54 protein-coding genes and 1 pseudogene (1 of these 55 running past the window's edge) are annotated in these 55,046 nt (G+C 68.6%); 21 read left to right on the top strand and 34 right to left on the bottom strand.

The genetic code is table 11. From position 1 onward, the window contains the following. Both ACE3QW_RS14480 and ACE3QW_RS14475 read right to left on the bottom strand, forming a co-directional pair. Positions 1-273 carry the beginning of a sugar porter family MFS transporter gene (locus tag ACE3QW_RS14480; RefSeq protein WP_374252082.1) on the bottom strand. 1,128 nt of this gene lie to the left of the window's left edge, so only the first 273 of its 1,401 coding nucleotides appear in the window; its start codon is at positions 271-273; the stop codon falls past the left edge of the window. A 48-nt stretch (positions 274-321) separates the two neighbouring features. Continuing rightward, a complete protein-coding gene (locus ACE3QW_RS14475) occupies positions 322-1,644 on the bottom strand; it encodes a DegT/DnrJ/EryC1/StrS aminotransferase family protein (protein WP_029557157.1) in 1,323 nt (440 codons plus the stop codon). Positions 1,645-1,802: 158 nt separating this feature from the next. On the opposite strand from ACE3QW_RS14475, the gene ACE3QW_RS14470 reads away from it, so the two are divergent. From ACE3QW_RS14470 to ACE3QW_RS14450, 5 genes are all read left to right on the top strand, one after another. Then, positions 1,803-3,137 carry a sugar porter family MFS transporter gene (locus tag ACE3QW_RS14470; RefSeq protein ID WP_374252055.1) on the top strand — a complete coding sequence of 445 codons (1,335 nt, stop codon included), beginning with the start codon at positions 1,803-1,805 and terminating at the stop codon, positions 3,135-3,137. Between the two features lie 65 nt (positions 3,138-3,202). After that, positions 3,203-4,411, top strand: a complete 1,209-nt coding sequence (gene gltS / locus ACE3QW_RS14465) for a sodium/glutamate symporter (RefSeq protein WP_374252053.1) — start codon at positions 3,203-3,205, stop codon at positions 4,409-4,411. Positions 4,412-4,518: 107 nt separating this feature from the next. Further along, a complete protein-coding gene (locus tag ACE3QW_RS14460) occupies positions 4,519-4,809 on the top strand; it encodes a GIY-YIG nuclease family protein (RefSeq protein WP_374252080.1) in 291 nt (96 codons plus the stop codon). 395 nt (positions 4,810-5,204) lie between these two features. Beyond that, on the top strand, positions 5,205-5,687 hold the full coding sequence (fldA, locus tag ACE3QW_RS14455) for a flavodoxin FldA (protein ID WP_029557161.1): 483 nt from the start codon (positions 5,205-5,207) through the stop codon (positions 5,685-5,687). Continuing rightward, positions 5,666-6,124: a DUF2023 family protein gene (locus ACE3QW_RS14450; RefSeq protein ID WP_374252052.1), complete on the top strand. Its 459-nt coding sequence runs from the start codon at positions 5,666-5,668 to the stop codon at positions 6,122-6,124. The genes fldA and ACE3QW_RS14450 overlap by 22 nt, the downstream gene beginning before the upstream one ends. Positions 6,125-6,216: 92 nt before the next feature. Here the strand turns inward: ACE3QW_RS14450 and ACE3QW_RS14445 are convergent, their stop codons facing one another. Further along, on the bottom strand, positions 6,217-6,576 hold the full coding sequence (locus ACE3QW_RS14445) for a hypothetical protein (RefSeq protein ID WP_374252050.1): 360 nt from the start codon (positions 6,574-6,576) through the stop codon (positions 6,217-6,219). 291 nt (positions 6,577-6,867) lie between these two features. On the opposite strand from ACE3QW_RS14445, the gene ACE3QW_RS14440 reads away from it, so the two are divergent. The 3 genes from ACE3QW_RS14440 (at position 6,868) to ACE3QW_RS14430 (ending at position 9,710) form a co-directional block, all read left to right on the top strand. Continuing rightward, on the top strand, positions 6,868-7,617 hold the full coding sequence (locus tag ACE3QW_RS14440; protein WP_038193115.1) for a transaldolase family protein: 750 nt from the start codon (positions 6,868-6,870) through the stop codon (positions 7,615-7,617). Positions 7,618-7,764: 147 nt separating this feature from the next. Then, positions 7,765-8,985, top strand: coding sequence for a Ppx/GppA phosphatase family protein (locus ACE3QW_RS14435; RefSeq protein ID WP_374252049.1), 1,221 nt, complete (start codon positions 7,765-7,767; stop codon positions 8,983-8,985). Continuing rightward, positions 8,982-9,710 (top strand): RlmE family RNA methyltransferase, encoded by a 729-nt coding sequence (locus ACE3QW_RS14430; RefSeq protein ID WP_374252047.1) that lies wholly within the window; start codon positions 8,982-8,984, stop codon positions 9,708-9,710. The genes ACE3QW_RS14435 and ACE3QW_RS14430 overlap by 4 nt, the downstream gene beginning before the upstream one ends. Here the strand turns inward: ACE3QW_RS14430 and ACE3QW_RS14425 are convergent. Further along, entirely contained in the window at positions 9,707-11,146 is a 1,440-nt protein-coding gene (locus ACE3QW_RS14425) for an MFS transporter (protein WP_374252045.1), read from the bottom strand. The genes ACE3QW_RS14430 and ACE3QW_RS14425 overlap by 4 nt on opposite strands. 172 nt (positions 11,147-11,318) lie before the next feature. On the opposite strand from ACE3QW_RS14425, the gene ACE3QW_RS14420 reads away from it, so the two are divergent. Next, the gene (locus ACE3QW_RS14420; RefSeq protein WP_374252043.1) at positions 11,319-11,573 is read left to right on the top strand and encodes a hypothetical protein; all 255 of its coding nucleotides are present in this window, start codon (positions 11,319-11,321) and stop codon (positions 11,571-11,573) included. Between the two features lie 35 nt (positions 11,574-11,608). On the opposite strand, the gene ACE3QW_RS14415 is transcribed toward ACE3QW_RS14420, so the two are convergent. Beyond that, positions 11,609-12,622 (bottom strand): NAD(P)H-quinone oxidoreductase, encoded by a 1,014-nt coding sequence (locus ACE3QW_RS14415; RefSeq protein WP_374252041.1) that lies wholly within the window; start codon positions 12,620-12,622, stop codon positions 11,609-11,611. A 142-nt stretch (positions 12,623-12,764) separates the two neighbouring features. Here ACE3QW_RS14415 and ACE3QW_RS14410 point away from each other — a divergent pair, with 142 nt between their 5' ends. Next, complete coding sequence (locus ACE3QW_RS14410) at positions 12,765-12,947, top strand: DUF1192 family protein (RefSeq protein WP_374252039.1); 183 nt, start codon at positions 12,765-12,767, stop codon at positions 12,945-12,947. Positions 12,948-13,237: 290 nt separating this feature from the next. Next, the gene (locus ACE3QW_RS14405) at positions 13,238-13,639 is read left to right on the top strand and encodes a hypothetical protein (protein ID WP_156026321.1); all 402 of its coding nucleotides are present in this window, start codon (positions 13,238-13,240) and stop codon (positions 13,637-13,639) included. Between the two features lie 98 nt (positions 13,640-13,737). On the opposite strand, the gene rpmE is transcribed toward ACE3QW_RS14405, so the two are convergent. Next, a complete protein-coding gene (gene rpmE / locus ACE3QW_RS14400) occupies positions 13,738-13,962 on the bottom strand; it encodes a 50S ribosomal protein L31 (RefSeq protein WP_024277552.1) in 225 nt (74 codons plus the stop codon). A gap of 88 nt (positions 13,963-14,050) precedes the next feature. Between rpmE and ACE3QW_RS14395 the strand changes: the two genes are divergently transcribed. Beyond that, a complete protein-coding gene (locus tag ACE3QW_RS14395; protein WP_374252036.1) occupies positions 14,051-15,874 on the top strand; it encodes an ABC transporter transmembrane domain-containing protein in 1,824 nt (607 codons plus the stop codon). A gap of 3 nt (positions 15,875-15,877) precedes the next feature. On the opposite strand, the gene ACE3QW_RS14390 is transcribed toward ACE3QW_RS14395, so the two are convergent. The 15 genes and pseudogenes from ACE3QW_RS14390 to ACE3QW_RS14320 form a co-directional block, all read right to left on the bottom strand. Continuing rightward, complete coding sequence (locus ACE3QW_RS14390; protein ID WP_374252034.1) at positions 15,878-16,378, bottom strand: GNAT family N-acetyltransferase; 501 nt, start codon at positions 16,376-16,378, stop codon at positions 15,878-15,880. A 178-nt stretch (positions 16,379-16,556) separates the two neighbouring features. After that, positions 16,557-17,156, bottom strand: a complete 600-nt coding sequence (locus ACE3QW_RS14385) for a DUF2239 family protein (RefSeq protein ID WP_374252032.1) — start codon at positions 17,154-17,156, stop codon at positions 16,557-16,559. Between the two features lie 77 nt (positions 17,157-17,233). Continuing rightward, complete coding sequence (locus ACE3QW_RS14380) at positions 17,234-17,599, bottom strand: DUF1850 domain-containing protein (RefSeq protein ID WP_374252030.1); 366 nt, start codon at positions 17,597-17,599, stop codon at positions 17,234-17,236. 3 nt (positions 17,600-17,602) lie between these two features. Beyond that, complete coding sequence (locus ACE3QW_RS14375) at positions 17,603-19,732, bottom strand: TRAP transporter permease (protein ID WP_024277557.1); 2,130 nt, start codon at positions 19,730-19,732, stop codon at positions 17,603-17,605. 100 nt (positions 19,733-19,832) lie between these two features. Beyond that, positions 19,833-20,810 carry a TAXI family TRAP transporter solute-binding subunit gene (locus tag ACE3QW_RS14370; protein WP_024277558.1) on the bottom strand — a complete coding sequence of 326 codons (978 nt, stop codon included), beginning with the start codon at positions 20,808-20,810 and terminating at the stop codon, positions 19,833-19,835. Between the two features lie 130 nt (positions 20,811-20,940). Beyond that, positions 20,941-22,119 carry an NnrS family protein gene (locus ACE3QW_RS14365; RefSeq protein ID WP_374252027.1) on the bottom strand — a complete coding sequence of 393 codons (1,179 nt, stop codon included), beginning with the start codon at positions 22,117-22,119 and terminating at the stop codon, positions 20,941-20,943. 33 nt (positions 22,120-22,152) lie between these two features. Further along, on the bottom strand, positions 22,153-23,184 hold the full coding sequence (gene moaA, locus ACE3QW_RS14360) for a GTP 3',8-cyclase MoaA (protein WP_250166408.1): 1,032 nt from the start codon (positions 23,182-23,184) through the stop codon (positions 22,153-22,155). 222 nt (positions 23,185-23,406) lie between these two features. Then, a pseudogene (locus tag ACE3QW_RS14355) lies at positions 23,407-24,024 on the bottom strand (carbonic anhydrase); the annotation flags it as partial. Then, positions 24,011-24,400, bottom strand: a complete 390-nt coding sequence (locus tag ACE3QW_RS14350) for a hypothetical protein (protein ID WP_250166410.1) — start codon at positions 24,398-24,400, stop codon at positions 24,011-24,013. The gene ACE3QW_RS14350 and the pseudogene ACE3QW_RS14355, both read right to left, overlap by 14 nt. A 9-nt stretch (positions 24,401-24,409) precedes the next feature. After that, the gene (locus ACE3QW_RS14345; RefSeq protein WP_374252024.1) at positions 24,410-25,252 is read right to left on the bottom strand and encodes a peptidylprolyl isomerase; all 843 of its coding nucleotides are present in this window, start codon (positions 25,250-25,252) and stop codon (positions 24,410-24,412) included. Positions 25,253-25,257: 5 nt separating this feature from the next. After that, positions 25,258-26,031, bottom strand: coding sequence for a respiratory nitrate reductase subunit gamma (gene narI / locus ACE3QW_RS14340; protein ID WP_374252022.1), 774 nt, complete (start codon positions 26,029-26,031; stop codon positions 25,258-25,260). An 11-nt stretch (positions 26,032-26,042) separates the two neighbouring features. After that, the gene (narJ, locus tag ACE3QW_RS14335; protein WP_374252020.1) at positions 26,043-26,762 is read right to left on the bottom strand and encodes a nitrate reductase molybdenum cofactor assembly chaperone; all 720 of its coding nucleotides are present in this window, start codon (positions 26,760-26,762) and stop codon (positions 26,043-26,045) included. Beyond that, complete coding sequence (narH, locus tag ACE3QW_RS14330) at positions 26,762-28,297, bottom strand: nitrate reductase subunit beta (protein WP_374252018.1); 1,536 nt, start codon at positions 28,295-28,297, stop codon at positions 26,762-26,764. Before narH ends, narJ begins: the two co-directional genes overlap by 1 nt. Continuing rightward, a complete protein-coding gene (locus ACE3QW_RS14325) occupies positions 28,294-32,037 on the bottom strand; it encodes a nitrate reductase subunit alpha (RefSeq protein WP_374252017.1) in 3,744 nt (1,247 codons plus the stop codon). The genes narH and ACE3QW_RS14325 overlap by 4 nt, the downstream gene beginning before the upstream one ends. A gap of 84 nt (positions 32,038-32,121) precedes the next feature. Then, complete coding sequence (locus ACE3QW_RS14320) at positions 32,122-34,875, bottom strand: nitrate/nitrite transporter (RefSeq protein ID WP_374252015.1); 2,754 nt, start codon at positions 34,873-34,875, stop codon at positions 32,122-32,124. Between the two features lie 247 nt (positions 34,876-35,122). On the opposite strand from ACE3QW_RS14320, the gene ACE3QW_RS14315 reads away from it, so the two are divergent. Both ACE3QW_RS14315 and ACE3QW_RS14310 read left to right on the top strand, forming a co-directional pair. Beyond that, entirely contained in the window at positions 35,123-35,815 is a 693-nt protein-coding gene (locus tag ACE3QW_RS14315) for a helix-turn-helix domain-containing protein (protein ID WP_374252013.1), read from the top strand. A 212-nt stretch (positions 35,816-36,027) separates the two neighbouring features. Then, positions 36,028-37,299: an MFS transporter gene (locus ACE3QW_RS14310; protein ID WP_374252011.1), complete on the top strand. Its 1,272-nt coding sequence runs from the start codon at positions 36,028-36,030 to the stop codon at positions 37,297-37,299. A gap of 3 nt (positions 37,300-37,302) precedes the next feature. On the opposite strand, the gene ACE3QW_RS14305 is transcribed toward ACE3QW_RS14310, so the two are convergent. Next, positions 37,303-38,556, bottom strand: a complete 1,254-nt coding sequence (locus ACE3QW_RS14305; protein ID WP_374252009.1) for a lytic murein transglycosylase — start codon at positions 38,554-38,556, stop codon at positions 37,303-37,305. A gap of 175 nt (positions 38,557-38,731) precedes the next feature. Between ACE3QW_RS14305 and mtnC the strand changes: the two genes are divergently transcribed. Then, positions 38,732-39,409, top strand: coding sequence for an acireductone synthase (gene mtnC / locus ACE3QW_RS14300; protein WP_374252007.1), 678 nt, complete (start codon positions 38,732-38,734; stop codon positions 39,407-39,409). A gap of 35 nt (positions 39,410-39,444) precedes the next feature. Beyond that, a complete protein-coding gene (locus ACE3QW_RS14295) occupies positions 39,445-39,774 on the top strand; it encodes a 2Fe-2S iron-sulfur cluster-binding protein (protein WP_374252005.1) in 330 nt (109 codons plus the stop codon). Between the two features lie 6 nt (positions 39,775-39,780). Here the strand turns inward: ACE3QW_RS14295 and ACE3QW_RS14290 are convergent, their stop codons facing one another. From ACE3QW_RS14290 to ACE3QW_RS14260, 7 genes are all read right to left on the bottom strand, one after another. Further along, the gene (locus tag ACE3QW_RS14290) at positions 39,781-40,266 is read right to left on the bottom strand and encodes a DUF2269 family protein (RefSeq protein WP_374252003.1); all 486 of its coding nucleotides are present in this window, start codon (positions 40,264-40,266) and stop codon (positions 39,781-39,783) included. Continuing rightward, positions 40,266-41,555 (bottom strand): SDR family oxidoreductase, encoded by a 1,290-nt coding sequence (locus tag ACE3QW_RS14285; protein WP_374252001.1) that lies wholly within the window; start codon positions 41,553-41,555, stop codon positions 40,266-40,268. Before ACE3QW_RS14285 ends, ACE3QW_RS14290 begins: the two co-directional genes overlap by 1 nt. A gap of 177 nt (positions 41,556-41,732) precedes the next feature. Next, positions 41,733-42,083 carry a hypothetical protein gene (locus ACE3QW_RS14280; protein WP_374251999.1) on the bottom strand — a complete coding sequence of 117 codons (351 nt, stop codon included), beginning with the start codon at positions 42,081-42,083 and terminating at the stop codon, positions 41,733-41,735. A 17-nt stretch (positions 42,084-42,100) separates the two neighbouring features. Then, a complete protein-coding gene (locus ACE3QW_RS14275; protein ID WP_374251997.1) occupies positions 42,101-42,535 on the bottom strand; it encodes a hypothetical protein in 435 nt (144 codons plus the stop codon). Positions 42,536-42,650: 115 nt separating this feature from the next. Then, positions 42,651-43,286: an FMN-dependent NADH-azoreductase gene (locus ACE3QW_RS14270; protein WP_374251995.1), complete on the bottom strand. Its 636-nt coding sequence runs from the start codon at positions 43,284-43,286 to the stop codon at positions 42,651-42,653. 1 nt (position 43,287) lies between these two features. Next, positions 43,288-43,728, bottom strand: a complete 441-nt coding sequence (locus tag ACE3QW_RS14265; protein ID WP_374251993.1) for an N-acetyltransferase family protein — start codon at positions 43,726-43,728, stop codon at positions 43,288-43,290. Further along, positions 43,725-44,198 (bottom strand): carboxymuconolactone decarboxylase family protein, encoded by a 474-nt coding sequence (locus tag ACE3QW_RS14260; protein ID WP_374251991.1) that lies wholly within the window; start codon positions 44,196-44,198, stop codon positions 43,725-43,727. Before ACE3QW_RS14260 ends, ACE3QW_RS14265 begins: the two co-directional genes overlap by 4 nt. A gap of 65 nt (positions 44,199-44,263) precedes the next feature. Between ACE3QW_RS14260 and ACE3QW_RS14255 the strand changes: the two genes are divergently transcribed. Together ACE3QW_RS14255 and ACE3QW_RS14250 are read left to right on the top strand one after the other, a co-directional pair. Then, complete coding sequence (locus ACE3QW_RS14255) at positions 44,264-44,809, top strand: MarR family winged helix-turn-helix transcriptional regulator (protein WP_374251990.1); 546 nt, start codon at positions 44,264-44,266, stop codon at positions 44,807-44,809. Positions 44,810-44,949: 140 nt separating this feature from the next. Beyond that, a complete protein-coding gene (locus tag ACE3QW_RS14250; RefSeq protein WP_374251988.1) occupies positions 44,950-45,699 on the top strand; it encodes a haloacid dehalogenase type II in 750 nt (249 codons plus the stop codon). A 57-nt stretch (positions 45,700-45,756) separates the two neighbouring features. Here ACE3QW_RS14250 and uraD read toward each other — a convergent pair whose 3' ends face one another. The 5 genes from uraD to ACE3QW_RS14225 are packed head-to-tail and all read right to left on the bottom strand — an operon-like array spanning position 45,757 to position 50,476. Further along, on the bottom strand, positions 45,757-46,635 hold the full coding sequence (uraD, locus tag ACE3QW_RS14245) for a 2-oxo-4-hydroxy-4-carboxy-5-ureidoimidazoline decarboxylase (RefSeq protein WP_374251986.1): 879 nt from the start codon (positions 46,633-46,635) through the stop codon (positions 45,757-45,759). A 14-nt stretch (positions 46,636-46,649) separates the two neighbouring features. Next, complete coding sequence (locus ACE3QW_RS14240; RefSeq protein WP_374251984.1) at positions 46,650-47,453, bottom strand: ABC transporter permease; 804 nt, start codon at positions 47,451-47,453, stop codon at positions 46,650-46,652. Positions 47,454-47,463: 10 nt separating this feature from the next. Next, entirely contained in the window at positions 47,464-48,321 is an 858-nt protein-coding gene (locus ACE3QW_RS14235; protein WP_051679030.1) for an ABC transporter permease, read from the bottom strand. A gap of 2 nt (positions 48,322-48,323) precedes the next feature. Then, positions 48,324-49,367, bottom strand: coding sequence for an ABC transporter substrate-binding protein (locus ACE3QW_RS14230; protein ID WP_374251982.1), 1,044 nt, complete (start codon positions 49,365-49,367; stop codon positions 48,324-48,326). A gap of 2 nt (positions 49,368-49,369) precedes the next feature. Next, entirely contained in the window at positions 49,370-50,476 is a 1,107-nt protein-coding gene (locus ACE3QW_RS14225; RefSeq protein WP_374251981.1) for an ABC transporter ATP-binding protein, read from the bottom strand. A gap of 132 nt (positions 50,477-50,608) precedes the next feature. On the opposite strand from ACE3QW_RS14225, the gene ACE3QW_RS14220 reads away from it, so the two are divergent. From ACE3QW_RS14220 to ACE3QW_RS14210, 3 genes are all read left to right on the top strand, one after another. Beyond that, positions 50,609-51,556 (top strand): LysR family transcriptional regulator, encoded by a 948-nt coding sequence (locus tag ACE3QW_RS14220; RefSeq protein ID WP_024277589.1) that lies wholly within the window; start codon positions 50,609-50,611, stop codon positions 51,554-51,556. A gap of 144 nt (positions 51,557-51,700) precedes the next feature. Continuing rightward, positions 51,701-54,247 carry an AsmA-like C-terminal region-containing protein gene (locus ACE3QW_RS14215; RefSeq protein ID WP_374251978.1) on the top strand — a complete coding sequence of 849 codons (2,547 nt, stop codon included), beginning with the start codon at positions 51,701-51,703 and terminating at the stop codon, positions 54,245-54,247. A 127-nt stretch (positions 54,248-54,374) separates the two neighbouring features. Next, the coding region (locus tag ACE3QW_RS14210; RefSeq protein WP_374251976.1) for an enoyl-CoA hydratase/isomerase family protein at positions 54,375-55,046 on the top strand (672 nt) is incomplete at its 3' end.

Genomic DNA, 55,046 nt, shown 5'->3' with positions numbered 1-55,046 from the left:
GAACAGGATGGCGGACCACAACAGCAGCTTGCGGCGCCCGGCGGCAGCGGCGAGCCGCCCGCCGACGATGGCGCCGATGAAGGCGCCGAAGGGCACCGCCGCCGTCATCATGCCTTCCGCGACGGGATCGATGCCGAGGTCCCTGCGCAGCGGTGCCAGCGCCCCGGCGATGACGCCCTCGTCGAAGCCGAACAGCGCCCCGGCGAGGCCGGCGATGGCGGCGATCAAATAGATCATGGCGCTTCCCTTCGCGCTTGTCCGCCCGCCGGACAGCCCGGCGGCGCGACCTCTTGTCTTGCTGAAGCTCGATGTGTGCGGGCCTCAGGCCAGCACTACGCGCGCCACCTTGCGGACGGCGGCGATGATGTCGTCCTCATCCTTGGTGGTCAGGGTCGAAGCGATGGTGAGCAGCGCGCCGCGGGCGTGCAGGTTGTCGCAATGGGGCAGGGCGCCGGCGGCGTAGCTGTAGCTCTCGCCGAAGGCGTTGGACGGGTGGGTCCAGGGGAAGCCGTCGCGGCTGTCCGAGCGCTTGTGCACGAGGCTCGGGATGTTGGAATACCAGTGCATCCCCCACTCGCGCATGGCGAGGCAGGCGAGCGAGCCGGCCGGACCGGCGATGCCTTCCGCGCGCAGTGCGTCGACGAAGCGGCGGGCGGTGGCCTCGTCCTTTAGCGTCATCAGCAGGAACGGTCCGGTGTCGCCGGAGGGGTCGGGCACGGTGCGGAAGCCGAGGCCGGGGATGTCGGAGATCGCATTGCGGATCCGCCACTTGGACGCGCGCATGGCCCCGGTGATCTGCGGCAGCTTGCGCATCTGGGCGAGGCACATGGCGCCCGTCAGCTCGGACATGCGGGCGCCGACGCCCCAGAGCTGGCAGCTCTCATCCGAGGTGTCGAGCCGGCCCTTCTCGTTGCGGGGATAGCCGAGATCGTGCAGCGCGACGATGCGGCGGAACAGGTCGTCCCGCTCCGTCACCACCATGCCGCCGTCGCCGGAGGTCATGTTTTTGTTGAGCTGGAACGAGAAGATGCCGATGTCGCCGAAGGTGCCCACGGCCTTGCCGTTCTGGCTGGAGCCGGCGGTCTGGGCGCAGTCCTCGATCAAAGCGATGCCCCGCTCGCGGCAGATGCGGGCGACGTCGGCGACGCGGCCGGGCGCGCCGCTCATGTGCACCATCAGCGCGGCGCGGGTGTTGGGGCCGATCTTGCGCGCCACGTCCGCCGGATCGAGGGTGAAGCAGTCGTCCACGTCCACGAGCTTCGGGATGGCGCCGGCGCGCACCACGGCGGCCACGCAGCTCACCCAGAGATAGCCGGGCACCAGCACCTCGTCGCCGGGGCCGATGTCGAGGGCCGACATGGCGATGGTCAAAGCGGCGGTGCCGGAGGAGACGCCCAGCGCGTGCTTGTGGCCGAAGGCGGCGCACCATTCCTTCTCCAGCGTGTCCACCATGTGCTGGAGGTCGGGGCCGTAGAAGCGGAAGGGGCTGCGGGCGCGCACCACGCGCGAGACCAGTTCCAGCTCTTCCTCGCCGATCCAGTGGGCGCCGGGCAGCTCCCACGGCAGGGGCGCGGTGCGGACCGGTTCGCCGCCCTCGATGGCCAAGCGGTTGGCGTGTTCGTGTGTCGCCGCGGAAACGGTCACGGGGTACCCTCCCTGACGGCAGCTCCGGCGAGATGCCGGGCCTATCGCCGCTCGATTTTTTGTACTTATGCTCTACTGTAGGTCGCGCTTACAAGTCCCGCAGGCCTCTCCATCTCGCGCACGTTATCCGCGCGCTACCCCCATACCCGTCGGATCGCATGGCAACCTTGTTCCTCACGGCGGGCCTCGTGCTCCTCAACGGCATGCTGTTCGGCTTCAGCACGGCCTCCATCGCCGGCGTGGTCGGGACCATTTCCGAGGCGTTCGCCCTTTCCACCCGGGCCACCGAGATGATGGTGACATCGCTGCTGGCCGGCTGCTTCGTCGGCGCGGTGCTCGCCGCCCCCATCTCCCAGCGCATCGGCCGGCGCCCCTCCTGCCTGCTCGCCGCGACCCTGGCCTTCGCCGGCTACGCGCTGGTGCCGCTGGGACAGGCGATGTCGCCCGGCGTGGGGATGCTGGTGGCGGCGCGCATACTCATCGGCCTCGGGGTCGGCCTCTCCTCCATGGTGGTCCCCATGTATGCGGCGGAGGTGACGCCGGCGCGCCATCGCGGCGCGGTGGTGTCCCTGTTCCAGCTCGCCGTCACCATCGGCATCCTGCTCGGCTATGCGGTGCCCCTCGCGCTCACCGGCCACGCCACGTGGGACCAGATGCTGGGCGGCGGCGCCCTGATCGCTCTGGCCTGCGCGGGTGCCGTGCTGCTGCTGCCGGAAAGCCCGCGCTGGCTCCTTTCCCGCGGCCGGATGGCGGAGGGCGAGGCGGCCGCGCGGCGGCTGGGCCTTGCCGGCGAGATATCCATGGGCGAGGGCGAGAGCGCGCCGGCCGGCAACTGGCGCGCCGTGCTGGGCCGGGGCAGCACCCGGGCGGTGCTCATCCTGTGCAGCGTGCTGTTCGTGCTGCAGAACTTCTCCGGCATCGACGGCATCCTCTATTACGCCCCGCACATCTTCACCGAACTCGGCTTCCCGGCCGGCGTCGCCGCGCTTGCCGCCACCTTCGGCCTCGGCCTCGTCAACGTGCTGGCGACCATGGCCGCCATGATGCTGGTGGACCGTCTCGGCCGCCGCCCGCTGCTGATCGCCGGCTCGGCGGCCATGGCGGTGAGCCTCGCCGTGGTGATCGGCGCGGCGCTGGCCGACTGGCCCTATGTGGCGCTGGCGGGCCTGTGCGCCTACATCGTCGCCTTCGCCCTGAGCCTCGGCCCGCTGCCCTACGTGCTCATGTCCGAGCTGTTCCCCTCGGCCATCCGCGAGCGGGGCATCGCCGCCGCCTCTGCGACGAGCTGGCTGTTCAACGCCATCGTGGCGGCGAGCTTCCTCTCGGTGGTGGAGGGCATCGGCCTTGCCGCCACCATCGGCATCTTCCTCGTGGTGTGCGTCGCCTCGCTCTTCATCTCCCTCGCCTATGTGCCGGAAACCCGACAGAAGGAACTGGAGGACATCGAGGCGGACGTGCTCGCCGGCAAGGCCCTGCGGCACCTCGGCGCCTGACCGTTTGAGCCTCGCCCGGAATGGGCTAGAGGAGGGGCGGAGCAAGGCCGCGCAGGGGGAGCCAGATGCCAGCGACGTACGAGGTTTCGGGGCTGCTGTCCTTCACCATCGCCATCCTCGTCTATTTCCTCGGCGCCGGCCTCAACGAGATCATCGCCCCGCTCAAGCGCTGGAACATTCCGGAGGCCGTCACCGGCGGCATCCTCGCGGCGCTCGCCACGCTCTTCGCCTACAAGGTGGTGGGCCTCGCGGTGAGCTTCGACCTCGACGCCCGCGACCTGCTGCTGCTCTATTTCTTCACCGGCATCGGCCTCAATGCCCGCGTCTCCGACCTTTCCACCGGCGGCAAGCCGCTGGTGATCCTGCTGCTGCTGACGGTCACTTATCTGGTGCTCCAGAACGTCGTGGCCGTCGGCGGGGCGGCGGTGCTCGGCCTGCCTTATGGTGTGGGGCCGCTTCTGGGTTCGGTGTCGCTGGTGGGCGGCCATGGCACTACCATCGCCTGGGCGCCGCTGATCTCGCAAAGGTTCGATCTCCCCAACGCGCTGGAAATCGGCATCGCCAGCGCCACCCTCGGCCTCGTCATCGCCAGCCTCGTGGGTGGCCCGGTGGCGGGCCTGCTCATCGCCCGCTTCAACCTGCGCGGCACCGGCGACGACGCCCCCATGGTGGGCCTGCCGGATACCCCGGCCGAGCCGGAGGGCGGTTCGGTGAACTACAAGAACATCCTCGTCACCATCCTCGCGCTCAACCTCGTCATCATCATCGGCTATGCGCTGGAAGGCGTGGTGGAGAAGACCGGCCTCAAGCTGCCCATGTTCGTGGTGTGCATGCTGGTGGCCATCGTCATCACCAACGTCCTGCCGAAGCTCGCGCCACGCCTGCCGTGGCCGGCCCGCACCCCGGCGCTGGCGCTGGTCTCGGACCTGTCGCTGAAGATCTTCCTCGCCATGTCGCTGATGAGCATGCAGCTCTGGACGCTGGGCGGCCTCGGCCCGGCGCTGGCGACCGTGCTCGGATTGCAGACGCTGGTGGCGGTGGCCTACATCCTGTTCGTGGTGTTCCCCGCCATGGGCCGGAACTATCAGGCGGCGGTGCTGGCGGCGGGCTTCACCGGCATCAGTCTCGGCGCCACCCCCACCGCCATCGCCAACATGACCGCCGTGACCCGCACCCACGGCCCGGCGCCCATCGCCTTCATCATCCTGCCGCTGGTCTCCGCCTTCTTCATCGACATCGCCAACGCGCTGGCGATCGGCTTCATGCTGAGGTGAGGGGGCGGCCCCATCGCCGACGGGACGGTGTGCCGCAGGTGCCCCCGGCCAAGAGGGGGACAGGACCTACCGTTGCGAGCGGCAAGTGTTCGTTCGACTATTCGCGCATGAGCGGTGGCTGGGTCTACATCCTCACGAACAGGCCGAATGGCACGCTGTATGTCGGCGTGACAAGCGATCTGGTGCGACGGACCTTCGAGCATCGTGAGGGTGACGGCGAGGGCTTCACAAAGCGTCACGGCCTCACGCGCCTCGTCTACTTTGAGCGATACGACGACATCGCGCTCGCGATCCAGCGCGAGAAGACGATGAAGCACTGGTCGCGGGCCTGGAAAGTTGGCCTCATTCTTGAGACGAACCCGGAATGGCGCGATCTCTACGACGAGATCGCGACCTGATCTGCTGCGACTCCTGCCGCGTCATGCCCGGGCTTGTCCCGGGCATCCACGTCGGGCCGCCGGGACGGTGTCCCCGAGCTGTTCCCAGCCACACCACGTGGATGGCCGGGACAAGCCCGGCCATGACGGCGGTGTGGGGCCGGAGGGGGCGTCACTCTTCGACGTCGTCGCCCTGCTCGTCATGCCCGGTCGGCCTCGGACGACGATAGTCAAAGTCCACCATCGAGACATTCCAATGTCTCCGGCCCCCATTGTCTTCATCAAAATCTTGATGCCATGATGTTCATGCGATGCATTTGCATCGTCGATGACTGTTTTAGAGGTGGCCGGAGTCTCGCATCATTCGCGAAGTCTGCGGCGCATTGTTTTGAATCATTCCATAAAGAGACGAGGACATGATCGTTAACGTGATCTTCGGCTCCGACGGCGGAGCCACCAAGGGCGTTGCGTCCCGGATTTCCAAGAAGTGCCAGGGCCGCGCGGTGGACATCAAGACGGCGAGCCCGGCCGATTTCGAGAATTGCGAACTGCTCATCCTCGGCTCGCCCACCTATGGCGACGGCACGCTCCAGACCGACTGGGAGGAGCATATCGACAAGCTCCGCGGCGCCCGGCTGAAGGGCAAGAAGGTGGCCCTGTTCGGCACCGGCGACCAGGAGAGCTATCCCGGCTCCTTCGTGGACGCCATGGGCATCCTCTATGACGAGGTGACGGCGCTGGAGGCGGTGGTGGTCGGCTTCACCGACACCAAGGGCTACGACTATCTCAATTCCACCGCCGAGCGCGACGGCAGGTTCGTCGGCCTCGCCCTCGATCAGGACACCCAGTCCGGTCTCACCGACAAGCGAGTGACCGCATGGCTCAGCACCATTCTCTAGAAGTTGCGTGCGATCCGCCGCACGAGGCTGAGGCCGGCTGGCCGCCCGCGCCGGTGCGCCTTGCGGTGCCGGAGGAGGCAGGCGCCATGCAGCGCCTGTTTCACCATCATCTCTACGAGCTGGGGCGGGGCGTGCGGCCGCTGTTCCTGATGACGCTGGCGACCCGGGAGCTGCCGCCGCTTCTGGCGCGGCTGGAGCGGGCGGGCATCGACCATTTCGTCCAGCAGGTGAGCCCGGCCAAGGCCAACCTCTTCTTCGGCCGCGACGCGTTCGTCGCGGTGGCGCGGGCGTTTGTCACCCGGCCGCTCAACGCCCTGACGGCGGAAGAGGACTTCATGCTGGGGACCCTGCTCGGCTACGACCGCGAGCAGCAATGCCGCCGCTACCTCACCCGCTCCGGTCGCGGGCTCGACCGGCCGGCGCTGGCGGCGGAATAGGTCTCTCGTCTTGTGTCATCGCCCGGCCAAGCCACGGGACAACGAGGGCTAAAGGTGATCGCGTTCAAGCCGGCGAAGGCCGCGCGCTCCCCTCAGACCGCGCCCTCGGCATGGCGGGTCGCCAGCGGCAGGGACGCGGTGGCGAGGAAGGAGCGGTAGCGCCGCCGGGCATCCATGGCGGTGCCGTTGTCGGAGATGGCCGCTTCCTGCAACTCCGCCAGTGCCCAGGGGGTGGGCTCCACCGGCACGGCGACGATGGCCGGCGCGGCGCGGGTGGTGATCTCGATCACGTCGTGGGGGGTGAGGGCCTGGAGGGCATGGGCGGCAAGCTGGCGCTGGTAGGCCCGCCGCTCGGGGGACAGCTCGTCCCACGGCTCCAGCAGCGGATAACGCTGCTGCGAATAGGCGTGCATCGCCCGCGCCATCCGCTCCACCATGTCCGTCGAGACCATGCCCGCCCCTCGATGCCCTGACCCTTTGGGTGTGACGGTATCAAGGTGCGCAACCCGGGCGCGTCCCCGTCCTTCCGTCACCGGGAGGATGACCCGGCGGTTCTTTCCCGGAGGTTGCCGCCGGTCCGGCTGACACCGCGCATTCGACTCATGGTGAACACCCCCTTAACGTCACCGATACCCCTCCCGGCAACCTCGGGTGACACCCGGTTCGAATTGTGATTCCGGGCGGTGTCCAATTCGCCGCAAACGGCCTATAGGATGGCCGAAATCGTCAAGGGAGCCGAAGAGATGTCCGTGAAGCTGAGCGACCTGAAGGTGAAGCTGTTCACCGACGGCGCCGACAAGGCGCAGATCGTGGAAATGGCGAAGCAGCCCCACATCGCCGGCTTCACCACCAACCCCTCTCTGCTCCGCAAGGCCGGCGTAACCGATTATGAATCCTACGCCCGTGACCTCGTGGCGGCGGTGCCGGACCGGCATATCTCGTTCGAGGTCTTCTCCGACGACATCCCCGAAATCCGCGCCCAGGCCCGCGTCATCGCCACCTGGGGCGAGCATGTGCATGTGAAGCTCCCGGTCTCCACGACCCGCGGCGAAACCTTGTACGAGCTGGTCCGCGACCTCGTTCAGGACGGCGTGAAGGTGAACCTCACCGCCATCTTCGACGTGCCCCAGGTGGACGAGGGCGTGAAGGCCCTGGCCGGCGGAGCGCCTTCCATCATCTCGGTTTTCGCCGGCCGGCTGGCCGACCTCGGCATCGACTACAAGCCGGCGATTTCCCGCGCCGTCGAGCTGTCCCGCGCCACCCCGAACGTCGAGGTCATCTGGGCGTCCACGCGCGAGGTGTGGAACGTGATCGAGGCGGACGAGATGGGCTGCCACATCATCACCGCCCCCGCCGACGTGCTGAAGAAGCTGCCCGCGCTGGGTTCGCGCACCGCCGCCGAGCTGTCCCTGGACGCCGTGAAGGCCTTCCGCGCCGACGCCCTCGCCGCCGGCCTGACCCTCGATCTCAAGGGCCGCGCCGCCGCCGAGTGAGTTTCACCCCCGCCTGATTACGAACAGGGCACGCCGCGGCATTGCGCAGCAGCGTCGCGCTGTTACACTGGCCGCAAGGCGCAGCCGGCCGCGGACCTTCGCGGCTGGCCTGAGCGCACGGGACCGCCTTGCGGCGAGGGACAGGACATGAGGGACGAGACGCACGGGCCCGCCGGGGGTCCGGAGCAGTCTTGCCGTAGCGGAAACGTTGCCGAGGCAACGGATTCTCCGTTGCGTGCGGGGACGGGTGATGGTCCGAAGGACCAGCCTCCTGCCGCCCGCCCTTGCGCCACTTCCGCTCCGTCTCAGGATCGGCGGACCGAATCGCGGGCGCCGAGCCCGCACGGCATCTATGCCGCCATAGACCTCGGCACGAACAATTGCCGCCTCCTGATCGCCCGCCCGACGGCCCGAAGCTTCCGCGTGGTGGATGCCTTTTCGCGCATCGTCCGCCTCGGCGAGGGGCTTGGCGCCTCCGGCCGGCTGTGCGACGGCGCCATGGAGCGGGCGCTGGGCGCGCTTGAAATCTGCGCCACCAAGATGGATCTGCGCGGCGTCACCCGCGCCCGAATGGTGGCGACCGAAGCCTGCCGGTCCGCCGTCAACGGCGAGGATTTCTGCTCCCAGGTGGAAGCGCGCACCGGGCTGACGCTGGAGGTGGTGGACCGCCGCACCGAGGCGGGTCTAGCAGCTACCGGCTGTGCGCCGCTGGTGGACCCCTCCTGCGAGGGGGCCGTGTTGTTCGACATCGGCGGCGGGTCCACGGAAGTGGTCTGGCTCGGCCGCCGCTCGGCCGGCGATGACGGCCCGCCGCGCGCCCGCATCCGCTCCTGGGTGTCGCTGCCGGTGGGCGTCGTCTCCCTGTCGGAGCGCCATGGCGGCGTGAAGGTGTCGCCGGACGTCTTCCACACCATGGTGGACGAGGTGTGCGCCATGCTCGATGGCGTGCGACAGAGCTGGGGTGTGCGCGCTCCCGCCCGGCTGCATCTTCTCGGCACCTCGGGCACGGTGACGACGGTCGCCGGCATCCATCTCGGCCTCGATCGCTACGACCGCGCCCGTGTCGACGGGGCCTGGCTCGGTGCCAGCCACATCGAGCAGGTGGTGGAGCGGCTGATGACCATGAGCTTCGAGGAGCGGGTCGCCAATCCCTGCATCGGCGCCCAGCGCGCGGATCTCGTGCTCGCCGGCTGCGCCATCATGGAGGCGGTGCGCCGTATTTTTCCCGCCGACCGGCTCCGGGTGGCCGATCGAGGGCTGAGGGAGGGAATGCTGGTGCAGATGATGCGGGCGGACGGCGTGTGGCGGAACGGCCGCTCGGCTGACGGATTCCACGCGAACGGGCCGAACGGAAGCCGCCCAGCGTGACTACCCCACCCCGCGGGCCGGACGGCCGGCCGTTGAAGGTGCGCGTCAAGACCTCGCGCGGCCGCACCACGTCCCAGCAGAAATGGCTTCAGCGCCAGCTGAACGACCCTTATGTGGCCCGCGCCAAGCGCGAGGGTTGGCGTTCGCGCGCCGCGTTCAAGCTGATCGAGATAGACGAGAAGGTGAAGCTCCTGAAGCGGGGCATGCGCATCGTCGATCTCGGCGCCGCGCCGGGCGGCTGGAGCCAGGTGGCGGCGCAGAAGATCGGCCTGGAGCAGGGGCAGGGCAAGATCGTCGCCATCGACTTGCTGGAAATGGACGCCATTCCCGGCGTCGCCTTCGCCCAGATGGACTTCCTCGCCCCCGAGGCCCCGCAGCGGCTGATGGAGATGCTCGGCGGGCAGGCGGACTTCGTGATGTCCGATATGGCGGCCAACGCCACGGGCCACAAGAAGACCGACCATTTGCGGATCGTCGGACTCGTGGAACTGGCGGCGGACTTCGCCCGTCAGGTGCTCGCGCCCGGCGGGGCCTTCCTCGCCAAGGTGATCCAGGGCGGAACCGAGGGCACGCTGCTCGCCAACCTCAAGCGGGATTTCGCGCTGGTGCGCCACATCAAGCCCGCTGCCAGCCGCGCCGATTCTGCGGAACTGTATGTCCTCGCCACCGGCTTCCGGGGAAAAGCCGACGCCGGGGCGGAAGAAGGCGACGAGGCGGAGAGTTAGTCTGGCGGCACTTCGCTGCGCGGGTCGTCCAGGTCCGGCTTGCGGGCGGTGAGTGAGGCGCCCGCATCCTTCGGCAGGGGAATGAAGAAGAAGATGCTGAGCGCGCTTACCGCCGCCACCACGAGGAAGGCAGCGGAGAAGTCGCCCTGCGTCACCGCCACCTCGCCACGGGACGCCCGCATGGTTTCCAGCACAAGTCCCGCTACGGCGACGCCGAAGGAGAGCGACACCTGCTGCGCCACGCTGGCGAACGAGGTGGCCCGGCTCATCTCGTCCGGCTCGACATCGGCATAGCTCAGCGCGTTCAGCGCGGTGAACTGCAGCGAGCGCAGGAAGCCCCCCACCAGCAGCAGCGACGCGATGAGCCAGTGCGGCGTCAGCGGCGTGAAGGCGGCATTGATCGCGATGAAGCCGCTGCACAGGAACACGTTGGCGAGGAGAACCCGTTTGTAGCCGATCCGCCGCAGCAGTTTGGCGGCGGTGAACTTCATGGCCATCGCCCCGGCCGAGGCGGTGAAGGTGAGCAGGCCCGAGGCAAAGGGCGAAAGGCCGAATGAGAGCTGCAGCATTAGCGGCAGCAGGAAGGGCATGGCACCGATGCCCACGCGGAACAGGGAGCCGCCCACCACGCCGGCGCGGAAGGTGCCGTGGCGCAGCAGCTTCAAATCCAGCACGGCGTGTGGTGTGACCCGCGCATGGCGGACATAGAGAAACAGGAAGAACGCCCCCGTGGCGCCGATGGTGAGCGCCGCCCATTGCGGCACCAGCACCTCCTGCCCCAGCACGGCGAAGCCGAAGACGAGGCCAGCGAGACCGACGCCCGACAGGATCAGGCCCTTGAGATCGAGCGGCGGTACATCCTCTTCGCGCACGTTCTCGATGAAGCGGGTGGCGAGGAACACGCCCAGCACGCCGATCGGCACATTGATGAAGAAGATGAGGCGCCAGTCGAAATAGGTGGTGATGAAGCCGCCCAGCGGTGGGCCGAAGACTGGGCCCAGCAGGGCGGGAATGGTGAGCCAGGCGAGGGAAGAGACCAACTCGGACTTGGGCACCGAGCGCAGGATGACGAGCCGCCCCACCGGCACCATCATGGCTCCGCCCATGCCCTGGATGATGCGGTAGAGCACGAAGTCCGCCAGCGACGACGAGAGCCCGCACAGGATCGAGCCGATGGTGAATATGACGATCGCGGAGCGGAAGACCGTACGCGCGCCGTAGCGGTCGGCGGCCCAGCCGCTGGCCGGGATGAAGACGGCCAGCGAGAGCAGGTATGAGGTCAGTGCCAGTTTCAGCGCCACCGGGTCCTCGCCGAGGTCGGCGGCGATGGCAGGCAGGGAGGTGGCGATGACGGTCGAGTCCACCTGCTCCATGAAGAGCGCGCAGGCGACGATGAGTGGGATCAGGATCTGAGGCGGGAGCGCCTTGAGCTGCATCGGCTTACCCTTGGGCCGGCCCGTTCGGGCTCCGGCGTTTCCCCTTCCCCGCAATAGGCGGAGGAGACGCCCTGATCAACCAGCGTTCGGCGCATGGTCTCGCCCCGATCCTTGCAGCACGGGCAGGGCACACCATATGGACATCGGGCCTCAAGGAGGGCCCGGGAAGGCCATGATCTATATTCTCGCCGCTCTGCTGCCGCCCGTCGGTTTGCTGGTGAACGGGCAGCCCATCTCGGCCATCATCAATCTGGTGATGATCGTGCCCTGCATCCTGCTCGGGCTGATTTTCCCGTTGATGTTCCTCGTGCCCTCGGCCCATGCGGTGATTGCGGTGCACATGAAGCGCACCGATCGCCGCCAGCGGGAGGTTCTGGAGGCCATCCAGCGCTCGGGCGGCGTACCGCCGCGCGACTGGCGCCCCTGAAGGCAGAGGCGGGGACGCCCCCGCCTCCTCTGGGACTATTCCACCACCAGAACGATCTTGCCCACGTGCGCGCTCGCATCCATGCGGGCGTGCGCTCCGGCAGCGTCCGTGAGGGGGAATGTCTCGTCCATCACCGGACGGTACTTTCCGGCGGCGATCAAGGGCAGCACATGCTCGACGATGGCTGCGGCGATGGCCGCTTTTTCGGCGACCGGGCGCGAGCGCAGGGTGGAGCCGGTGTGGGTGAGGCGCTTCAGCATGAGGCGCATGAAGTCCACCTCGGCCTTCGCGCCCTGCTGGAAGGCGATCTGCACGATTCGGCCGTCCTGCGCTGCCGCTTCGTAATTCTTCTGGATGTAGGGACCGCCGATCATGTCGAGGATGACGTTGGCGCCCTTGCCGGCGGTGAAGCTCTTCACCTCGGCGACGAAATCCTGCGTCCGGTAGTTCACCGCGAGGTCGGCGCCGAGCTTCACGCAGGCAGCGCACTTTTCGTCCGATCCGGCGGTGACGACCACGCGGGCACCGAGCGCCTTGGCCAGCTGGATCGCTGTGGTGCCAATGCCGCTCGCTCCGCCGTGCACCAGCAGCGTCTCTCCGGCTTTCAGCCCACCACGGTCGAACACGTTGCTCCAGACGGTGAAGACGGTCTCAGGCATGGCCGCTGCCTCGGCCATGGAGAGACCTTCGGGAACCGGCAGGGTGGTGGCCTCATGGGCGGGGCAATATTCCGCATAGCCGCCGCCGGTGACGAGGGCGCACACCTTGTCGCCGATCTTGTAGGTGCTCGCACCCTCGCCCAGCGCCACCACGGTGCCTGCGATCTCCAGTCCCGGAATGTCGGAGGCGCCGGGCGGCGGCGGGTAGAGCCCCTTCCGCTGCATCACGTCTGGCCGGTTGATGCCTGCTGCCGCAACCTTCACCAGCACCTCACCCGGCGCGGGCTTCGGCACCGGCCTGGGGCCGGGCACCAGCACTTCGGGACCGCCGGGGGCGCTGACGGTGATGGCGGTCATGGTTTCGGGCAGGGGGACAGCGGCGCTGGACATGGAAAGCTCCGGTGGGGCACCCGGCACGAAGCTCTTCCCAGCCCGGCCACGGCGCGCAAAATAGGGCGATCATACAGGAGGCACCCGCGCCTGAGGCAGCGGCGGTCGCCGCGGAGAATAGGGAAGGGGAGGAGCAAAGCCAATGGATGAGGAGATCAAGCCGAAGCCCGTCGATCCCTTGGCGGTCGCCGACGTGTCGCGTCTGTCGGTGGACGAGATCGAGGCGCGCATTGTCACGCTGAAGGCGGAGGTCGCGCGGCTGGAGGCGGCGCTCGCCTCAAAGCGTGCCTCACGCGCGGCGGCGGATGCGGCGTTCAAGCTGTAGGGACGGAAATGGCAGTTGGACCCTGCGCTTGCGCCGGGGCCTTTAGCGCGGAATGGGCGCGGCTAGCCGGTTCGCATTAACGCGGCGTTAATATCCGGCGCGCATTCTGATGTTGTCCGTCGGAAAAGATCCTCCCCGGACTTCTGGCAACTCTCCCTGTCGGACTGCGAGCCGCCGCAAGGCGGCTCTTCTTTGGCCAGCCCCCGATATCCCCAGTCTGATCAGTGCAGTTCCCCTTTACGGGGATGCCGGCGCTGCGCTTCATGCCGGTCCAGTCACAGGAGCGGCCGGTGGACGAGGCGCGGGACAAGAGAGACGGGATCGCGCGAGGCTTCGAACGCCTCGCCGCGGCTGAGACACGCCTCGCCGGGTCTGCTCTCTCCGCTGCCGACCGCGAAACCCTCGCGCGCCTGCGCTCGGATATCGCGGCAGGTCTTGTGCTGCTGCTCAGCCGGGCAGATGGATGCATCTCGCGGGCCGAGATGGCGGCCGCGGCAGCGCCGCTGAAACTAGTCCTTCCCGCAAACGTGATCGGGCGCCTGCCGGCCGCGGCGCGCCTCGCTGCGCTGGAACTCGTCGCGCTCGCCGAGGCGGTCAGCGCCGGACTCGTGGTGGCACAGGCGGCCGCGCCCCAAAACGAAAAGCCGCGACGGCGGCAGGGCCGCCCGCGGCTTGAACTCGTCATTCCCTGAGCCAGTCCCCTTGCGCGAACCGGTTGTGCGCTTGCGTCGCTGCGGCGGAGGCGCGCAGCTTCGCAGTGGCAGCGAGGGGCCTGAAGGCCCCTCCGGCCTCAGCCCTTGAGGAGCGCGCCGAACTTGTTCTTGAAGCGGGACACGCGGCCGCCGCGGTCCATCAGCTGCTGGCTGCCGCCGGTCCACGCGGGATGGGTGCGCGGATCGATGTCGAGCTGGAGGGTGTCCCCCTCCTTGCCGTAGGTCGACCGGGTCGTGTACTCGGAACCGTCCGTCATCACCACCTTGATGAAGTGGTAATCGGGGTGGATGTCGCTCTTCATTGGTTCAATCCTTTATCGCCACGCCCGCCCCGCCGGGGGAGGCAGCGTCAATTTCGGTTCCTGACGGAAGTGGCGGGTCTATAGCCGAGTGGATGCCTTGACACAAGCCGACACCTCATCTGCCCCTGTCGACAGCCCCGAAACCCGCGCCGCTGCTGAGAAGCGCAGGCGCGACCTGAAGCCGCTGGCAGGCCTTGTACCCTATCTGAAGCGGTATCGCGGCCGGGTGGCGGGGGCGCTCTGCGCGCTGCTGGCCGCCGCGCTCGCCACGCTCGCGCTGCCCATCGCGGTGCGGCGCATGATCGATTTCGGCTTCGCCGAGGACCATGCGGGGCTCGTGGACCAGTATTTCGGTGTGCTGGTGGCTGTGGCCGCTGTGCTCGCGCTCGCGTCCGCCGCCCGCTACTACCTCGTGACGACCCTGGGCGAGCGGATCGTTTCGGATCTGCGCACGGCGGTGTTCGCCCGCCTCGTGACGCTGGACGGCGCCTTCTACGATTCGGCCCGCTCGGGCGAGCTGACCTCGCGCCTCACCGCCGACACCACGCAATTGAAGTCCGCGGTCGGCGCCTCCGCCTCTACGGCCCTGCGCAATCTCATGATGTGCATCGGCTCGGTAGCGATGATGGTCGTGACGAGCCCCCGCCTCTCCGGCCTCGTGCTGGTGGCCATTCCCATCATCGTGCTGCCGTTGATGGCTTCAGGCCGCAAGGTGCGCCGTTTGACCCGGCAGGCGCAGGACACCCTCGCCGATGCGTCCGCTTATGCCGCCGAGGCGCTGAACAGCATGCGCGCGCTGCAGGCGGCGAGCGCCGAGGGCGTGGCGCGGCAGCGTTTCGACGGCGCTGTGGAAGAGGCCTTCGGTGCCGCCCGGCAGGCGACCCAGGCGCGCGGCTGGCTCACCGGCATCGCCATCTTTCTGGTGTTCGGCTCGGTGGTGGCGGTGCTGTGGGCGGGTGCCCAGGCGGTGCTGGCCGGCACGATGACATCGGGCGCTCTGGGCCAGTTTGTGCTCTATGCGGTGCTCGCCGCTGCCTCCCTCGGCAACCTTTCCGAGACCTGGGGTGAGATGTCGGCCGCCGCCGGTGCGGCCGAGCGCATCGGCGAACTGCTCAAGGTCGAGCCTCAGGTGCGCCCGCCGGCCCGGCCGGTGCCGCTGCCGGGGCGGGTCAGCGGCGCCATCCGATTCGACGAGGTGTCCTTCTCCTATCCGACGCGGCCCGATCAATCGGCGCTCGCAGCCATCGCCTTCACCATTCGGCCCGGGGAGCGGGTAGCCCTCGTCGGCCCGTCTGGGGCTGGCAAGAGCACCGTGTTCCAACTGCTGGAGCGCTTCTACGACCCGCAGGCCGGGCGCATCCTCCTCGACGGCATCGATATCCGCGAGGCGGATCCCGTCGCCGTGCGGCGGCAGATGGCGCTGGTGCCGCAGGAGGTGGCCATCTTCGCCGACAGCGTGCGGGCGAACATCCGCCTCGGACGCCCCGAGGCTACCGACGCCGAGGTGGAGGAGGCCGGCCGCGCAGCGCTGGTGGACGAATTCGTCGCCCGCCTGCCGCAGGGCTGGGACACCATGGTGGGCGAACGCGGCGTGATGCTTTCCGGTGGCCAGCGGCAACGCATCGTCATCGCCCGCGCCATCCTGCGCGGCGCGCCCATCCTGCTGCTCGACGAAGCGACGAGCGCCCTCGATGCGGAAAGCGAGACACTGGTACAGACGGCGCTGGAGCGGTCGATGGAAGGGCGGACCACGTTGGTCATCGCCCATCGCCTTTCCACGGTTCTGTCGGCCGACCGCATCCTGGTGATGGAAGCCGGTCGCATCGTGGACGAGGGCACCCATGCGGAACTGGTCGCCAAGGGCGGCCTCTACGCACGCCTCGCGCAGCTCCAGTTCCACGCGGCGGCGTAGGCCTCAGGTGCCGCGCCACTCCATCCGGTACGTCAGGCGGCCGGACATGGGGTTGGCGCCTTCGGAGACGATGGCGAGCCCCATCTTCTCGTAGAAGCGCACGGCGCGTGGATTGTCCTGGTTCACGTCGAGGGCGACGAGGGCAGGGGAGAGCCGGCGCGCCTCCGCCATGAGCGCCTCGGCCGCGCCCTTGCCCCAGGCGCGCGGCGCTACTGCGAGCTGGTCGAGATAGCCCGTGCCGGGATGGATGACGACGAAGCCGGCGACGGGTCCGTCCGCGTGCCCCTCCCGCGCCACGCGGATCAGCGCGCCGCCGGCGGCCAGGCTATCCAGATGGCTTTCCAGCCAAGGCAGGCGTGCGGGAAAATCGATATCGGGCATCGTCTTCGCCCAGGTCTCCACCCACAATTGCGCCATGGCTGGCCGGTCCTGAGGCGTCGCCGCAGCGAGAGCGTAGGCGGGAAGGGGCTCTTGGGGCGGTTCTTGGGCGGTCTGGTCGGACATGGCGGCTCCGGCGGTTGCCCCACACTGCGCCTGTCCGGTTGCCGTCGCTTTAATGCCTCCGCGGTTCGGGCCGGCAGCAGTTTCTCGATCAAGGAAAGCAGGCGCGAATCGCCCAGCGTCGCCGTTCGGCGGTCGGCCTCCTGTGTGGGCCGCAGATGGGTGGTGACTGGCGCGGGGGTCAGTCCGCCTCCGGCTCGTTGACCGCGTCGAAGGCGAGGTGGATGGCGTGGTCGCGCACGTCGGGCGGCCAGCCGGCTGTCGTCTGCTCCAGCCCCGCCCGGTCATCGGCAAACAGGGCGCGAGTGGCCTCTTCGTAGCCGGGCAGGTCGCCGGCCAGTGCCTGCATGAAATGATAGGCTGCGGTCTGAGCGGAGCGCCGCTGCTGCTGCGGTGCGCCCCGCCGCCGGGCCTCATCCACCAGGCGGCGCAGGGTCGCTGAGGCGCCGCTCGGCTGGGCGGCGAGCCAGTCCCAGTGCCGGGGCAGCAGCGTCACCTCGCGTGCGACAACACCCAGCTTCGGGCGGCCGCGGCCCTTGCCGGGGGCCTTGGGCTCGGTGGCATCCGGTGCGGAGGGGGCATCGAGGCGGGCGAGGATTTCGGGATCGCTGCCGCGCAGGTCGAGATCGATGAGCCGCCCGGTGGCATCGTCGAAGACGAGCACGCTCTCTCCGGCCTCGGTTGCCGCCTTCACCGCCAGCGCCACGTCGGCGAGGGGACCACGCCGGAGGAGGCGCGTTCCGGCAAAGGCGGTGCATGGTCTGGCGGGGGAGGGGGACACGGGAGGGCTCCTGCTTTGGGCAGGAAAATACCCGGATGAAAATATCTGTCCAGCCCGATCGTCCGGCAGCCTGCGGCTTATTCGCAGATGGTCAGAGTTACTGGATCAGCGTCGGGCGGCACCAGTTCGGCCATGGAATGGCAGGTGCCGGCAATGCAGACCTGCCAGTCCGCGGTGGCGCCGGAGCGGCGCAGGATCACCTCCCGCTGCGGCGCCAGTGTGGGATGGGCGACGTAGAAGCCGCCCTTCAGCACGGCACCCTCCGGCGGCTCCATGCCGGCGCCCGAGCCTTGGACACGCACCTCGGCGAGCATGAGGCCGTCGGAGGTGGCGCGCCAGTCTTCCTGCCACGCGCTCTTCTGCACCGAATGGGTCCAGGCGAGGGTGATGGCGGCGGCGAGGCGCACCACCGTCGCGCCCGTCGCCAAACAGACAAGGGCCACCCCTTAGGCCACGGCCGGACGCGACCGGTTCTTCCAGTAGTGCCAGCCGATGAAGGCGGCAGAGGCGGCAAAGCCGATCTCGTCGGTCATGGGCAGTGCGAGGATGAGCAGCGCCGCGGCGGCGAAGGCGATGATGCGCTCGATGACGTTGAGCGGCGCCAGCAGATAGCCGGTGGCAGTTGCGGCCCACAGGATGATCGCGACGATCGCCTTCACGAACACATAGGCGACCGCCGGCCAGAAGCCGATGAGATCGGCCATGGGATCGCCGTTCTGCAGCATCAGCGCGGGAGCATAGACCGCCATGAACGGCACCACATAACCCGCCACCGCGATGCGCGTCGCGATCCAGCCGATGGTTTGCCCCGACGCCCCCGCGATGGGCGCCGCCGCGAAGGCGGCCAGCGCCACCGGCGGCGTGAGGTCGGCCATGATGCCGAAATAGAAGACGAACATGTGGGAGACTATGAGCGGCACCCCGAGCGCCAGCAGCGCCGGTCCGGCGATGGAGGCGGTGATGATGTAGTTCGGGATGGTGGGCAGCCCCATGCCGAGGATGAGGCAGGCGATCATGGTCAGCACCAGCGACAGGAACAGCGAGTTCTTGCCCACCTCCACCACGAACGTTGCGAAGGTGGTGGCGACGCCGGTCAGGGTGAACACGCCGATCATTGTGCCCACCAGCGCGCAAGCGATGCCCACGGGCAGCGCGTTGCGGGCGCCGTCCGCCATGCTCTCGATGCTGATGCGCAGCGTCTCGCGCCCACCCTTCACGAAGAACAGGATCGCCACCAGCACCGCGATGACCGTGGCGACGCCGTTGATGCCGTATTCGACGAAGCTCGCCGCCGACAGGCCGAGCACGATCCAGAACACTACCCTCAGCCCGTAAGGCCCGATCAACCGGGCCACCGGCGCGCCCAGCACGATGAGGGCGGTCAGCGCGAGACCCACCGTGCCAGCGAACAGCGGCGTGTAGCCGGAGAACAGCAGCCACACCAGCGCCGCCAGCGGCAGGATGAGGTACCAGTTGTTCTTGAGCGCCAGCCATGCATTGGGGCACTTGTCCTTGGGCAGGCCGGAGAGGCCGTCCTTGCCGGCCTCCAGATGCACCATGGCGAAGACGGTGAAGAAATAGAGGAAGGCCGGGATCACCGCCGCGGTTGCGATGGTGGCATAGGGGACATCGATGGTCTCAGCCATGATGAAGGCGACCGCTCCCATCACCGGCGGCATGATCTGCCCGCCCATGGAGGCGGTGGCCTCCACCGCGCCGGCGAAGGCCGGCTTGTAGCCGAAGCGCTTCATGAGCGGGATGGTGAACTGTCCCGTGGTGACCACGTTGGCCACGCCCGAGCCGTTGATGGTGCCCATCAGCGCCGAGGAGATCACCGCCACCTTGGCCGGGCCGCCCTTGGCGTGGCCCACCGTGCCCATGGCGAGATCGTTGAACAGCTGGATCATCCCGGCGCGCTCGAGAAAGGCGCCGAACAGGATGAACAGGAAGATGAAGGAGGAGGAGACGTAGGTGGGCGTGCCGTAGATGCCCTCGGTGCCGAGAAACATCTGGTCCACCACCTGAACATAGTCGAACGGGCGGTGGTCGAGGGGCGCGGGCAGGTATTCGCCGAACAGGCCGTAGAGAATGAAGCCACCGCACATGATGGGCAGCGAGGCGCCCATGAGCCGGCGCGAACCCTCGAACACCAGCGCCACGGCAATGGTGCCGACCACGATGTCCAGGGTGGAGGGATCGCCCGCCCGCTGGATCAGCGCGGCGTAGAACACCCAGTGATAAAGCCCGACGATGAAGGAGAAGATGCCGAGGCCCCACAGCACGAGGCGCTCGGTGCCGGTCTTGTGGTTGGCGGCGATGGCGAAAACCACCAGAAGCAGGAAGCCCACGTGGATCGAGCGCACCACCTGGCTGGCGAGCGGGCTCCAGGCCGCCGTAATGACCTGGAAGGTGGAGAAGGCCACCGCAATCCAGAACACCGTGCGGCCCCACGTCCCCGGCCCCCAGGTGAGGTCTAGCAGCGCGTCATCCACCACCACGGGCGCGCCGTGGTCGGGATTGTTCACGTCGTGGCTCACCGGCGGGGCGGTCTGCGGGGTGTGGAGCGAGGAGGTCATGGATCAGGGCTCGCGGCGGCTGGCACGGTCTGGAACGGGAAACGGCGGCGCTGGAGCGCGCCGCCGGCAAGGCAATCGAGCGGGCGTGTCGCCCCCCGGATCAGGGCGTGACGCCCTTTTCCTTGAAGAACTTTTCCGCCCCGGGATGGAACGCCACCGGCGAACCCTTCATGGCATTCGCGAGGGTGATGGACTTCGCCGCGGAATGGGCCGCGGCCAGTTCCGGCAGGTTCTCGTAGATGGCCTTCGTGATGGCGTAGACCTCATCGTCCTTCAGATCAGACCGGGTGACGAGGAAATTCGGCACGGCGGCCGTCGCCACGTCCGCGCTCTGGCCCTCATACGTGCCCGCCGGGATGGTGGTCTTGAGATAGGGTGCGCCGATCTTGTCGATCACCGCGCCGGGCACCTCCACCACCACGATCGGCACCGAGTTCGCGAGATCCTTGATGGAGGCGACGCCGAGGCCGGCGGATTGCAGCGTGGCGTCGAGCTGGCGATTCTTCATCAGCTCCACCGATTCGGCGAAGGGCAGGTATTCGATCTTTCCGAGGTCCTCATACTTGAGGCCGGCCGCATTGAGAATGGCGCGGGCATTGAGTTCCGTGCCGGATTTGGGCGCGCCCACGGAGAGGCGCTTGCCCTTGAGATCGGCGATGGTCTTGATGCCGGAATCCTTGGAGGCCACGATCTGGATGTAGTTGGGATAGATGCCGCCCAGCGCCCGCACCTTGGTGAGCGGCGTTTTGAAACCGGCCTCTTCCTTGCCGGCCGCGCCGTCGGCGAGGCTGTCGGCGAGGGTGAAGGCGACCTCGCCCTTGCCCTGCTGGATGAGGTTCAGATTCTCCACCGACGCTTTGGTCGCCTGCACCGAGGGGCGGGTGCCCGGCACCTTCTCGCCGATGACCTTCGAGATCGCGACGCCAAGCGGATAGTAGACTCCGGACGTCCCGCCGGTGAGGACGTTGACGAACTCGGCCCGTGCGGCGGCCGGGGCGAGGGCGAGCGCGCAGGAGAGGGCGGCTGCGGCGAGATGGGCGGGTCGAAAGGCTTTGGCTGCGGCGGACAGGCGCTGCATTGGCGTGCTCCCTTGTTATCGATCGTTGCAGGGAGGCTACCGTCTCGCACCGTAAAGGCCAGCGCCTTTCTGATTCTTACGACTAAAGTCGTATGCGCGGTTGCCGGGTATGGCCAAGCTTCATCCGACCTCAACTCCGTCGTACCAGCATCGGCCCGTAGATGATGACGAAGCCGGTGAACGCGGCGCACCAGAAGGCGGCCGCGACCAGCATGAGCGGTGCCATCCACTGGGGGAGGCAAGCCATGGCCACGCGCGCCACAAGTGCTGCAACGACAAGGAGATAGACCGCGATGGTGCCGGGCGTTGCGGCAAGCGCCTGGCCGGAATGGCCGAGGGTCGCCCGTGTCATCATGGCCAAAGTCATGCCGCCGATGCCGCCGATTGCCCACACGTGGAGCCCGACGGCGGGTGGCACATGACCCGGCGCCAGCGCCGTCGCTCCGGCCGCGAGGAAGCCCAGCGCCACCAGCAGGAAGGCGCCGTGCAGCACCAGAACCAGCGGGTCGGCGAAGGTCCGCCAGCCGCGCCAGCGGGCGAGCCGGGCCAGGGATGCAAGCCCGGCCGCGATCAGCGCGATGCCCGTCAAACCCTTGTCGGGAAAGGCGATCCAGCCAATGAGCGCCAGCGCGGAAATGCCGAGGGCATAGGAATCCCAGCGGTCGAACGGCGCGGGCCGTTGTTCATTCGGCCGCCGAGCCAGCCAGTTGCCGGTGAAGCTCGGCACCACCCGGCCGCCGAACAGGAGGATGAGGAAGACGATCAGTGCCAGAGCCGCCCGCCCCGCATGGTCGGCATCGCCGGTGAAATGGGCTTCCAGATGGAAGGCGAGATTGGCGCCGGCGAGCAAGCCCACCACAGCTATAACTTTGAGATTGCGCCAGTTTTTCCCCGCCGTGACCTCCCGCGCCACCACCAGCGCGAACACGGCGAGAAAGGCCACGTCGATCCCCGCCGCCGTGGCCCAGCCGATCTTGGCGGAGACGAGCACGGCGGCGCGGCCCGCAAACCAAAGCAGGACAAGGCTTCCGAGAGCATTTCCCGCCACCGGCAGGCGGCCGGTCCAGTTGGGGATGGCGGTGAGGAGAAAGCCGGCGATGACGGCGGCGCCGTAGCCGAACAGCATCTCGTGGGCGTGCCATTCCACAGCGGAAAATGCAGTCGGAATAATGACTTCGCCCAGAAACGCCGCCGGCCAGACGGCGATGGCGACGAGGGCGAACAGGCCGGCGCCGAGGAAGAAGGGGCGGAAGCCCCGGCTCAGCACGGCGAGGCCGGTGAAGGCGCGGACAGTGGCGGCGGTGCGCATGGCTATAGTCCTGAAATATAGAAAGAATTTTTCTCAGCCACCCAGCGCCGACATATGCCGTGCCAGGGCCGGGGCGCCGCCGCGGGTGATGACGAAATCGTGCCCGCGGGGCTTCGCGCGGATGGCATCGGCGATGGCCTCCACCATCGCTGCCTCGCCGCCAGTGCGCAGGCAAGTCTTTAGATCCACTGCATTTTCCTGGCCGAGGCAGGTGTAGAGAACACCCGTCGCGCCTACCCGGATACGGTTACAGCTCTCGCAGAAGGAGTGGCTCATGGGGGTGATGAAGCCGATGCGGCCTCCGGTTTCCGCGACGCGGGCGTAGCGGGCGGGGCCGCCGGTGCGCTCCGGCGTGTCGATCAGGGAAAAGTGCTGCTCTATCAAGGCCCTGAGCTTGTCGAGCGGCAGGTATTGATCGACCCGGTCCACCCCCACGTCGCCCAGTGGCATGGTCTCGATGAAGGTGATGTCCATGCCATGCCGGTGGGCGAATTCGATGAGTTTCACCACGTTGCCGGGTGTGGAATCGGCGAGTGCCACCACGTTCAGTTTCACAGTCAGTCCGGCATTCAGCGCCGCGCGGATTCCGTCCATCACGACGGCCAGCGATCCGCGCCGGGTGACTCGCTTAAAGGTATCAGGGTCCAGCGTGTCGAGGGACACATTCACCCGCCGCACCCCGAGCCGCGCGAGGTCGTCCGCGTGGCTGGCGAGCTGGGTGCCGTTGGTGGTCAGGGTCAGCTCCTTCAGCGCGCCGGAGGCGAGGTGGCGGGAGAGGGAGGCGACGAGGTCCATGATGCCCCGCCGCACCAGCGGCTCGCCGCCGGTGAGGCGCAGCTTGGTGACGCCCTGGCGGATGAAGGCGGTGGCGAGGCGGTCCAGCTCCTCGATGGAGAGCACCTCGTTGCGCGGCAGGAAGGTCATGTCCTCCGCCATGCAATAGACGCAGCGCAAATCGCAGCGGTCGGTCACGGAGAGGCGCAGATAGGTGATGCGGCGGCCGAACAGGTCGATGAGCGCGCAGGGCGACGCCGGCACAGGGCAGGGGGCGATCTGGGTGGGCATGAGTCAGGCCTCCTCCGCCGCGCGGGCGGATGGCAGGGGAAAGGCGCCGCAGGTACAGGCGCCGACGCCACAGGCGCCGAGGGCGGGAAACACTTCCGCGTCCATCTCCAGGAAGGCGGCGATGGCGTGCCGCCGGGCGGCGGTCATGGGCTCGGCCGGGGCGGCGATGAGATCGTCGAGAGGCGGCAGAGCGGCGAAGTCTTCGGGCGAGGAAATGGTGGTGCCGAGGTCGCGCAACAGGCCGTCGCCGATGCCGTAGATCCAGCCGTGCACCGTCACCTGATGGCCGCGCGCCCAGGCGGATTTCATGACCGGCGTGGCGGCGAGGCGGCGCATCTGCAAGGCGACGTTCAGCTCGCACATGCGGTCGATCTGCCGGGCGGCATCGCCGGCCGCCGCGATGTCCCGGCGATGGCGGCAATAGAGATCGACGATGGGGGCGAGCCAGTGGTCCACCAGCGCGCTGCCGCCGGTGCCGGCGGCATTCTCCAGCGCGCGCCGCACACCGCCGCAGCCATAATGGCCGCAGACGATGACATGGCGCACGCCCAGCACTTCCACGGCGAATTCCAGCACCGCCAGCATGTTCATGTCGCTGGAATGGATGACGTTGGCGATGTTGCGGTGGACGAACAGCTCGCCGGGGTCGAGCCCCACCACGTCGTTGGCCGGCACCCGGCTGTCGGAGCAGCCGACCCACAGGAAGCGCGGCGCCTGCTGCTCGGCGAGGCGGCGGAAGAAGGTGGGGTCCTCTTCCGTCTTGGCACGCGCCCAGGCGAGATTGTTGTCGAACAATTCATCGAGGATGCCGTCCGGGCGGAGGCGCTCAGCCGTGCCCATGGTGGCCCCCACCGTGCCCTCCACCCCCACACCCGCCCCCTCCGCCGCAGCCACAGCCGTCATGGGCAGCGCCTTCGGCTTCACGGGCGGCGGCCGCCGCATCGTCCTTCAGGGCCCACTCGGTCATGGTCCTGAGGCAGGTGGCGGCGGGGTCGGTGCTGCGCTCCAGCGCGGTCATCAGCGCCAGCCAGTCCTCGTCGCCCGCCTGATCGCCGAAGCGGGCGCAGGCGGAGGCGGCATAGTCCGCCGCGCTCTCCCCATAGGCCGCCCCGGCCGCATCGGCGCGGGCGACGAGGGAGAGATCGCCGAGGCCGAGGAGGGTTTCCTGCGCAAAGCGTTCATCGCGCAGGCGCCGAAGCAGGCTTCCGAGCAGCATGGCGGGCCCCTATTGCACGAGGGGCGATGAAGCCCCGTCCATGGATATGCCGCGAATGTCGGCGCGGCCGATGAGCAGGCTCACATACTGACGCATGGCGGCGTGCCAGGAGGACAGCTCCAGATGGCCGGCAATGGCCTCCCGCACCATCTCGAACGGCAGGTCTCGCCCCTCAACCCGATGAGCAAGACGCACGATGTGGAAGCCGTAGCGCGTCTCCACCGGCACGGGGTGGATGGCGCCCGGCTCCATGGCCGCCAGCGCCGCCTCGAACTCCGGCACGGTCTGTCCCTTGCCGATCTGGCCGAGGCTGCCGCCCACCTCGCGAGAGGGGCAGGCGGAGGTTTCGCGCGCCGCGGTCTTGAACGCCACGGCGCCCGAGAGAAGGGCTTTGAGCAAAGCGTCGGCCTGCTCCCGCGCCGCCTGCCGGGCTTCAGTGTCGGCCGGGTCGGCGGCGATGAGGATGTGCGCCACCTCATAGAGGTCGCCGGTGCGGAAGAGGGCGGGGTTGCGCGCGAAATAGCGCCGGCAGGTGGCCTCGTCCGCCGTGGGCACCTTCACCTCTTCCTCGAGCAGGGCGCGGATGACCGCCTCTTCCTCGGTTTCGCGACGGTCCTCGTCGTCCTCCTCCGGCACGGCGGCGATGCCGAGGCGGTCGGCCTCGGCGAGGAGCAGCTGGCGCACCACGAGGGCATGGGCGGCGGCCTGCCATGCGGCGGCGGGGTCGGCGGCCGCATGGTTCTGCGCTTCGCGGGCGATGTCGGCGCGGGCGATGGTGACGCCGTCCACGGAGAGTTCCTGCGGCCGGCGCCCGGCGGGGCGGGGTGCGGTGCGGCTGACGATCTCGACCATGGCTCTCACTCCGCCGGATTGCTGAGAGGACGGGCGGCGGGGCGCACGGCCGCCGTCGCCGGCTGCGGGCGCATCGCGACCGGCTTGCGGGCAGGCCGGCGCGAACGCACCACCTGATAGCCGGGCCGGCCGAGATACCAGACCGGCGCGCTCCACACATGCACGAGGCGGGTGAAGGGGAAGACGAGGAAGATCGTCATGCCCAGCACGAGGTGCGCCTTGAAGATGGGGCTCACGTCCGCCACATAGGCGGCCGCCGCCGGCTGGAGGGTGAGGATGCCCTGCGCCCAGTTCATGAACTTCACCATCTCGTGCCCATCCATGTGGTGGAGCGAGACGAAGATGGTGGAGAGGCCGAGCGTGAGCTGAACCCACAGCAGCAGCAGGATGGCGGTGTCGCCGAAGCTGGAGTTCGCCCGGATGCGCGGATCGAACAGCCGGCGGTGGGCCAGGAGCGCGATACCGATGAAGCACATCATCCCGGCGATGCCGCCCACGGTGATGGCGAGGCCCTGCTTGAAGGAATGCGAGATGCCCAGCGCATCGAACACCCAGATGGGGGTGAGGAGGCCAACCGCATGGCCGATGAAGATGACGAGGATGCCCACATGGAAGAGGTTCGATCCCCAGCGCAATTGCCGCTTGCGCAGCAGCTGCGAGGAGCCGGTCTTCCAGGTGTATTGCTCGCGGTCGAACCGGATGAGGCTGGCGACGAGAAACACCGTGAGGCAGAGGTAGGGATACCAGCCGAACAGGGCTGAATTGATGGCCTGCGACATGGTCGTCTCCTTCAGGCGGCAGGTTGAGGCGCCGGGTGGCGCACATCGCGCTGGGCGGCGCGGAGCTGGGTGCGGAAGCGATCGACGCCGCAGGAGGCGGCATCGCCGGGGCCGAAGGTGACGGCGGTTTCCTCCCACTCCTTGTCCAGGGCGGTGAGGTCGAGGGCGGAGTGGTCTTCGGTGTGGGGCGCCGGCTCCTGTGTGGGTGCCAACACCGCTTCGGCACCGGCAAGGTGGCGCGCGGCGGTGAGCACGGCGGCATAGAGCGAGCCGCGCTCGTTCAGGCGCTCTTCCAGCGTGGCGAGGATGTGATCCACGTCGGCGAGCAGCCCTTGCGCCTCCGCCTCCGGACGGGTGGCGAGGAACTCCAGGAACAGGGGCAGGAAGTCCGGCAGCTCGTTGGCGTCGATGGCGAGGCCGCCCTGCGCGTAGAGCGCCGCGAGGTCCACCATGGCCTGCCCGCGGTCGCGGCTTTCCCCATGCACATGCTCGAACAGATGCAGGGACAGGCGCCGCGTGCGGTCGAAGAGGCTCACATAAGCCTCTTGCAGGTCGTAGAGGTCCTCGCCCGCGAGCGAGCGCAGCAGCGGCATGAGGCCGAGGCGGGTGGGGGCGTCGAGCCGGCCGTCTTCGGTGAGCGCCTCGGCGAGGTGGGGCGCCGCATCCTGCAACGCCGCCTCGGGATAGAGGAGGAGGCGGGAGAGGGCCTTGAGGGTGAGGTTGTCGTCCATCACTCCACCTCCATCGGTGTCTTGGTGCGCCGGCCGGGCGTGTGGGTGGGGCTGCCGAACAGGTTCACATCACTGTCCCCGCCCGAGCAGCCGTTGCCGAAGGAGAAGCCGCACGATCCGCGCAGATCGAACGGGTCTTCCCCCGCCTCGCGATGGGCTGTGGGGATGACGAAGCGGTCCTCGTAATTGGCGATGGCCATGGTCTGGTACATGTCCTCGATGTCCGCGCCGGTGAGGCCGACCTTGGTGGCGATGACCCCATCGATGCGGCCGTCCACGGTCTTCGCCCGCATGTAGGCGCGCATGGCGAGCATGCGTTCCAGCGCCAGGGCGACCGGCTCCTCGTTGCCGGCGGTGAGGAGATTTGCGAGGTAGCGCAAAGGGATGCGCAGGGAGCGCACATCCGGCATCTCGCCATCCATGCCCATCTTGCCGGCGGTGGCGGCGGACTGGATGGGCGAGAGCGGCGGCACGTACCAGACCATGGGCAGGGTGCGGTATTCGGGATGGAGCGGGAAGGCGACCTTCCACTCCATGGCCATCTTCCAGATGGGCGAAACCTTCGCCGCCTCGATCCAGGCATCCGGCACGCCATCGGCGCGGGCCTGGGCGATGACGGCGGGATCCTTGGGATCGAGGAAGAGGTCGAGCTGGGCCTGGTAGAGCTTCTTCTCGTCCTTCACGCTGGCCGCTTCCTCGATGCGGTCGGCGTCATAGAGCAGCACGCCGAGATAGCGGATGCGCCCGACGCAGGTTTCCGAGCACACGGTGGGCTGGCCCGCCTCGATGCGGGGATAGCAGAAGATGCACTTCTCCGACTTCCCCGAAGACCAGTTGTAGTAGATCTTCTTGTAGGGGCAGCCCGACACGCACATGCGCCAGCCCCGGCACTTGTCCTGATCGATGAGGACGATGCCGTCCTCCTCGCGCTTGTAGATGGCGCCGGAGGGGCAGGCGGCCGCGCAGGTGGGGTTCAGGCAGTGCTCGCACAGGCGCGGCAGGTACATCATGAAGGTGTTTTCGAACTGGCCGTAGATCTCGGCCTGCACACCCTCGAAGTTCACGTCCTTGCGGCGCTTGGCGAACTCGCCGCCCAGAATCTCCTCCCAGTTCGGCCCCCACTCGATCTTCTCCATCCGCTCGCCGGAAACGAGGGAGCGCGGGCGGGCGGTGGGGAAGGCTTTCGATTCCTTCGCGGTGTGCAGGTGCTCGTAATCGAAGGTGAAGGGCTCGTAATAATCATCGATCTCCGGCAGGTCCGGATTGGCGAAGATGTTGGCGAGCACCCGCCACTTCGCACCGATGCGCGGCTCGATCTTGCCGTTCGCCTTGCGGCGCCAGCCGCCGTTCCACTTCTTCTGGTTCTCCCACTCGCGGGGATAGCCGACGCCGGGCTTGGTCTCCACAGTGTTGAACCAGGCGTATTCCACGCCCTGGCGGCTCGTCCACACGTTCTTGCAGGTGACGGAGCAGGTGTGACACCCGATGCACTTGTCGAGGTTCAGCACCATGGCGATCTGGGCGCGGATCTTCATTGGGCCATCTCCTTTTCGGAAGCGGCCGGCAGCTCGTCCTCGAGCCAATCGACCTTGTTCATCTTGCGCACCACCACGAACTCGTCGCGGTTGGCGCCGACCGTGCCGTAATAGTTGAAGCCGTAGGATTGCTGGGCGTAGCCGCCGATCATGTGGGTCGGCTTCAGCACCGTGCGCGTCACGGAATTATGGATGCCGCCGCGCTTGCCGGTCATTTCCGAGCCGGGGGTGTTAATGATCTTCTCCTGCGCGTGATACATCATGGCCATGCCCGGCATGACGCGCTGGGAGACCACGGCGCGGGCGGTCAATGCGCCGTTGGCGTTGAACACCTCCACCCAGTCATTGTCGGCAAGGCCGGCCGCGCGGGCGTCGTCCTCGCTGATCCAGATCACCGGCCCGCCCCGGTTGAGGGTGAGCATCAGTAGATTGTCAGTATAAGTTGAGTGGATGCCCCACTTTTGGTGCGGCGTGAGGAAGTTGAGCACGATCTCGGTATTGCCGTTGGGCTTGGCATTGCGATGGCCGGGGATGGTCTTCAGATCCACCGGCGGCTTCCAGGTGACGAGCTCCTCGCCGAAGGCCCGCATCCACAGGTGGTCCTGATAGAGCTGCTGGCGGCCGGTGAGCGTGCGCCAGGGGATCAGCTCGTGGACGTTGGTGTAGCCGGCGTTGTAGCAGACCTTCTCGCTCTCGATGCCCGACCAGGTGGGCGAGGAGATGATCTTGCGCGGCTGGGCCTGTACGTCGCGGAAGCGGATCTTCTCGTCTTCCTTCGGCAAGGCGAGATGGGCGTGCTCGCGGCCGGTGTTCTGGGAAAGCGCTTCCCACGCCTTCACCGCCACCTCGCCATTGGTTTCCGGCGCCAGCATGAGGATGACCTCGGCGGCGTCGATGTCGGTCTCGATCTTCGCAAGGCCCTTGGCGGGGCCCTCGCGATGGGTGCCGTTGAGGGCGCGCAGGGCGTCCACCTCATGCCCGGTCTTCCAGCTGATTCCCTTGCCGCCGTTGCCGATTTTCTCCATCAGCGGGCCGAGCGCGGTGAAGCGGGCGTAGGTCGCGGGATAGTCGCGCTCCACCACGGTCACGCTGGGCATGGTCTTGCCGGGAATGGGCTCCACCTCGCCCTTCTTCCAGTCCTTCACGTCCAGCGCCTGCGCGATCTCGGCGGGCGTGTCGTGGAGGATGGGGGTGAGCACCGTGTCGGTCTCCACCCCCAGCACCTCGGGCGCGACGGCCGAGAAGGTGCGGGCGAGGCCCTTGTAGATGTCCCAGTCGGAACGCGCTTCCCACGCCGGGTCCACCGCCGCCGAGAGCGGATGGATGAAGGGGTGCATGTCCGAAGTATTCAGATCGTTCTTCTCGTACCATGTGGCGGTGGGCAGCACGATGTCCGAGTAGACGCAGGTGGTGGACATGCGGAAGTCCAGCGTCACCAGCAGATCGAGCTTGCCGGTGGGCGCTTCCTCCTGCCAAGCGACTTCCGTGTTGCGCACCGCGCCTTCGCTGCCGAGGTCCTTGCCCATCACGCCGTGCTGGGTGCCGAGCAGGTGCTTGAGGAAGTATTCGTGCCCCTTGCCCGAGGACCCCAGCAAATTGGAGCGCCAGACGAAGAGGTTGCGCGGCCAGTTGTCCGGATGATCCGGGTCGTGGCAGGAGAGTTCCAGCTCGCCGCTCTTGAGCGCGGAGGCGACGTAGTCCTTCACCTCCTGGCCGGCGGCCTTCGCCTTCGCGGAGATGGCGAGCGGGTTCTGCTTCAGCTGGGGCGCGGAGGGCAGCCAGCCCATGCGCTCGGCGCGGACGTTGTAGTCGATGAAGCTCTTGTCCCACTCGCCCTTGGGCGCGGTGGGGGAGAGGATCTCGCCGGCGGTCAGCGTCTCGTAGCGCCACTGGTCCGTGTGGGCATACCAGAAGGAGGTGGCGTTCTGGTGCCGGGGCGGGCGCGACCAGTCGAGGCCGAAGGCGAGTGGCTGCCAGCCGGTCTGCGGCCGCAGTTTCTCCTGCCCCACATAATGCGACCAGCCGCCGCCCGACTGGCCGATGGCGCCGCAGAACACCAGGAGGTTGATGACCCCCCGGTAGTTCATGTCCATGTGATACCAGTGGTTCATGGCCGCGCCGATGATGATCATCGAGCGCCCGTTGGTCTTCTCCGCATTGGTGGCGAACTCGCGCGCCACGGTGATGATGGCATCGCGCTTCACGCCGGTGATGCGCTCGGCCCAGGCGGGGGTGAAGGGCACGTCCGCGTCATAGGAGACGGCGACATTGCCGCCGCCGAAGCCGCGGTCGAGGCCGTAATTGGCCATCATGAGATCGTAGACGGTGGCGACCTTCATCACGCTGCCGTCCGCGCCCTGCACAAGGCGCACGGGCAAGTTGCGGGTCAGCACCTCGCCATGGTCGGTGGCCACGAAATGCTCGGTAGCGCGGCCGCCGAAATAGGGGAAGTCCACGGCCGCGATCTCATCCGCATGGTCCTCCAGCGAGAGGCGCAGGCGCAGGGCGCGGCCGGTGCCGTCCTTCTCCTCCAGGTTCCATTTGGCCTGCTCGCCCCAGCGGTGGCCGATGGAGCCCACGGGGGCGACGAGGTCGCCGCTCGCCTCATCGAAGGCGACGGTCTTCCACTCGGGATTGTTGGTCTCGCCGAGGCCGCCGGGCAGGTCGGACGCGCGCAGCATCCGCTCCGCCACGAGGCGGCCGTCGCGCTCGACGAGCCGCACGAGGAAGGGCATGTCCGAGTAACGACGCAGGTAATCGTCGAAATAGGGCACCTGCCGGTCGAGATGATATTCGCGCAGGATCACATGGCCCATGGCGAGGGCCAGCGCGGCATCGGTGCCCTGCTTGGGGTTCAGCCAGATGTCGGCGAACTTGGTGGCCTCGGCATAGTCCGGCGTCACTACCGCGCTCTTGGTGCCCTTGTAGCGCACTTCGGTATAGAAATGGGCGTCCGGCGTGCGGGTCTGCGGCACGTTGGAGCCCCACACGATGATGAAGCCGGCATTGTACCAGTCGGCGCTTTCCGGCACGTCGGTCTGCTCGCCCCAGGTCTGCGGCGAGGCGGGCGGCAGGTCGCAATACCAGTCGTAGAAGGAGAGGCACACGCCGCCGAGCAGCGAGAGATAGCGCGCTCCCGCCGCATAGGAGACCATGGACATGGCCGGGATGGGCGAGAAGCCCGCCACCCGGTCCGGGCCGTGGGTGCGGATGGTATGGGCGTTGGCGGCGGCGATGATCTCGTTCACCTCGTCCCAGCTGGCGCGCACGAGCCCGCCATGGCCGCGGATGGAGGTGTAGGAGGCGCGCTTTTCCGCATCGCCGACGATGGAAGCCCAGGCGGCCACCGGCGGCAGCTTGGCCCGCGCCTCGCGCCAGAGCTTGAGGAGGCGCCCGCGCACCATGGGGTGCTTCACCCGCGCGCCGGAATAGAGATACCAGCTGTAGGAGGCGCCACGGGCGCAGCCGCGCGGCTCATGGTTCGGCAGGTCCGGGCGGGTGCGGGGATAGTCCGTCTGCTGGGTTTCCCAGGTGACGATGCCGCCCTTCACATAGATCTTCCACGAGCAGGAGCCGGTGCAGTTCACGCCATGGGTGGAGCGCACGATCTTGTCGTGCTGCCAGCGCTTCCTGTAGCCGTCCTCCCACGAGCGGTCCTCGTGGGTGACGATGCCGTGGCCGTTGGAGAAGGGCTCGGTCTCGCGGCGGAAGAAGGTGAGCCGGTCGAGGAAATGGGACATGGGTAGAGCCTTCCGTGTGTTTTCGCTCAAGCGCCGCGCGGGCTTGACCACCGGTTCGCGAGCCGGGCTCGCGAACCGCTGGTGCTACGCGGCCGCAGCCGGACGGGGGGTGGCGCGCGGGGCGATCCCGCGCTCGATGTCGTGGAGGAGGCCGCCCTTGCGGGTGTAGACGGCCCAGGTGATGACCAGGCAGCTCACATAGAAGCCGAGGAAGGCCCAGAGCGCCGCCTCCGGCCCGCCCGTCAGCGCGATGGAGGTGCCGTAGCCCTTGGGGATGAAGAAGGCCCCGAAGGCGGCAATCGCCGAGGTGAAGCCGGTGATGGCCGCAGCCTCCTTCTCCGCCTGCTTGCGGCGCGCCTCCGCATCGGCGGCGGGCATCAGGCGGTCCATCTCCTTCGCCATGATCGCGGGGATCATCTGGAAGGTGGAGGCGTTGCCCACGCCGGTGGCGAAGAACAGCACCAGGAAGGCCGCGAAGAAGGCCGAGAAAGCCCAGGGTTCCGCCCGCATGCCGATGGTCCACAGCACGCCCGACACGCCCGCCATCATCAGCACGAAGACGAAGAGCGTCACCCGCCCGCCGCCATAGCGGTCCGCCAGCCACCCCGTGCCGGAGCGGGCGAGGGCGCCGACCAGCGGGCCGAGGAAGGCGTAGGAGAGCGCGTTCACCTCCGGGAAGAGGATGTTCGTGAGCAGCGGAAAGCCCGCGGAATAGCCGATGAAGGAGCCGAACGTCCCCGTATAGAGCCAGCACATGATCCAGTTGTGCTTGCGCTGGAAGATTACCGACTGCTCGCGGAACGAGGCGCGGGCGTCGGCGATGTCGTTCATGCCGAACCACGCGCCGAAGGCCGAGAGGACGATGAAGGGCACGAAGACGAAGCCGGCATTCTGCAGCCACATGGGCGCCGGCCCCGCCGCCGCCTTCACCATCGCCGGATCACCGCCGAAGGTGCCGAACAGGCCCATGGTGATGACCAGCGGCACCACGAACTGCACCACGCTGACCCCGAGATTGCCGAGGCCGGCATTCAGCGCCAGCGCGTTGCCCTTCTCCGCCTTGGGGAAGAAGAAGGAGATGTTGGCCATGGAGGAGGCGAAGTTGCCGCCGCCGAAGCCGCACAGCAGCGCGAGGATGAGCAGCACCACATAGGGCGTGTCCGGGTTCTGCACCGCATAGCCGATGCCGAGCGCGGGGATGATGAGCGACCAGGTGGTGAGCGTCGTCCACAGCCGCCCGCCGAAGATCGGCACCATGAAGGAATAGAAGATGCGCAGCGTCGCGCCGGTCAGGCCCGGCAAGGCGGCGAGCCAGAACAGCTGGTCGGTGGTGAATTTGAAGCCCACCAGCGGCAGCTTCGCCACCACCACCGACCACACCTGCCAGATGGCGAAGGACAAGAGCAGCGCCGGGATGGAGAGCCAAAGGTTGCGCCGGGCGATGGCGCGGCCGGTGGAGGCCCAGAAGGCCTTGTCCTCGGGCCGCCAGTCGGTCAGCACCGCGCCGGCCTTGCGGGCGGGCAGGGCTGGCGTCGGCATGCCCTGCATTTCCGGCAGCTCGGGCAGGCTGGCCAGCGCGGGAGCGGAGGCTTCCTTCTCCATATGGCGGATGGCGAGGTGCATCCAGGCCAGCGCCCCGACCGCGATGACGAACAGCAGCATGAAGCAGCTGGTCCACAGGCCGGTGAGGTCGTTGAGCACGCCGAAGGCGAGGGGCAGCACGAAGCCGCCGAGGCCGCCGATCATCCCCACGAGGCCGCCCACGGCGCCCACATTGTTGGGGTAGTAGACCGGGATGTGCTTGTAGACCGCCGCCTTGCCCAGGGCCATGAAGAAGCCGAGCACGAACACCGTGACGGTGAAGCCGGCGACGCCCATTTCCATGTGGAAGGTGATGGGCCCGTTGATGCCGCGCACCACATAGTCCGTGGGCGGATAGGACAGCACGAAGGTGGCGAGGACGGAGACGAGAAAGGTCCAGTACATCACCCGCCGCGCGCCGTAGACGTCGGAGAGATGCCCGCCATAGGCGCGGAACAGGCTCGCCGGCACGGAGAAGGCGGCGGCGATCATGCCCGCCTGCTTGATGTCGAGGCCGTAGACCTTCACCAGATACTGGGGCAGCCACAGCGCCAGCGCGACGAAGGCGCCGAAGACGAAGAAATAATAGAGCGAGAAGCGCCACACCTGGACGTTCTTCAGCGGCTCCAGCTCCAGCCACGCGCTCTTCGGCTTGATGCCGAGGCGGCGGCGCTCCACCAGCACCGGATCATCCTTGGTGGTGACGAAGAAAAGCACCGCCATCACCACGAGGGCGGCGGCCCACACCTGCGCCACCATCTGCCACCCGAAGGCGACGAGCACGAAGGGGGCCAGGAACTTGGTCACCGCCGCGCCCACGTTGCCGGCGCCGAAGATGCCGAGCGCCGTGCCCTGCTTGCCCGCCGGATACCAGCGCGAGACATAGGCGACGCCCACCGAGAAGGAGCCGCCGGCGATGCCGACGCCCAGCGCCGCCAGCAGGAACTGCGGATAGGTCGCGGCATAGGTGAGGAGGAAGGTGGCCACTGCCGCCGCCAGCATGGTGAGGGCGAAAACCACGCGCCCGCCATACACGTCCGCCCACACGCCCAGCGCCACGCGGATGAGCGAGCCGGTGAGGATCGGCGTGCCGATGAGGAGGCCGAACTCGGTGTCCGAGAGGCCGAGATCCTGCCGGATGCGGATGCCGATGATGGAGAAGATCGTCCACACCGCGAAGCACACGGTGAAGGCGAGGGTGCTCATGGAAAGGGCGCGCCGCTGGTCGCTTTGGCTCGCCTCGAAAGGGGTGTGCATGGCTTCAACCCGCCAGTTGCAAAGTCGCGGCTGGACCGCGCGTCGCAACCTGCGGCGGGGGCGCCGTGGCTTCTTTGATCTGTATCAGTAATAGACTTCGGTCATCAGAAAACAGCGGAGACTTATTGGATGACCCGACGCGAAATGTCTTTATTACTGTCTCGACTTTACAAGCTTTGACGCGGCAATTGACATTTGTCAAGTGGCGAAGGCGATGGCATGGTAGGGGTGACGAAACGAGGTGCGCATGAGGCCCGACGACGCCGCCGTGATCCGAAGCCTGCCGCTGTTCGCCGATGCCCGCGAGGAGACCTTCGCGGAGCTGGTGCGCACGGCGTTTCTCCAGCGATTCCCGCCGGGGGTGACGCTGATCAACGAGAATGACGAGGCGGACTTCCTCCATGTGGTGGTGGAGGGGCAGGTGGAGCTGTTCGCCACCTCCGGCGAGCGCGAGACCACCATGAGCATCGTGGAGCCGGTGGGCACCTTCATCCTCGCGGCGGTGCTCAATGCGCGCATCTATCTCCAGTCCGCCCGCACCCTGCAGAAATCGCAGGTGCTGATGATCCCGGCCGAGAAGGTGCGCGATGCGATGGGCACGGACGCGGCCTTCACCCGTGCTGTCGTCACCGAGCTGGCCCGCGGCTATCGCCGGGCGGTGAAGGAGGTGAAGGGCCAGAAATTGCGCACCGGGGCGGAGCGCCTCGCCAACTGGCTGCTCCAGCGCGCCGATGCGGAGGGCGCAGGGCGCATCACTCTGCCGTTCGAGAAACGGGTCCTCTCCTCGCTGCTGGGCATGACGCCGGAAAATCTCTCCCGCGCCTTCGCCGTGCTCAAGACCCACGGCGTGACGAGCCGGGGCGCCGTCATCACCCTCGCCGACCGCGCGGCGCTCGCCGCCTTCGCGCGGCCCGATCCGCTCATCGACGGGCCGGAGTGAGGGGCACTCACTGTCGGCATGCCCCGGCTTGTCCGGGCGTCCACGGTGCCGCGCGCGGGGTGCAGGAGGCCGGGCACCGTTCCCGCGGAGGCGTGGATCCCCCGGATGAACCGGGGGATGACGGTTGTGGCGGATCGCTCTTGATTAAGACCGCGCGTCTTGCCCATGGTGCTCCCGGCCGGTGACTCACCGCGCACGGGGGGGGGAGAGCCATGGCAGCGACGCGGTTCCACAGGGTGGTGATCTTCCTGCTGTTCGCCATCACGGTGGTGAACTACATCGATCGCGCCGCCATCTCCTATGCCATCCCGGCCATCGAGCAGCAGCTCGGCCTCTCCAAGGCCGCCGCCGGCACCATCCTCGGCGCGTTCGGCCTCGGCTATGCGGTGACGACGCTTATCGGCGGCTTCACGGTGGATCGCTATGGCGCGCGCATCGTGCTGAGCATCGCGGCGGTGCTGTGGAGCCTGTCCATCGGCCTCACCGGCCTCGCCTCCGGCTTCCTCACTCTCTATCTCGCGCGCACGCTGCTGGGCATGGCGGAGGGGCCGAACTTCTCCGCCGTCACCGGCGCGGTGGAGCGCTGGCTGCCGCCGGCCCGGCAGGCGAGCGCGCTCTCCTATGCGCTGGTGGCTGTGCCGGTGGCGCTCGCCTGCGGCGGGCCGATCGTGACGCAGCTTCTGGCGGCGCTGGGCTGGCGCGGCACGTTCGCCGTGCTGTTCGCGCTCTCGCTGGTCTGGGTGCCGCTCTGGTACGTCCTGTTCCGCGACGACCCGGCCCAGTCGCGCCATGTGAATGCGCAGGAACTCGCCTTCATCCGCGAAGGCCAGACGGCGGAGGCCGCGCCCGTCCGCCGCTGGCCGCGCATGAGCGAGGTGCGGGTGCTGCTCACCAACCGCACGCTGCTGGTGAACTACTGGGCCTTCTTCGTCTTCGGCTACTTCCTGTTCTTCTTCATGGCCTGGCTGCCGAGCTATCTCCAGCAGTCCTACGGGCTGAACCTTGCCGCCGTGGGCGCCTTCACCGTGCTGCCCTGGCTGTGTGCCGCCGTGGCGCTCTGGGCGCTGGGGCGCTGGTCGGATCACCTCCTGAAGACCACCGGCCGGCTGCGCGTGTCGCGCTCCTACCTCATCGCCGGGACGCAACTGGTGGCGGCGCTCGCGGTGGTGCCGGTGGCGTTCAGCGCCAGCCTGCCGGTGGCCATCGCCTGCATCTCGCTGGCGGTCGCCGCCTCCATGGGGGCGAACGCGGCCTATTTCGCGGTGAATGTGGACATCGTGCCGGAGAAGGCGGCGACGGCGCTCGGCATCATGGATTTCTGCTTCGCGCTGGCCGGCTTCGTCGCCCCTGTTATCACCGGCTTCGTGCTGTCCCTGCGCGGCTCGTTCGCCGACGGCTTCGGCCTGATGGCGGTGCTGGCGCTCTCGTCCGTGGTCCTCGTCCTCACCTTCCACCGGCCGGACGAGGACCGCGCGATCCCCTGAGCTTCAGCGCCCGGCATTCATGGCGTTCAGCACCGCCTCGCTCGGCCAGCAGTCCACCTTGAGGCCGGCGGACTTCTGGTAGGCGCCGAGCGCCGCGCGCGTCTGCATGCCGGCCTTGCCGTCGATCTTGTCGGAATAGAGCCCCAGCCGCGCGAGGTGCTTCTGCATGGCCTCCACCGATTTCGTCTTGAGCTGGGAGGAGGCCGACCACGGCGTGCGGAAGGGCGAGGGATCCGTCATGCGGTCGGAGAGGTGCCCGACGAACAGCACGTAGAGGTCGGAGAAATTGTACTGCTTGATGACGAAATAGTTCGCCGTGGTGAGGAAGGAGGGGCCGTAGGTGCCCTCCGGCTGCAACAGCGATGCGGGCTGCGCCACCTCGGTGGCGGAGAGGCGGCGGACGGGGGCGTAGCGGGCGCGGATCCATTCGCTGATGGGCTGCTTCACCTCCGGCACGCCCATGGTGCAGTCGGCATTCACCGGCGCCAGCACCTCATAGGCCCAGCGCACGCCCGGCTGCCATCCCTTGTCGGCGAGCTGCTTGGCGGCGGAGGCGAGCGCGTCCGGCACCGAGTGCCAGATGTCGGCATGGCCGGTGCCGTCGAGATCGACGCCGTGTTTCACGTAATCGGAGGGCAGGAACTGGGTGAGGCCGGTCGCGCCGGCCCAGGAGGCGCGGAAATCCTTCCGGGTCACGTCGCCGTCGTTCAGCATCTTCAGGGCGAGGATGAACTCGGTGCGGTACTGGTCCTTGCGTCGTCCGGCATAGGCCTGCGTCGCCAGCACCTTGAGCGCGTCGTGGGGCGAGGTGTAGCGGCCGAAATCGGTCTCGCGGCCCCAGATGGCCAGCACCACGGGGGCAGGCACGCCGAACATGGCCTCGATGCGGTCGAGGGGCGCCTTGTATTTCTGCATCAGCCGCTGCCCCTCGGCGGCAAGGCGGGCGATGGTGGCCTCCTTCACATAGGCCGCCGGCACCTGCACGAATTCGGCCTGTCCGCCGGCGCCGGTGGAGGGGCGGCCGGGCAAGGCGAGGTCGGGCAGCTTGTAGTCGGGCTCGAGGCCCGCCGTCTCCCGCTCGAAGGTGGCGCGCGACACGCCCGCCGCCTGCGCCTCCGGCCACAGGGAGGCGATGAATTGCGTGAATGCAGCATCCGCCGCATGCGCCGGCGCGGCAGCGGCGATGGTGAGGGCCAGGGTCCAGGCGATCAGCCCGGCGAGGAGGCAACGGCAACCGGCAGGCAAGGGACGGCTCATCGATCAGGGGAAAGCAGCGCCGGAGGCTAGCATGGCGCCCCGCCGCCGCCAAAGCCGGCGGCTGGCACGGCGGGTGCTTGCCTTCCCTTCAAACCCGATCGGCGTGCCGGGGAAGGGCCGCATTGGCGCGTTCCCGACACGGGCGCATTTCGGTCGATAAGGCAGAGGCGGTGTCATGGCCATAGAGGCGGTGCTGATGGACATCGAGGGCGTTCTCGGCCCCCAGTCCTTCCTCGATGAGACGCTGGTGCCCCATGCCCGCGAGCGGCTCGGCGCCTTCATCGCCGAGCACGGCGCGGAGGACGAGGAGATCGAGGAGGCGCTGGACGAGGCCGGCCGCCTCATGGGCGGCTTCTCCCTCAAGCCCCGCGAGGCGGAAGCGCTGCTGCTGCGCTGGATGAAACAGGGCCGCAATCCGACGCCGCTCAAGATCATCCAGGGCCGCATCTGGCAGGAGGGTTATGCGGCCGGCGCCTTCAGCGCGGAGGTCCATGGCGATGCCGGGCCGAGCCTTGCCGCCTGGAAGGGGCAGGGGCTGAAGCTCTTCACCTTCTCCTCCTCGTCGGAACTGGCGCAGAAGCTCTGGCTCTCCTCCGCCGGCTCGGATGCGGAGCGCCTGCTGGACGGCTTCTTCGACACCCGCATGGGTCAGAAAATGGAGGAGGAGGCCTACAAGGCCATCGCCCAGGAGATCGGCCTCGCCCCGACGCAGATCCTCGTGCTCTCCGGCAATGTGGACGAGCTGGACGCCGCCGCCTCCGCCGGCCTCGCCACGGTGCGGATCGCGCGCGACGGCGGCGACAGCGGAAGGCACCCGGCGGCGGCGGACCTCGCGTCCGTCATCCTGCCGTGAGCCGGCGTTCGGACGTCTGGGCGGGGGGCTGACTCTTGGCGCGCTTCACCGTGGAAACCCGCAGCGGCGCCCGCCAGGAGGTGACGGGGCGTGATGGCGCGACGCTGCTGAAGGCCATCCGCAAGGCCGGCATCGAGGAACTCACCGCCCAGTGCGGCGGCGGCTGCGCCTGCGCCACCTGCCATGTCTTCGTCACGCTGCCGGAGGGCGTCACGGCGCCCCCGATCAGCCCCGGCGAAAGCCGCATGCTCGCCACCAGCCAGAACCGCACCCTCGCCTCCCGCCTCGCCTGCCAATTGAAGCTGGAGCCCGCGCTGGAGGGCATGGCGGTGGTGATCGCGCCGGAGGAGGCGGGGGATTTCTGAGGCGAGTCAGCCGAGGGTGAAGGCCGGAAGGTCCGGCCGCACGATCATCAGCCAGAAGATGCCGAGCACGGCCGCGAAGGCGGGGAAGCCGAAGGCGAACCAGGTCCAGAACAGGCGATGATAGGCGGCTGGCAGCGCCGTGCCCGCCGCGGCGGCGGCCTCTGCGAGCTTCCGCATGCGCATCTGCATTCCCACCACCGGCAGCCAGAACGCGCCGGTGAGGAGATAGAGCGCGATGGACAGCACGATCCACCCCTCGGTGAGCGGATAGCCTGCCGTCTGCGCCAGCAGCGCGCCCGTGACCGGTTGCAGCACCACGGCGGTGGCGGTGAAGAGGAAATCCGCGAGGACCACGATTCGCGCCACCGCCGCCACCTTCACGGCGCTGCCGGTGACATGGGCCATCACCATGAAGAAGGCGATGCCCGCCCCGGTGCCGAGCAGCACCGTGGCGCCGATGACGTGAAGGAACTTCAGAACGAAATAGGCCATCACCGGTCCCTCAGGATGGCGAGGGCGACGAGGTTCAGCATCACCACGGGTGCGATCTTCACCAGCGGGCCGAGCGGATCGAGCCATAGGCGCGGCAGGAGCGCCGTGCCGGCGACCACATACAGCAGCGAGACGGCGAGTGCCGCCCACAGGGCCACCCGCGTGGTGCGGCGGACGGCGATGCCGAGGCCGATGGCGAGGTCCGCCAAAGCGCCGCCGATCGCGAGCGGAGCAGCGAGGGCGCCGGCGCCGCCCTCCTTCAGGAGCGCGACGCCCGCATCATAGGCGGGGCCGAGGGAGAGGAGGCCGGTCACGATCCAGAACAGGGCGAACAGGACGAAGATTGCCGGCTTCAGCGTGTAGAGGGCAGCGAACCAGCGCTCCTGCACGCCCGCAGGCTCGGCAGCGAGGGCGTCGGCGAGGGATTGCGGCCGAATGCCGGTCATCCGCATCCACGGGCCGGGATCGCCCGTGGCGCCGCGAGCGATCTCCCGCGCAACCGTACTGCGCAGAGGCGGGCGCCAGCCGAGGCGGCCGATGCCGTCGCCGAGCCAGTACATCAGGCGGGCGATCCAGCCGGGCACCGGAATCCGTCGCGCAGGAGCAAAGCCCAGCCACCGGCGATAGGTCGCGATCACCTCTTCGAGGGACAGCCGTTCCGGCCCGGCAAGATCCATCTCCACGCCGGCCGGAGCCTCGGGCGCGACGAAGACGGCGACGGCTTCCGCCACATCGTCCAGCTGCACGATCTGAAGATCGGCCGTGTCCGGGAACAGCGGGAACACGGGCAGGGCGGCGAGCCCACGGAACATGGCGCTGCCGCCATAGGCCCGGCGCCCCACCACCACGGACGGGCGCAGGATGACATGGTCGAGCCCGCTCGTGGCCAGCAGGGCATCGCCCTCCTGCTTGGTGCGGGAGAAGTCGGAGGGCGTGCCCGTATCGACGCCGATGGCGGAGATGTGGACCACGCGCCGCACGCCGGTGAGGCGGCAGGCCGCGATCAGAGTCGCCATCCCTGAGACATGCACGCGCGCGACGCTCTCGCCCGGCCCGTCCTGAAGCAGGCCGGCGGCGTTCACCACCGCGTCGGCGCCGTCCAGCTCACCGGCCAGTTGTTCGGGCGTCGCGGTGCCGAGGTCGAGCGCCACGAAGCGTCCCTTGGGCAGGGTGCGGGCCGCCGTCTCGATGTTCCGCGCAAGGCCGACCACTTCATGCCCCGCCGACGCCAGCCGCGCCAGCACGGCGGAGCCGATGAGGCCGGTGGCGCCGAGGACGATGATCCGCATGGCGCTGCTCCCGGGCGCGATCCGACACATTCCCTCTCTCGGCCAATCGCGCCCGCGCCGCAAGGCGAAGGTCCGGACCGCCCCCCGCGACATGCGGCGGCACCCGTTCCACGGGCGCGCCGGGCGGCCACTGTGATCACCGGCTTCCAGGGTGAGGCGGAGCGCGGTGGCGCGCCCTCACTCCGTCGCGAGGCGTTCGGCGAGTTCGCGCACGTCGTCCCAGCTCAGGGGATGGGGGGCGCCGCCGGTGTCCACGTCCACCCCTTCCGCATGGACGGCGGCGGAGAAGTCGCCGTCCATGCCGACGGGGCTGAGATAGAGGAAATCCGTGCGCCGCCAGTCGTGCGCGACGGCGGTGAAGGCGCGCGACAGGGTGCGGCCCTCCTCCAGCGTCAGGTCGTAGTGCAACGCCGCGCTCAGCGTCATGCGCAGCATGTCGCCGAGGAGGCGGTGGGACACGCGCCGGACGAAGGGATAGGGGGCAACAGGATCGGGGACGCCGGGGGCGGCAACGAGGGGATCGGGCATGGCGAAATCCTCACCGCTCAGAGCGACCGGACCTCTTCCGCCCTGGCGACGAACTCCAGCCTGTCCGCCGCGTCGAAATCCGCCACCGGCACCGCGAAGACAAAGCGGTTCGCGTACCAGAAATTGCCGAAGGGCAGGAACAGGCTGCCGGAGGCGAAGGTGGCGAGCGGCGTGTCGCCCGCCTTCAGCACCGCCTCGAAGCCGGGGCCGGCCTCGGCGGCGGCGGTGTTGTCGCCGAACACCTCGAACTGCACGACGAGCCGCACCAGCGGCGCGCCCGCCTCCTCCGTCCTGATAGCAATGACCTTCAGGTCCTGGAAGCGCCGGCCGATGGTGCCGTCCGCCAGCAGTTGCGGGAATTCGTGCACGCGCCCCTTCTTCACCGCGAGGCCTTCGGCCGGCAGCACGCCGAGGTCGGCGAGCCCGGTGGGCTTGGCGGGGGCCAGTGTCACGCTGGTGCGGGTTTCCTGCAATGCCGGCAAAATACGCTCCTGTCGGGCGGGTCGTTGGAAATGCGACAAAAATCGACATTGCCCGCCCAGAAGCACATTGCGCGCCAGATCGCCCTCATCCGCCCGGAGGGGCGGCCGCGCGGGCGACGCAGGCCGCGCTCCACAGCCGGGCCGCGGCGCGGGCGGCCGCCACCTTCTCCGGGCCGCGGTTCATCTCCTCCAGACACAGGATGTCGAGGCTCGACAGGCCGATGGTCGCGAACACGGTGCGCAGATAGGGCGTGAGGAAGTCCACCTGCCCGGCCGGCGGGTCCCCCAGTCGCCCGCCACAGGAGACGATGGCGAAGGTGGGCCGGTCGGCAAGGAGGCCCTGCTTGCCGGTTGGACTAGAGCGGAAGGTGCGGCCGGGGCGGACCACATGGTCGATCCAGGCCTTGAGCGCCGATGGCACGGTGAAATTGTGCATGGGCGTCGAGATCACCAGCACATCGGCGGCCTCGACTTCCGCGATGAGCGCCTCGGACCGGGCCAGCGCCTCTTCCTCGGCCGGTCCGCGCATGTCCGGGGCCAGCGCGTTCGCGCGGGCGAAGTCGGTGCCGGGGTGGGGGAGCGGCGTGCGGGAGAGGTCGCGACGGGTCACTGTCCATCCGGGCGTGGCCGCCGTGACTGCGCCCGCGAGTTCTTCCCCCACGGTCCGGCTGAACGACGCCGCGCCGCGGGGACTGGCGGAGACGTGGAGCAGGCGCCGCATGTCATCCTGCCCCGGGAAGCGGGATGTTGAACCGCAGCGCCATGGCGAGCAGGCCCTGGCGGTAATAGAAGCGGTGGCCCAGCGCGTTGTCGAGGCCGGTGTCGAGCACCAGTTTGGTGCAGCCCAGCGCCGCGCCCCGCGCCTTCAGCTCGTCCATCAGCCGCGCTCCGTGGCCCCGGCTGCGTTCCGCCTGCTCGGCAACGAGGTCGTCCACATAGAGGAAGCGGCCGTGGATCAGGCTCTCCGCCACCCGGTAGCCGGCGAGCGCGACGGGCGCGTTTCCCGCCCACAGCGCGAGGATGCGGTAGCCATCCGCCGACTGCCGCCGCCAGCGCCGGGCCAGGTCCTCGGCGGAGGCCAGATGCGGCCGCAGCTGGCGCATCAGCGGATAGCACAGGGCGATCTCGGCCTCGCCGACGTCGCGGAGTTCGGCGGGCATCATGCAGCCCTCGCCAGCGGCGGGGCGAAGCGCAGGGCGACGGCGATGCGGTTCCACTGGTTGATGGTGCCGATGGCGACGGTGAGGTGCATCGCCTCCTCGGCGCTGAACACCTCCAGCAGGTTCGCATAATCGGCATCCGAGGGCGGTCCCCCGGCGGTCAGCGTCAGGGCCTCGGTCCAGGCGAGGGCGGCGAGCTCGCGCGGGGTGAACACGCCGGCCTCGCGCCACGCGGCGACGAGATCGAGCTTTTCCGCCGGAACCGCGAGCCGGCGCGCCACGGTGAGATGATACTGGATGCAGAAGGCGCAGCCGTTGATCTGGGACGCGCGCACCTTGGCGATCTCGGTCAGCGGCTTCTCGAGGCCGGACTCGTCGACGCTCTTGCCCAGCGCCAGCAGCGCGGCATAGGCGGCGGTCTTGGCAAACGCTTCGTAGGGCAGGCGGGGCTCGTGGGGGTTATGGGCGCTCATGCTGGTTCCCGGAGTGGCGATGTGATAATATCAAAGCTCGAACAATATATTCGAGTTCTGATATTATGCGCAAGCCCGTCTCCCCGACCCTTCCCGCGCCAGCCCGGAATCCGGTCCCGGACGAAAGTCCCGCTCCGGGCAAACTCCCGGCTCCAGGACATGGCAAGCGCGGGGAGGACGGACACCTCGGCTACCTGCTGCGCCAGGCCAATGTGGCCTTCCGCACCCGTCTGGAGCGGGCGCTTGCCGACACCGGCGTCACCCAGCCGCAGTTCGTCGTGCTGACCATGATCGACGCCTATCCCGGATGCTCGGGCGCCGACCTCGCGCGGCTGTCGTTGCTGACGCCGCAGACCGTCTCCGTGATCGTTTCCAATCTCAAGCGGGACGGCCTGCTCCAGTCCGGCCCGCACCCGGTGCACGGGCGCATCCGCTGCCTGAGCCTGACCGTCCCCGGCAACGATGTGCTCGCCCGATGCAAGGACAGCGCGAATGCGCTGGAGGCGGAGATCGCCGCGCCCCTGTCGGCAGAGGAGGCGGCGGTGGTGCGCCGCTGGCTGGTCAGGGTCGCGACCGGGGCCGATGGGCTGCCGGAAGCCGGAGACGACTGAACTCGGTCTCCCCGCGGGATGCGATTTCCGGGGCGCGGTTCGACAAGGTGGTCTTTCGCGCCGATACCGGACTGGGCGATGATGCGCCGGCCGGCAAGAGCCTTCACCGACAGACACGCGCACACAGCGGGAGGAACCACATGATCAAGGCCGTCGTGTTCGACGCCTATGGCACGCTCTTCGACGTCCAGTCGGTGGCCGACGCCACCGAGCGGGCGTATCCCGGCCGGGGCGAGTACATCACGCAGGTCTGGCGGCAGAAGCAGCTGGAATACAGCTGGCTCCGGGCGCTGATGGGGCGCTATGCCGACTTCTGGAGCGTCACGCGGGAGGCCTTGGCCTACACCCTCGGAACGCTGGGACTGGAGCCGGACGAGGCCTTCCTCTCCGACATGGCGCAGGCCTACAATCGCCTCACCCCCTATCCCGACGCGGCCCGATGCCTCGCCGAGCTGGCGCCGCTCAAGCGCGCCATCCTCTCCAACGGCGCGCCCGACATGCTGCGGGCGCTGGTGGCCAATGCGGGCCTTGCCGACAGCTTCGACGCCGTGATCAGCGTCGATGCCAAGCGCGTGTTCAAGCCCCATCCCGAGGCCTATGCGCTGGTGGAGGAGGTGCTGGGCGTGACGCCGGAGGAGGTGCTGTTCGTGTCCTCCAACGGCTTCGACGTGGGGGGCGCGAAGGCTTTCGGCTTCCGCGTCGCCCGTGTCGCCCGCCTGCCGCGGGAGGCGCTGGCGCGGGAACTGGCCTCGGGCGCCATCGCGCCCCTGACCGTGTTCAAGGCGCTCAGGATGCAGGAGGAGACCTATGCGGAGGCGCCGGATTTCGTGGTGCCGGCCCTCGGCGACCTGCCGCGGCTGATTGCAGAGACGGCCGGCGGGACGCGGTGATGGACGGGCGGGACGGCGGGCGCAGGCCGACCGAAGAGCGCGGCGCTGCCTTTGCCCTCAGCTGCCGCGATAGGTGGTGTAGGAGCCGGGCGAAAGGAGGAGCGGCACGTGGAAATGCTCCTCCGGATTCCACACGGTGAAGGCCACGCGCACCTTGCCGAGATAGGCGCGGGCGGTGGTGGAATAGCCGTGGCGGGCGAAATAGGTGGGCGTGTCGTAGCGCCATTCATAGGTGCCGGCGGCGAGGTCGCCGCCGCCGAGGAGATGGTGGTCGCAGGCGCCGTCCGCGTTGGTGACGAAGGAGGTGAGGCGCGTCATCCCGCCGTCGCTCTCCCGCCGCCACAGCTCCACGCCCAGCCCGCCCGCCGGCGCCGCCCGCACGGTGTCGAGCACATGGGTGGAGACGCTGCCCGTGGGCGCGGCGCGCACGCGGTCGAGCAGCCGCATCCAGGAGATGGCCGCGACCTCCGCCAGCGCCTCCGAGCGCTCCGCCTCGGGGCTCGCCGCCAGCCGCCGCTCGAAGGTGGCGAACAGGGTCTCCAGCGAGGCCTTGCGCACGGCGAGGATGAAGGGATAGCCGAAGCGCGCCTCATAGGCGGCGTTCAAGAGATCCAGCCGGGCGCTGATCTCGGCGTCCAGCGCATCGAGGCCGAGGGCGGTCTGCTCGGCGGTCGACTCCGCAGTGGTTCCGCGCCGGAGCGTCTCCGGAGAGAGGCGGGGATGGCCGTTGAGGAACTCAGCCAGCGCCGGCGCGGGCAGCGCCTCGATGCCGGCCAGCATCGCCTTGTGCAGGGCGGTGAGGGTGGCGAAGGGGCGCGCGGCGGCGGCGTTCCGCGCCACCCACGGGGCATTCTCGAACACCGGGCCGAGGGCCGCCGCGAAATCGGCGGCGGTCATGGCGTTCAGCGCGTCGAGGCGCAGGAGGTCGTTCGGCACGTCCCGTCTCCCGGTCATTTCATGAAGCGTGAGAAGCCGGCGACCCGCTCCATCAGCACCATCATCAGCACGGTGGCGATGATGATGACGCCGCAGGCGGAGGCGGCCCGGCTGTCGAGCTGGTTCTGGATGATGTCCCAGAGATAGATGGGCAGCACCTGCGTGCGGGCATCCTGGAGAAACAGCGATACCGGCACGTTGTCGAACGAGGCCATGAAGGCGATGAAGGCGCCGGAGGCAACGCCCGGGCTGATGAGCGGCAGCGTCACCGTCCGGAAGGTGTGCAGGCGCGATGCGCCGAGGCTGCGCGAGGCGTCGAGCAAAGCCGGATCGAGCTGGGCGAGGCTGGCCAGCGTGGTGCGCAGCACGAAGGGCACGCACACCACGATATGGCCGATGGCGAGCGTCAGCGTCGACGGCCGCATCCCCAAGATCGAGAACAGCATCAGCGCCGCGAAGCCGAAGGCCAGCGCCGGCAGGATCAGCGGCGACATGAACAGCGTCTCCAGCCCCCGTGCCACCGGCCCCTCGCTGCGGGCGATGCCGAGCGCGGCGGCCACTCCCAGCGCCACGCAGGCGGAAACGCTGATGACCGCCACCTTCAGGCTCACCCACAGGGCCGCCTGCAATTCGTTGGCGTCGATGAGCGCCGCGTACCAGCGCAGCGAATAGCTGGCGGGCGGGAAGTGCAGCGCCTCCTCTCCGGTGAAGGAGAGGATGAGGATGACCAGCGTCGGCCCCGCCAGCGCGATGACGCAGATGAGGGAGAGGAGGCCGAACACGGTGTTGAAGGAGAGGGTCTGCCAGTCGCGCAGCATGGCGTTTCTCCTAGCCGTAGAGCCGGGCCGCGCGGCTGCGCGACAGCGCCACCAGCATGGCGACGATGAGCAGCACCGAGACCATGAAGATGACCGAGACGGCGGCGGCGAAGGGCCAGTTCTGCAAATCCATGGCCTGCTGGAAGATCATCATGGGCATGAACAGCAGCCGCGAGCCGCCGATGAGCGACTGGGTGACGAAGGCCGTCACGCAGGCCGTGTAGGTGAGGATCGTTCCGGCGATGATGCCGGGCAGGGACAGGGGCAGCGTGACCTTGAAGAAGGTGCGCCAGGCCCCCGCGCCCAGCGCCTGCGAGGCGCTCTCCAGATTGGGGTCGATGCGCTGGAGTGTGGTGATGAGCGGCAGCACCATGAGCGGCATCTGCACCTGCGCCAGCACGATGACGACGCCGGTCTCGCTGAACAGCAGCTTGAGCGGCTGCGCCGAGAGGCCTAGCGCCAGGATCGCCTCGTTGACGATGCCGTGGCGGCCGAGGATGACGATCCAGGCGAAGGTGCGCACCACCACGCTGGTGACGATGGGCAGCACCACGAGGAAGATCAGCACCGCCTGCCAGCGGGCCGAAACCCGCGTGCACAGCCAGGCCAAAGGATAGCCGAACAGCAGGCACAGGAGCGTCGCCTTCGCTCCCACGAGCAGCGTGTCGCGCAGCACGGCGAGGTTGAGGCCGTCGGTGAGGAAGGCGGCATACTGGCCGAGGCCCAGCGTGCCGGTCATCTGCCGCTCGGTCTCGAAGCTGATGGCGACGAGCAGGCCGAGCGGCGCGACGAAGAACAGCGTGAAGAAGGCCGCAAGCGGCAGCGCGAGCGCCCAGTCCTTGGGTTTGGGATTAAGGGCGCCCGCCATGGTCACACCCGAATGTCGCGGTTGAACTGCTGGGTCCAGGCGGCGCGGTTCTGGTTCACCTTGGCCCAGTCGAAGAACACCATCTTGTCGAGGTCGGCGGGGGTCTTGGCGATCTGCTGGGCGACAAGCCCGGCATAGGGCACCTTGCTGGAGGTGGGGATCACGTTCCACGGCGACTTCTGCATCTCGCCCTGTACTTCGGGCGAGATCTGGCTGTCCACATAGGCATAGGCCAGCTCCGGCTTCAGCGCGCCGGCGACGATGTGCATGGTGGTCTTCCAGGCCGGGGTGCCGGTGTCGACGCGGACGAACTCGATGGGCACGCCCTTGGCCTTCAGCTCCTCGGCGAAGTTGAAGTTCTGCACGCCGATGTCGATCTCGCCCTGCTGGAACAGAGCGCCGTGGGCGCCGAAATTGGCGGAGACGGCGGCAAGGTTCGGCAGCAGCGTCTTCAGCTTCTTGAAGCCCGGCTCCATGTTCGCCTCGGTGCCGCCGGCCAGCCGGTTGATGTCGAGCAGGAAGGCGAGGCCGAGGGTGGAGGCGAGGGAGGTGATGCCGACGCGGCCCTTGTATTCCGGCTTCCAGAGGTCGTCCCAGGAGGTGGGCGGGGTCTTCACGGTCTTCGGATTATAGGCGATGCCGATGGCCTGCATGGTGATGGCCGGGCCATAGGCGCCCTGGAACTTCGGGTTCAGCGCCGCGAAGTTCGGGGATTTCGCCAGGTCGTATTTGGCGATGAGGCCGGCATCGATGGCCTCCAGCGCCGGGCCTTCGTCCAGCATGGCCACGTCGAAGGGGGGCTGGTTGCCCTTGGCGGCGGTGAGCTTGGCGATCTGCTCGGTGGCCAGCATGGGCGACTGCACCACGCTCGCCCCGGTGCGCTTGACGAAATAGGGCGCAAGGATCTGCTTCTGCACATTGGCCCAGGTGCCGCCGAAGGTGGCGGCCACCAGTTCGTCCGCGGCGAAGGCGCCGCGCGGGGCGAAGGCGAGGCCGGCGGCGGCCGCGGAGGCAAGGAACCCTCGCCGGGACATTTCGAACGTCATGCTCAATTCCCCTTCTTGTGGGTGTCGCCCGAATGGTCCGGGAACAGGCCGGTGATGCGGTTGGGCTTGAAATGGAGGAAGACGGAGCCTTCGAGCAGGGCATCCGCCTCGCGCTCCTGCACCACCTTCACCGACGTGCCGTCGATGAGCGTCACCTCGTAGATGAGGGCGGGGCCGATGGGCATGACGGCGGTGATCTCGGCACCGATGGCCCCCGCGCCGCCGGTGGCGCTCACGCGCATCCCCTCGGGGCGCACCGCGACGAGAACCGCCGCGCCCACGGGCAGCGGTGTCTCGCGTCCTGTCTCGATCACCATGCCATCGGCGAGGCGCACCGCCGCGCCCGTGGCCGAGGTGCCGGCCACCGTGGCCCGGAGAAGGTTGGCGGTGCCGACGAAGGTGTTCACGAACAGGGAGGCCGGCCGGTCGTAGATGTCGGACGGCGGGGCGAACTGCTCCAGGTTGCCGCGCGAGAGCACGGCGATGCGGTCGGACATGCCGAGCGCCTCCTCCTGGTCGTGGGTCACCATGACAGTGGTGATGCCCGACTGGCGCTGGAGCCGCTTGATCTCGATCTGCATGTCGAGGCGCAGATTCTTGTCGAGGGCGCTGAACGGCTCGTCCAGCAGGAGAATGCGCGGGCGGATGGCGAGGCAGCGGGCGAGCGCCACGCGCTGCTGCTGGCCGCCGGAGAGTTCGCGCGGGAGACGGTCGCGGAAGGCGGCCATCTGCACCACGTCCAGCATCTCGGAGACCACCGCGTCGGTCTCCGCCTTCGGCCGGCCGGCGGCGATGGGACCATAGGCGATGTTCTGCGCCACGCTCATGTGCGGGAACAGGGCATAGTTCTGGAACACGATGCCGATGCGCCGCCGGTTGGTGGGCAGATGGGAGATGGAGGCGCCATCCACCAGCACGTCGCCGGAGGTCTGGCGCAGGAAGCCGGCGATGATCTTGAGCAGGGTGGTCTTGCCGCAGCCCGACGGGCCGAGCAGCGAGACGAGTTCGCCGGGGCGGATGTCGAGATCGATGGCATTGGCGGCCACCACCTGCCCGAACGCGTGGGAAATGCCCCTCAGCGTCAGCGCGTGCCCGGCGGACTGGCTCATGGTGGAAGCCTCAAGGTGCATCTGATCGGGACGCCCCATCGCCCCTGCGGGGAAGATAGTCGTCCTCGCGGCCATTGCCGTCCATCGCAGATTTGATACTTTTCCATACGCAAAATGCGTATGGAGGCAGTGGTGCCGGCATCCCTCGTTCCCGCGGCCCTGCGCTATGCCGAGCAGGTGGCGCGCTCCGGCTCCATCCAGCGCGCGGCCAAGGACCTCAACGTCGCCGCCTCGGCCATCAACCGGCAGGTGCTGCAACTGGAGGAGACGCTGGGCGTGCCCCTGTTCGAGCGGGTGGCGAAGGGCATGCGCCTCACCCCCGCCGGCGACGCCCTCGTCACCCTCGCGCGGCGCTGGATGGCCGACGAACGCCGCACCGCCGCCGAGCTGCGCCAGCTTCAGGGGGTGGATCAGGGCCACGTGCGGGTGGTGGCCATGGACAGCCACGTCAACGGCATCCTGCCCGCCCTCATCGCCGATCTCGACGCCCGCCACCCGCGCATCTCGCTGGACGTGGAGGTGGCGAGCACGGACGCCGCCGTCGCCGCCCTCATGGCCGGGGACGCCGACATCGCCGCCATCTTCAACCTGTCGCCCCGGCGCGACATCCATGTGCTGTGGTCGGCGGAGCTGCCCTTCGGCTGCGTCATCGCGCCGGACCATCCCCTGGCGAGCCGCGGCTCCATCAGTCTGCAGGAGGTGGTGGCCCATCCCATCGTGCTCCAGAGCCGGGCGCTGATGATCCGCCGCTATCTGGAGGCGCGGCACGGCTGGCTGTTCACCCAGGAGCGCAAGACGGTGGAGACCAATTCGCTCCAGCTGGTGAAGATCCTTGCCCGCGAGAAGGGCTATGTGGCCTTCACCTCCGAGCTCGATGCGGCGGCGGAGCTGATCGCCGGCACGCTGGTGTTCCGCCCTGTGCGCGACAAGGGCGCCGAGCCGCAGATGGTCTCCATCGCCATCGATGGGCGAAAGCCCCTGACGCGGGTGGGGCGCATCGTGGCCGAGGCGCTGGAACGCCTCACCGGCCGGATGATCGACGATGTCCGTCGCGCCGGCACCGCATCCGCGCCGGACTGATGCCGGCCGCGCGTCCGGCCTCTCCGGCACGCTGGCGCGTCATCCGGCGAAGGTCGCACGAGAAATCGCCTGTCGGACGGGGTTCCAATCGGTATGTTGAGAGGGGGCGGTTGCTTTGCGGCCGTCGGGCAAGGCGGAGGGGTCATGTTTCGCGTCGTGCGGCGGGTCGTTGCGGTCCTGCTGGTGCTGGTGTGCGCCGCACTCCTCGCGCTGGTGCTGGCGGCCAACCTGCCGCAGGCGGAGGGACTGCGCCGGTCGCTGGCGGAACAGGGGCTGACCCATCTGTGGGGCGAGCCCGTGAGCGTGCGCGGGGCGGTGACGGTCTCCCTGTGGCCCAATGCGGCGGTCGATATGGACGGCGTGGAGGCGCACGGCACCGATGGCGCCAACGCCCGGACCGATCGTCTGACCGTCGCCATCCCGCCTTATGCCGAACTGGTCAGCGGCGGCCTGCGCTACAGCCTCGCGGTCGAGGGGGGCGACTTCGACGTGCCTTTCGCCAGCGGCGAGGCGGCCCGCCCCGGATCGCTGCTCGAATCCCCCATCCACGTGCTGTCCCTGCTGCCGCACCTCACCATCCGCGACACGGTGGTGCGCTTCACGGACACCATGAACGGCTGGCTGTTCGATCTCAGGGTGAAGGATCTCAGGAGCGTGGCGGAGGCGGGGCGCAACGTGCTCGTCGCTGATGCGGCCCTGAACGGCCAGCCCCTCACCCTCGGTTTCGCCTTCGACCTCGAGGTGGAGAAGGAGGAGCGGGAACGCCCCTATGGCGCTCGTATCACGCTGGCCACCGCCGGAGGACCCGACGCCCCCGGCCTTTCGGCGCGCTTCGACGTGCGTGCGCCGACCAAAAGGTTCGACCATGGCCTCGTGATGAAGTTCGATGCCGACGCCAAGAGCCTCGCCAAGGGGCTTACCCTCGCCGGCATCGCCCCCTCCATCGACGGCACCGGCAAAGTCAGTGCCCGCTTCAAGGCCGAGCCGGACCGCTTCAGCTTCCACGATCTCGACCTCGTCCTCACCCTGGCGGACGGCGAGCGCATCTCCGTCACGGGCCAGGCCGACGACCTCGCCACCCTCGCCGGCGCCGACCTCAAGGTGGTGGCCGATCTCGCGACCGCCGCGCCCCCCGCCGTCTCCCTGCGCGAGATCGTCGTCACCCGTCTCACAGGGGACTTCCGAAGCCGCGCCGAAGGCATGATGCTGGAGGAGATCCTCATCTCCACCAACGCGTTCGACCAGAGCCTGAGGGAGATCGGCCCCATCAACGTGCGCTCGGTCACGCGCGACGCGGAGGGGCATGTGGCCTTCCGGGGCATCTCGGTGATCGCCGGCCCGCCCAGCCGCCCCATCGCCCGGCTGGAGGGCAATGTGGACGACATCCTCGGGTTTGCCGGCGTCGAGCTGGCGGGCGGTGTCGACATGCCGGTCGCCAGCGTCGTCGCGTTGCCGCCCGAGGCCCAGGACAAGCTCGGACGCATCGTCGGCAGCCTCTCCATGTCGGACGCCGGGGGCGGGCTGGGGGTGGATTCCTTTGCCGCCCGCATCGAGGGCAGCGCCCTGGTCTCGGCGACGCTTGCCCTCGTGCTGGACGATCTCGGCAAGCCCGGCGTCGCGGCCACCACCCAGGTGGATGCGCGTCTGAAGGTGCCGAACTATTCCGCCTTCGTCGCCGCCTTCGGCGACACCTCCGATTTCCGCGGGCAGGTGACGTTCGAGGGGCGCCTGAGCGGCAACACCGATGCGCTGACCATGGAGGGGCGCACCGACATCGGCCGCACCCGCATCGACGGCACCCTCTCCAGTCTCGCCGCGCCCGGGGGCCGGTCGGTGGTGAAGGGCAGCATCACCTCGCCGCTGGTCTATGCCGACGAGCTTCTCGCCTTCATGCGTCCGGAAGGGCAGCGGCGGCGCAAAGCGGTCAAGCTGATCGGCAGCCGGGAGCCGGAAGGCGGTAGCCAGATCGACCTGATCGGCACGACGGATGCGGACGTGGCCATCTCCGCCACGCGCCTGCAGGGCGGCGGCGACAGCGCCACCGGCGTCAAGGCCCGTCTCGTGGTGAACAACGGCGCCCTGCGCGTGGACCCGCTGCGCATCGGCTATCGCGGCGGCGTCATCTCCGCCGTCATGGCGAGCGAGGGGCGCTCCGTGCTGCGCACCAAGGGGGCGGGGACGGGCTGGCCGCTGGCGACCCTGTTCGGGCATGGCTCGCCCATCTCGGTGTCCGGCACCCTGAGCGTCGTTTTCGATCTCACCACCCGGATGGATGTGGACAACCCGCTCGCCACCCTCGGCGGCACCCTCACCGGGCGCGTCGGCCGCGGCCGCATCGGCACCGGGCTTCTGGACCTCGCCGGCGTGGGCATCCTCGCGGGCATCTTCACCTCCTCGGTGCAGAAGGGCGAAAGCGTTCTGCGCTGTGCCAAGGTGCCCCTCCAGTTCCACAAGGGCGTCGGCCGCACCAATCCGATGATCGTGGTGAATACCGAGCATGTGCAGGCCCTCGCCCGTGGCACGGTCGACCTGGTGCGCAACCGCATCGACCTGCGGGTGGCACCGCGCCCGATCACGGCGCCCGATGGTCCGCCCGGCCACAGCTTCACCGTGAAGGGCTCGCTCAGCAGCCCCGCCATCGCGATGGCCTCCGCCGGCAACGAGCCCCACGGCCGCTACAGTTGCGAATGAGGCGGGGGGCTTTCGGCTGAGGTCCTTCCGCTTGTCGTCTTGGAAATAATAAATCGATCGTTTAATCTTTGAATCGCCGGCAAGGCCCGGCGACACAGCCGCCGCACGCCATCCTCAGGAGCGACCCATGACCGACCAACCGCCCGCGGCCCCGCGCGGCGCGCCCCCGCATGCCGAAAGCGCGCCCGTGAGCATCACGCGCCATGGCACCGTTGCAGTCGTCCACATCGATCATGCGCCTGTGAACGCGCTGTCTCGCGGCGTACGTCAGGGGGTGATCGATGCGGTGCGGTCGCTGGATGCGGATGCGTCGGTCTCGGCGCTGGTGCTGAGCGGCGGGCCGGGGCGGTTCATCGCGGGGGCGGACCTCAAGGAGATGGCGCTGCCGCCGGATGCGCCTTTCCTGCCCGAGGTGGTGGGCGCCATCGATGCCTGCACCAAGCCTGTGGTCGCCGCGCTGGATGGCGCGGCACTGGGCGGCGGATGCGAGATCGCGCTGGCCTGCGATCTCAGGCTCGGGTCGGCCAAGGCTCTGGTGGGGCTCACCGAGACAAGGCTCGGTATCATCCCCGGCGCGGGGGGAACCCAGCGGCTGGTGCGGCTGGTGGGAGTCGCGCAGGCCATCGCCCTGGTCTGCGAGGGGCGGGTGCTGAAGGCGGGCGAGGCGCTGGCGCTGGGCCTCGTCGATGCGGTGGTGGAGGGCGATCTCCTCGCCGCAGCCATCGCCCGCGCGCCGGCGGTGGCCAAGCGCCGGTTGTCGGCCCTGCCGGTGCCCGTGGGCGATCCGGCCGAAGAGGCG

The organism is Xanthobacter sp. (assembly GCF_041911315.1).
GTDB classification, from domain to species: domain Bacteria; phylum Pseudomonadota; class Alphaproteobacteria; order Rhizobiales; family Xanthobacteraceae; genus Xanthobacter; species Xanthobacter aminoxidans.
This window is presented reverse-complemented; position numbering and strand designations above follow the sequence as displayed.

What these genes read in the sequence shown, in the direction of transcription:
- ACE3QW_RS14265 (WP_374251993.1), bottom strand. Translation starts at nt 43,728, where the DNA reads ATGATGCCCGCCGAACTCCGCGACGTCGGCGAGGCCGAGATCGCCCTG.
- ACE3QW_RS14315 (WP_374252013.1), top strand. Translation starts at nt 35,123, where the DNA reads ATGAGGCCCGACGACGCCGCCGTGATCCGAAGCCTGCCGCTGTTCGCC.
- gltS (WP_374252053.1), top strand. Translation starts at nt 3,203, where the DNA reads ATGCCAGCGACGTACGAGGTTTCGGGGCTGCTGTCCTTCACCATCGCC.
- ACE3QW_RS14450 (WP_374252052.1), top strand. Translation starts at nt 5,666, where the DNA reads ATGGCTCAGCACCATTCTCTAGAAGTTGCGTGCGATCCGCCGCACGAG.
- ACE3QW_RS14370 (WP_024277558.1), bottom strand. Translation starts at nt 20,810, where the DNA reads ATGCAGCGCCTGTCCGCCGCAGCCAAAGCCTTTCGACCCGCCCATCTC.
- narH (WP_374252018.1), bottom strand. Translation starts at nt 28,297, where the DNA reads ATGAAGATCCGCGCCCAGATCGCCATGGTGCTGAACCTCGACAAGTGC.
- ACE3QW_RS14215 (WP_374251978.1), top strand. Translation starts at nt 51,701, where the DNA reads ATGTTTCGCGTCGTGCGGCGGGTCGTTGCGGTCCTGCTGGTGCTGGTG.
- ACE3QW_RS14440 (WP_038193115.1), top strand. Translation starts at nt 6,868, where the DNA reads ATGTCCGTGAAGCTGAGCGACCTGAAGGTGAAGCTGTTCACCGACGGC.
- narI (WP_374252022.1), bottom strand. Translation starts at nt 26,031, where the DNA reads ATGTCGCAGGCCATCAATTCAGCCCTGTTCGGCTGGTATCCCTACCTC.
- ACE3QW_RS14280 (WP_374251999.1), bottom strand. Translation starts at nt 42,083, where the DNA reads ATGCCCGATCCCCTCGTTGCCGCCCCCGGCGTCCCCGATCCTGTTGCC.
- ACE3QW_RS14320 (WP_374252015.1), bottom strand. Translation starts at nt 34,875, where the DNA reads ATGCACACCCCTTTCGAGGCGAGCCAAAGCGACCAGCGGCGCGCCCTT.
- ACE3QW_RS14260 (WP_374251991.1), bottom strand. Translation starts at nt 44,198, where the DNA reads ATGAGCGCCCATAACCCCCACGAGCCCCGCCTGCCCTACGAAGCGTTT.
- mtnC (WP_374252007.1), top strand. Translation starts at nt 38,732, where the DNA reads ATGGCCATAGAGGCGGTGCTGATGGACATCGAGGGCGTTCTCGGCCCC.
- ACE3QW_RS14225 (WP_374251981.1), bottom strand. Translation starts at nt 50,476, where the DNA reads ATGAGCCAGTCCGCCGGGCACGCGCTGACGCTGAGGGGCATTTCCCAC.
- ACE3QW_RS14325 (WP_374252017.1), bottom strand. Translation starts at nt 32,037, where the DNA reads ATGTCCCATTTCCTCGACCGGCTCACCTTCTTCCGCCGCGAGACCGAG.
- ACE3QW_RS14445 (WP_374252050.1), bottom strand. Translation starts at nt 6,576, where the DNA reads ATGGTCTCGACGGACATGGTGGAGCGGATGGCGCGGGCGATGCACGCC.
- ACE3QW_RS14270 (WP_374251995.1), bottom strand. Translation starts at nt 43,286, where the DNA reads ATGCGGCGCCTGCTCCACGTCTCCGCCAGTCCCCGCGGCGCGGCGTCG.
- ACE3QW_RS14390 (WP_374252034.1), bottom strand. Translation starts at nt 16,378, where the DNA reads ATGTCCGACCAGACCGCCCAAGAACCGCCCCAAGAGCCCCTTCCCGCC.
- ACE3QW_RS14365 (WP_374252027.1), bottom strand. Translation starts at nt 22,119, where the DNA reads ATGCGCACCGCCGCCACTGTCCGCGCCTTCACCGGCCTCGCCGTGCTG.
- ACE3QW_RS14345 (WP_374252024.1), bottom strand. Translation starts at nt 25,252, where the DNA reads ATGGTCGAGATCGTCAGCCGCACCGCACCCCGCCCCGCCGGGCGCCGG.
- ACE3QW_RS14460 (WP_374252080.1), top strand. Translation starts at nt 4,519, where the DNA reads ATGAGCGGTGGCTGGGTCTACATCCTCACGAACAGGCCGAATGGCACG.
- ACE3QW_RS14375 (WP_024277557.1), bottom strand. Translation starts at nt 19,732, where the DNA reads ATGACCTCCTCGCTCCACACCCCGCAGACCGCCCCGCCGGTGAGCCAC.
- ACE3QW_RS14425 (WP_374252045.1), bottom strand. Translation starts at nt 11,146, where the DNA reads ATGCAGCTCAAGGCGCTCCCGCCTCAGATCCTGATCCCACTCATCGTC.
- moaA (WP_250166408.1), bottom strand. Translation starts at nt 23,184, where the DNA reads ATGCCCACCCAGATCGCCCCCTGCCCTGTGCCGGCGTCGCCCTGCGCG.
- narJ (WP_374252020.1), bottom strand. Translation starts at nt 26,762, where the DNA reads ATGGACGACAACCTCACCCTCAAGGCCCTCTCCCGCCTCCTCCTCTAT.
- ACE3QW_RS14435 (WP_374252049.1), top strand. Translation starts at nt 7,765, where the DNA reads ATGAGGGACGAGACGCACGGGCCCGCCGGGGGTCCGGAGCAGTCTTGC.
- ACE3QW_RS14415 (WP_374252041.1), bottom strand. Translation starts at nt 12,622, where the DNA reads ATGTCCAGCGCCGCTGTCCCCCTGCCCGAAACCATGACCGCCATCACC.
- ACE3QW_RS14285 (WP_374252001.1), bottom strand. Translation starts at nt 41,555, where the DNA reads ATGCGGATCATCGTCCTCGGCGCCACCGGCCTCATCGGCTCCGCCGTG.
- ACE3QW_RS14255 (WP_374251990.1), top strand. Translation starts at nt 44,264, where the DNA reads ATGCGCAAGCCCGTCTCCCCGACCCTTCCCGCGCCAGCCCGGAATCCG.
- ACE3QW_RS14410 (WP_374252039.1), top strand. Translation starts at nt 12,765, where the DNA reads ATGGATGAGGAGATCAAGCCGAAGCCCGTCGATCCCTTGGCGGTCGCC.
- ACE3QW_RS14230 (WP_374251982.1), bottom strand. Translation starts at nt 49,367, where the DNA reads ATGACGTTCGAAATGTCCCGGCGAGGGTTCCTTGCCTCCGCGGCCGCC.
- fldA (WP_029557161.1), top strand. Translation starts at nt 5,205, where the DNA reads ATGATCGTTAACGTGATCTTCGGCTCCGACGGCGGAGCCACCAAGGGC.
- ACE3QW_RS14470 (WP_374252055.1), top strand. Translation starts at nt 1,803, where the DNA reads ATGGCAACCTTGTTCCTCACGGCGGGCCTCGTGCTCCTCAACGGCATG.
- ACE3QW_RS14240 (WP_374251984.1), bottom strand. Translation starts at nt 47,453, where the DNA reads ATGCTGCGCGACTGGCAGACCCTCTCCTTCAACACCGTGTTCGGCCTC.
- rpmE (WP_024277552.1), bottom strand. Translation starts at nt 13,962, where the DNA reads ATGAAGAGCGACATCCACCCCGATTACCACTTCATCAAGGTGGTGATG.
- ACE3QW_RS14290 (WP_374252003.1), bottom strand. Translation starts at nt 40,266, where the DNA reads ATGGCCTATTTCGTTCTGAAGTTCCTTCACGTCATCGGCGCCACGGTG.
- ACE3QW_RS14250 (WP_374251988.1), top strand. Translation starts at nt 44,950, where the DNA reads ATGATCAAGGCCGTCGTGTTCGACGCCTATGGCACGCTCTTCGACGTC.
- ACE3QW_RS14305 (WP_374252009.1), bottom strand. Translation starts at nt 38,556, where the DNA reads ATGAGCCGTCCCTTGCCTGCCGGTTGCCGTTGCCTCCTCGCCGGGCTG.
- ACE3QW_RS14350 (WP_250166410.1), bottom strand. Translation starts at nt 24,400, where the DNA reads ATGCTGCTCGGAAGCCTGCTTCGGCGCCTGCGCGATGAACGCTTTGCG.
- ACE3QW_RS14310 (WP_374252011.1), top strand. Translation starts at nt 36,028, where the DNA reads ATGGCAGCGACGCGGTTCCACAGGGTGGTGATCTTCCTGCTGTTCGCC.
- ACE3QW_RS14420 (WP_374252043.1), top strand. Translation starts at nt 11,319, where the DNA reads ATGATCTATATTCTCGCCGCTCTGCTGCCGCCCGTCGGTTTGCTGGTG.
- ACE3QW_RS14235 (WP_051679030.1), bottom strand. Translation starts at nt 48,321, where the DNA reads ATGGCGGGCGCCCTTAATCCCAAACCCAAGGACTGGGCGCTCGCGCTG.